The organism is Corynebacterium sp. HMSC08C04 (assembly GCF_001807495.1).
Taxonomy (GTDB): Bacteria; Actinomycetota; Actinomycetes; order Mycobacteriales; family Mycobacteriaceae; genus Corynebacterium; species Corynebacterium simulans.
Genome location: NZ_KV789229.1, coordinates 1 through 56,830 on the forward strand (window position 1 = coordinate 1; position 56,830 = coordinate 56,830).

The 56,830-nt window shown below is 60.8% G+C and carries 52 protein-coding genes and 1 pseudogene (1 of these 53 cut by a window edge); 45 read left to right on the forward strand and 8 right to left on the reverse strand.

From position 1 onward, the window contains the following. The first annotated feature begins 202 nt into the window (after positions 1–202). Positions 203–1,744 (forward strand): molybdopterin-dependent oxidoreductase, encoded by a 1,542-nt coding sequence (locus HMPREF3169_RS09935; protein ID WP_061923374.1) that lies wholly within the window; start codon positions 203–205, stop codon positions 1,742–1,744. A 39-nt stretch (positions 1,745–1,783) separates the two neighbouring features. Next, entirely contained in the window at positions 1,784–2,026 is a 243-nt protein-coding gene (locus tag HMPREF3169_RS09940; RefSeq protein WP_061923371.1) for a hypothetical protein, read from the forward strand. A 19-nt stretch (positions 2,027–2,045) separates the two neighbouring features. Here HMPREF3169_RS09940 and HMPREF3169_RS09945 read toward each other — a convergent pair whose 3' ends face one another. Next, positions 2,046–2,981 (reverse strand): YbjN domain-containing protein, encoded by a 936-nt coding sequence (locus HMPREF3169_RS09945; RefSeq protein ID WP_061923368.1) that lies wholly within the window; start codon positions 2,979–2,981, stop codon positions 2,046–2,048. Between the two features lie 146 nt (positions 2,982–3,127). Here HMPREF3169_RS09945 and hisD point away from each other — a divergent pair, with 146 nt between their 5' ends. The 16 genes from hisD (at position 3,128) to HMPREF3169_RS12830 (ending at position 16,231) form a co-directional block, all read left to right on the forward strand. Further along, positions 3,128–4,453 (forward strand): histidinol dehydrogenase, encoded by a 1,326-nt coding sequence (gene hisD, locus HMPREF3169_RS09950; protein ID WP_061923365.1) that lies wholly within the window; start codon positions 3,128–3,130, stop codon positions 4,451–4,453. A gap of 2 nt (positions 4,454–4,455) precedes the next feature. Next, on the forward strand, positions 4,456–5,565 hold the full coding sequence (locus HMPREF3169_RS09955) for a histidinol-phosphate transaminase (RefSeq protein ID WP_070456371.1): 1,110 nt from the start codon (positions 4,456–4,458) through the stop codon (positions 5,563–5,565). Further along, positions 5,565–6,167 carry an imidazoleglycerol-phosphate dehydratase HisB gene (hisB, locus tag HMPREF3169_RS09960; protein ID WP_061923358.1) on the forward strand — a complete coding sequence of 201 codons (603 nt, stop codon included), beginning with the start codon at positions 5,565–5,567 and terminating at the stop codon, positions 6,165–6,167. The genes HMPREF3169_RS09955 and hisB overlap by 1 nt, the downstream gene beginning before the upstream one ends. Before the next feature lie 14 nt (positions 6,168–6,181). Beyond that, on the forward strand, positions 6,182–6,340 hold the full coding sequence (locus tag HMPREF3169_RS13180; RefSeq protein WP_162839574.1) for a hypothetical protein: 159 nt from the start codon (positions 6,182–6,184) through the stop codon (positions 6,338–6,340). A 47-nt stretch (positions 6,341–6,387) separates the two neighbouring features. Next, positions 6,388–7,581 (forward strand): MFS transporter, encoded by a 1,194-nt coding sequence (locus HMPREF3169_RS09965; RefSeq protein ID WP_210385665.1) that lies wholly within the window; start codon positions 6,388–6,390, stop codon positions 7,579–7,581. Between the two features lie 3 nt (positions 7,582–7,584). Then, positions 7,585–8,220 (forward strand): imidazole glycerol phosphate synthase subunit HisH, encoded by a 636-nt coding sequence (gene hisH / locus HMPREF3169_RS09970; protein ID WP_061923352.1) that lies wholly within the window; start codon positions 7,585–7,587, stop codon positions 8,218–8,220. A 15-nt stretch (positions 8,221–8,235) separates the two neighbouring features. Next, entirely contained in the window at positions 8,236–9,018 is a 783-nt protein-coding gene (priA, locus tag HMPREF3169_RS09975; protein WP_061923350.1) for a bifunctional 1-(5-phosphoribosyl)-5-((5-phosphoribosylamino)methylideneamino)imidazole-4-carboxamide isomerase/phosphoribosylanthranilate isomerase PriA, read from the forward strand. An 18-nt stretch (positions 9,019–9,036) separates the two neighbouring features. Next, positions 9,037–9,828 (forward strand): inositol monophosphatase family protein, encoded by a 792-nt coding sequence (locus HMPREF3169_RS09980; RefSeq protein WP_061923347.1) that lies wholly within the window; start codon positions 9,037–9,039, stop codon positions 9,826–9,828. Positions 9,829–9,841: 13 nt separating this feature from the next. Then, positions 9,842–10,606: an imidazole glycerol phosphate synthase subunit HisF gene (gene hisF / locus HMPREF3169_RS09985; protein WP_061923344.1), complete on the forward strand. Its 765-nt coding sequence runs from the start codon at positions 9,842–9,844 to the stop codon at positions 10,604–10,606. Further along, positions 10,603–10,965, forward strand: coding sequence for a phosphoribosyl-AMP cyclohydrolase (gene hisI, locus HMPREF3169_RS09990; RefSeq protein ID WP_061923341.1), 363 nt, complete (start codon positions 10,603–10,605; stop codon positions 10,963–10,965). Before hisF ends, hisI begins: the two co-directional genes overlap by 4 nt. Continuing rightward, positions 10,966–11,598, forward strand: coding sequence for a TIGR02234 family membrane protein (locus HMPREF3169_RS09995; RefSeq protein ID WP_061923337.1), 633 nt, complete (start codon positions 10,966–10,968; stop codon positions 11,596–11,598). It abuts the gene before it with no gap. 69 nt (positions 11,599–11,667) lie between these two features. Continuing rightward, complete coding sequence (locus HMPREF3169_RS10000) at positions 11,668–12,498, forward strand: indole-3-glycerol phosphate synthase TrpC (protein ID WP_061923334.1); 831 nt, start codon at positions 11,668–11,670, stop codon at positions 12,496–12,498. A gap of 36 nt (positions 12,499–12,534) precedes the next feature. Beyond that, complete coding sequence (gene lgt / locus HMPREF3169_RS10005) at positions 12,535–13,431, forward strand: prolipoprotein diacylglyceryl transferase (protein WP_061923331.1); 897 nt, start codon at positions 12,535–12,537, stop codon at positions 13,429–13,431. A 136-nt stretch (positions 13,432–13,567) separates the two neighbouring features. Further along, positions 13,568–14,980, forward strand: coding sequence for a pyruvate kinase (gene pyk, locus HMPREF3169_RS10010; RefSeq protein WP_061923688.1), 1,413 nt, complete (start codon positions 13,568–13,570; stop codon positions 14,978–14,980). 213 nt (positions 14,981–15,193) lie between these two features. Next, a complete protein-coding gene (locus HMPREF3169_RS12825) occupies positions 15,194–15,559 on the forward strand; it encodes a hypothetical protein (RefSeq protein ID WP_083286115.1) in 366 nt (121 codons plus the stop codon). Between the two features lie 69 nt (positions 15,560–15,628). Beyond that, entirely contained in the window at positions 15,629–16,231 is a 603-nt protein-coding gene (locus HMPREF3169_RS12830; RefSeq protein ID WP_083286116.1) for an HNH endonuclease signature motif containing protein, read from the forward strand. Between the two features lie 183 nt (positions 16,232–16,414). Here HMPREF3169_RS12830 and HMPREF3169_RS10020 read toward each other — a convergent pair whose 3' ends face one another. After that, positions 16,415–18,802 (reverse strand): glycogen/starch/alpha-glucan phosphorylase, encoded by a 2,388-nt coding sequence (locus HMPREF3169_RS10020; protein ID WP_070456373.1) that lies wholly within the window; start codon positions 18,800–18,802, stop codon positions 16,415–16,417. A gap of 77 nt (positions 18,803–18,879) precedes the next feature. Continuing rightward, complete coding sequence (locus HMPREF3169_RS10025; protein WP_070456375.1) at positions 18,880–20,082, reverse strand: amidohydrolase; 1,203 nt, start codon at positions 20,080–20,082, stop codon at positions 18,880–18,882. Between the two features lie 36 nt (positions 20,083–20,118). Here HMPREF3169_RS10025 and HMPREF3169_RS10030 point away from each other — a divergent pair, with 36 nt between their 5' ends. Then, positions 20,119–20,517: a hypothetical protein gene (locus HMPREF3169_RS10030; RefSeq protein WP_061923318.1), complete on the forward strand. Its 399-nt coding sequence runs from the start codon at positions 20,119–20,121 to the stop codon at positions 20,515–20,517. Here the strand turns inward: HMPREF3169_RS10030 and HMPREF3169_RS10035 are convergent. After that, positions 20,483–21,604: a glycerate kinase gene (locus tag HMPREF3169_RS10035; RefSeq protein ID WP_070456377.1), complete on the reverse strand. Its 1,122-nt coding sequence runs from the start codon at positions 21,602–21,604 to the stop codon at positions 20,483–20,485. The two genes, HMPREF3169_RS10030 and HMPREF3169_RS10035, sit on opposite strands and share 35 nt — an antisense overlap. Positions 21,605–21,742: 138 nt before the next feature. Between HMPREF3169_RS10035 and gdhA the strand changes: the two are divergent. Next, a pseudogene (gene gdhA / locus HMPREF3169_RS10040) lies at positions 21,743–23,083 on the forward strand (NADP-specific glutamate dehydrogenase). Positions 23,084–23,176: 93 nt separating this feature from the next. Further along, the gene (locus tag HMPREF3169_RS10045; RefSeq protein ID WP_141740978.1) at positions 23,177–23,944 is read left to right on the forward strand and encodes a DivIVA domain-containing protein; all 768 of its coding nucleotides are present in this window, start codon (positions 23,177–23,179) and stop codon (positions 23,942–23,944) included. A 50-nt stretch (positions 23,945–23,994) separates the two neighbouring features. Here HMPREF3169_RS10045 and HMPREF3169_RS10050 read toward each other — a convergent pair whose 3' ends face one another. Next, the gene (locus HMPREF3169_RS10050; RefSeq protein WP_070433276.1) at positions 23,995–24,609 is read right to left on the reverse strand and encodes a hypothetical protein; all 615 of its coding nucleotides are present in this window, start codon (positions 24,607–24,609) and stop codon (positions 23,995–23,997) included. Between the two features lie 174 nt (positions 24,610–24,783). Between HMPREF3169_RS10050 and HMPREF3169_RS10055 the strand changes: the two genes are divergently transcribed. From HMPREF3169_RS10055 to HMPREF3169_RS10135, 17 genes are all read left to right on the forward strand, one after another. Next, positions 24,784–25,338 carry a YceD family protein gene (locus HMPREF3169_RS10055; protein ID WP_235591055.1) on the forward strand — a complete coding sequence of 185 codons (555 nt, stop codon included), beginning with the start codon at positions 24,784–24,786 and terminating at the stop codon, positions 25,336–25,338. Then, a complete protein-coding gene (gene rnc, locus HMPREF3169_RS10060; RefSeq protein ID WP_070433275.1) occupies positions 25,335–26,105 on the forward strand; it encodes a ribonuclease III in 771 nt (256 codons plus the stop codon). Before HMPREF3169_RS10055 ends, rnc begins: the two co-directional genes overlap by 4 nt. Beyond that, positions 26,105–26,926, forward strand: coding sequence for a bifunctional DNA-formamidopyrimidine glycosylase/DNA-(apurinic or apyrimidinic site) lyase (gene mutM / locus HMPREF3169_RS10065; protein ID WP_070433274.1), 822 nt, complete (start codon positions 26,105–26,107; stop codon positions 26,924–26,926). The genes rnc and mutM overlap by 1 nt, the downstream gene beginning before the upstream one ends. Positions 26,927–26,963: 37 nt before the next feature. Then, on the forward strand, positions 26,964–28,481 hold the full coding sequence (locus tag HMPREF3169_RS10070; RefSeq protein WP_070433273.1) for an alanine/glycine:cation symporter family protein: 1,518 nt from the start codon (positions 26,964–26,966) through the stop codon (positions 28,479–28,481). Beyond that, a complete protein-coding gene (locus HMPREF3169_RS10075) occupies positions 28,482–28,760 on the forward strand; it encodes an acylphosphatase (protein ID WP_061923298.1) in 279 nt (92 codons plus the stop codon). A gap of 26 nt (positions 28,761–28,786) precedes the next feature. Beyond that, on the forward strand, positions 28,787–32,365 hold the full coding sequence (gene smc / locus HMPREF3169_RS10080; RefSeq protein WP_070433272.1) for a chromosome segregation protein SMC: 3,579 nt from the start codon (positions 28,787–28,789) through the stop codon (positions 32,363–32,365). 50 nt (positions 32,366–32,415) lie between these two features. Beyond that, positions 32,416–34,155 (forward strand): signal recognition particle-docking protein FtsY, encoded by a 1,740-nt coding sequence (gene ftsY / locus HMPREF3169_RS10085; RefSeq protein ID WP_070456378.1) that lies wholly within the window; start codon positions 32,416–32,418, stop codon positions 34,153–34,155. Between the two features lie 272 nt (positions 34,156–34,427). Next, positions 34,428–37,406: a DUF4040 family protein gene (locus tag HMPREF3169_RS10090; RefSeq protein ID WP_070456380.1), complete on the forward strand. Its 2,979-nt coding sequence runs from the start codon at positions 34,428–34,430 to the stop codon at positions 37,404–37,406. Further along, a complete protein-coding gene (locus HMPREF3169_RS10095) occupies positions 37,406–37,849 on the forward strand; it encodes a cation:proton antiporter subunit C (RefSeq protein ID WP_062038374.1) in 444 nt (147 codons plus the stop codon). Before HMPREF3169_RS10090 ends, HMPREF3169_RS10095 begins: the two co-directional genes overlap by 1 nt. Further along, positions 37,849–39,390 (forward strand): monovalent cation/H+ antiporter subunit D family protein, encoded by a 1,542-nt coding sequence (locus HMPREF3169_RS10100; protein ID WP_070456382.1) that lies wholly within the window; start codon positions 37,849–37,851, stop codon positions 39,388–39,390. The genes HMPREF3169_RS10095 and HMPREF3169_RS10100 overlap by 1 nt, the downstream gene beginning before the upstream one ends. Continuing rightward, the gene (locus tag HMPREF3169_RS10105) at positions 39,391–39,921 is read left to right on the forward strand and encodes a monovalent cation/H+ antiporter subunit E (protein ID WP_062038382.1); all 531 of its coding nucleotides are present in this window, start codon (positions 39,391–39,393) and stop codon (positions 39,919–39,921) included. Continuing rightward, positions 39,921–40,211, forward strand: a complete 291-nt coding sequence (locus HMPREF3169_RS10110; RefSeq protein WP_062038384.1) for a cation:proton antiporter — start codon at positions 39,921–39,923, stop codon at positions 40,209–40,211. Before HMPREF3169_RS10105 ends, HMPREF3169_RS10110 begins: the two co-directional genes overlap by 1 nt. A 2-nt stretch (positions 40,212–40,213) precedes the next feature. Next, complete coding sequence (locus tag HMPREF3169_RS10115) at positions 40,214–40,582, forward strand: Na+/H+ antiporter subunit G (protein ID WP_061923276.1); 369 nt, start codon at positions 40,214–40,216, stop codon at positions 40,580–40,582. A 79-nt stretch (positions 40,583–40,661) separates the two neighbouring features. After that, positions 40,662–41,000: a P-II family nitrogen regulator gene (locus HMPREF3169_RS10120; RefSeq protein ID WP_062038390.1), complete on the forward strand. Its 339-nt coding sequence runs from the start codon at positions 40,662–40,664 to the stop codon at positions 40,998–41,000. Then, positions 41,001–43,112, forward strand: a complete 2,112-nt coding sequence (locus HMPREF3169_RS10125) for a [protein-PII] uridylyltransferase (RefSeq protein ID WP_070456384.1) — start codon at positions 41,001–41,003, stop codon at positions 43,110–43,112. 49 nt (positions 43,113–43,161) lie between these two features. Continuing rightward, positions 43,162–44,790: a signal recognition particle protein gene (gene ffh, locus HMPREF3169_RS10130; protein ID WP_070456386.1), complete on the forward strand. Its 1,629-nt coding sequence runs from the start codon at positions 43,162–43,164 to the stop codon at positions 44,788–44,790. Positions 44,791–44,872: 82 nt separating this feature from the next. Continuing rightward, positions 44,873–46,015: a TIGR04053 family radical SAM/SPASM domain-containing protein gene (locus HMPREF3169_RS10135; protein ID WP_070456387.1), complete on the forward strand. Its 1,143-nt coding sequence runs from the start codon at positions 44,873–44,875 to the stop codon at positions 46,013–46,015. A 70-nt stretch (positions 46,016–46,085) separates the two neighbouring features. Here the strand turns inward: HMPREF3169_RS10135 and HMPREF3169_RS10140 are convergent, their stop codons facing one another. Next, positions 46,086–48,362, reverse strand: a complete 2,277-nt coding sequence (locus tag HMPREF3169_RS10140; protein ID WP_070433264.1) for an acyltransferase family protein — start codon at positions 48,360–48,362, stop codon at positions 46,086–46,088. 456 nt (positions 48,363–48,818) lie between these two features. Between HMPREF3169_RS10140 and rpsP the strand changes: the two genes are divergently transcribed. Next, a complete protein-coding gene (gene rpsP / locus HMPREF3169_RS10145) occupies positions 48,819–49,325 on the forward strand; it encodes a 30S ribosomal protein S16 (protein ID WP_062038405.1) in 507 nt (168 codons plus the stop codon). A gap of 105 nt (positions 49,326–49,430) precedes the next feature. Here the strand turns inward: rpsP and HMPREF3169_RS10150 are convergent, their stop codons facing one another. Continuing rightward, complete coding sequence (locus tag HMPREF3169_RS10150) at positions 49,431–50,147, reverse strand: TetR/AcrR family transcriptional regulator (RefSeq protein ID WP_070433263.1); 717 nt, start codon at positions 50,145–50,147, stop codon at positions 49,431–49,433. Between the two features lie 23 nt (positions 50,148–50,170). Beyond that, a complete protein-coding gene (locus tag HMPREF3169_RS10155) occupies positions 50,171–50,596 on the reverse strand; it encodes a cupin domain-containing protein (RefSeq protein WP_275436958.1) in 426 nt (141 codons plus the stop codon). 131 nt (positions 50,597–50,727) lie between these two features. Here HMPREF3169_RS10155 and rimM point away from each other — a divergent pair, with 131 nt between their 5' ends. From rimM to HMPREF3169_RS10185, 6 genes are all read left to right on the forward strand, one after another. Further along, positions 50,728–51,228, forward strand: a complete 501-nt coding sequence (rimM, locus tag HMPREF3169_RS10160) for a ribosome maturation factor RimM (protein ID WP_061923255.1) — start codon at positions 50,728–50,730, stop codon at positions 51,226–51,228. Then, the gene (gene trmD, locus HMPREF3169_RS10165) at positions 51,225–52,091 is read left to right on the forward strand and encodes a tRNA (guanosine(37)-N1)-methyltransferase TrmD (RefSeq protein WP_070433262.1); all 867 of its coding nucleotides are present in this window, start codon (positions 51,225–51,227) and stop codon (positions 52,089–52,091) included. The genes rimM and trmD overlap by 4 nt, the downstream gene beginning before the upstream one ends. Further along, positions 52,081–52,443, forward strand: a complete 363-nt coding sequence (locus HMPREF3169_RS10170) for a hypothetical protein (RefSeq protein WP_061923253.1) — start codon at positions 52,081–52,083, stop codon at positions 52,441–52,443. The genes trmD and HMPREF3169_RS10170 overlap by 11 nt, the downstream gene beginning before the upstream one ends. 202 nt (positions 52,444–52,645) lie before the next feature. Next, positions 52,646–53,224: a hypothetical protein gene (locus HMPREF3169_RS10175; protein ID WP_070433261.1), complete on the forward strand. Its 579-nt coding sequence runs from the start codon at positions 52,646–52,648 to the stop codon at positions 53,222–53,224. Positions 53,225–53,406: 182 nt separating this feature from the next. Next, on the forward strand, positions 53,407–55,737 hold the full coding sequence (locus tag HMPREF3169_RS10180) for a Tex family protein (protein WP_070433260.1): 2,331 nt from the start codon (positions 53,407–53,409) through the stop codon (positions 55,735–55,737). A gap of 118 nt (positions 55,738–55,855) precedes the next feature. After that, positions 55,856–56,830, forward strand: partial view of a YhgE/Pip family protein gene (locus HMPREF3169_RS10185; protein WP_070456702.1) — the beginning only. The gene runs 1,131 nt beyond the window's last position; 975 of the gene's 2,106 nt are visible here — the first part of the coding sequence; the start codon lies at positions 55,856–55,858; the stop codon falls past the right edge of the window.

Sequence of the window (56,830 nt, forward strand, 5' to 3'; positions counted from 1 at the left end):
CAGAACACCGGTACCAAAAACTCGCATCTGACAGGAATCATGCTGTGGAGTAAACCAGCATTGTTCCAGCTATGCGGGTCGATTTTGTCCAAAAGCTAAATAAGCACGGAAAAACCATTGGTATTTCGGGGTGGGTGCGACACAATGAAAAATAAGTCACACTAGTGAAAAGTTGTATCTCTCACCACCGAGGAATTTTCCCATGGACTATGTATTGGCTCTGGGTGAAAACCCAGACTTTCCTATCTGGTTGCGGGCCTCGCACCTCATCAACTTCGTACTCATCGGTATGCTGCTGCGCTCCGGCATCGAAATGCTCTCTTCCTTGCCGCGTCTGTGGTGGCGCAGTGATTGCGCGCCTGGCACCGAGTGGATCAAATTTACAAAGCGTGAGCTGCCCAAAGAGGAGGGCGTTTACACCTCCCTTATGGATGAGCTTTCGGTCTCGCCGATGCTTTCCCTGCCCGGCCGCGAGAACATCGGATTGGGCCGCCACTGGCACGGCGCCGCGGTGATGCTGTGGGTGCTCAATGGCTTTGTCTACGTTACCCTGCTCTTTGCCACCGGCCTGTGGCGCCGGCTGATTCCGACCTCCTGGGATATAGTCCCTGAGGCCTGGGAATCGGCCAAGGTCTACTTGAGCCTGCAGGCACCCTCGCTGGAGCACTTCACGCCATACGACGCCCTCCAGCAGCTCGCGTACTCCTTCGTCATTTTCATCCTGGCGCCGTTTATGATGCTCACCGGCGTAGCCATGGCCCCGGCCGTGCGAGTGAAGTTCCCTCGCTACGTGAAGTTCTGGGGTGGCCACCAAGGTGCTCGCTCCCTGCACTTCATTGGAATGGTGCTGATGAGCGCGTTTATTGTTGTGCACGTCTTCCTCGTGTTCTTCGTTCACCGCGAGCACAACATGGTCCACATGGTCTTCGGCGACGTGAGCGTGGAGCGCTACGCGCAGGCCTTTACCACCGTGGTCTTTACCATCGTGGTGGTCATTTTGTTCTGGATCTTCTTGTCCTACTGGTCCCTGGCGGATCGCGCCCGTGCCCAGCGCATCGTGGTGAAGTTTACCGAGCTCGGCCGCAAGCTCTTCCTGAACTGGTTGAAGGTTTCGCCTTCTACCCAGCAGGCTTATACCGATAAGGACATTTCCAAGTTTCACTGGACTAACGGCCTGCCGCCGACGCCCGATGAGTCGCCGGAGTGGACCAAGTTCCGCGAGAATGACTGGAAGGGCTACGAAATCACGCTGGCTGATGACATTAATGGCGTAGAGAAGGTCGTCACCATCGAGCAGCTACGTGAGTTGCCGCAGCAGTCCTACGTGGCAACGCATACTTGCATGCAGGGTTGGTCGGCGACCTCCCGCTGGGCTGGGCCTTCCATCGAGGACGTGCTAAGCCTGTTGGGACCACGCCCAGAAGGCGCCAACTACGTCATGGTCGAGTCCTATGGCCTAGCGCAGAAGATGTACGACAACCGCCCGCGCGAGCCCTTCTATGCCTGCTTTAGCATTGACGACGCCCTGGATGCACAGTCTGTCATCGCCCTGTCCCGCAACGGCCATGAAGTCGACATCCATCTCGGTGCCCCGGCGCGCTGCCGCGTGGAATCCAACCACGGCTACAAGGCCGTGAAGTGGGTTTCCAAGGTTAGCTGGATCGCTGATTACGCAGGCTACGGCGACGGCCGCGGCGGTACCCGCGAGGATTCTGCGCTGCAGGCGTTCAACGGCCGTATCTAAGTTCGGGAATCTAACGGCAAAAGTCGTACAATTTGACTCATGTCGATTATTGTTTCCACTCACTACCACGTCAGCGGCGTAAAGAATGACAACGATGTCCGCAAAGCGCTGCAGGCACTCTATGACATCTTCGCTTCCGGTGGCCTGGGCCAGGCCACCTTCGAAATTACGGACCATGAGTATGCCCGCCTTGTGGTCAAGCACAAGGACGATGTGATCCCCTCCGTCCCGGCGATGAACGAGGCCCTGGCTAAGGCTGGCAACTACGAAATCGTCCAGTAGTTTGAGCCTTTAAGGCCTGTTAAGGCCACTGGACCGGTGAGGCGCCAACCGCCTCTCGGGCAATATCGTCGATGCCGTGCAGGATGTGCTTCATGCCGCGGCCCAGGCTGGTCAATAGCTGGGCGTCGGTAAGCCCGCCGCCTGCCATGACCGCGTAATCCAAGCGCACCTGCAGGCCGTCGACGTTCGAGTGACAAAACGCCGCCGCCGAATGATGCGTGCGGTTCCAGTCGTTGCACGTTAAAAATATGCGGGTGAAATCCTCACCCTTTAAGTTCGGGTCCCAGTGGCCCTTGATGATTAGGCTCGGGCCCACATCGAGCACGAATGCAAATAAAACATCGTTTATCCAGGCATAAACGGATTGCTCGGCGTCCGTCTGGAAGCGATTGATGCCTAGCCTGCGCAGGATATCCTCCACCCGTGCGATGTCCACGGGCAGCACCTCCGCTGTTGCGCTTTCCGACGCCGGCGAATCCTCCGCTGGGGATGGCTGGCTGCGGAGGGAAGGGAAGGCGTCGGCAAGCGCGTTCAAAAACAACCTCGCATTGCGCAAAGCCGGCACCAGCGCTGCCTCCAACTGGGAATCCTGCGGCTCGTCCTGAACCACCAAGAATGTATGCCCCCACAGCGTGACCGCAGTGGGGTCGGCATAATCCACCACCACGCGCGGCGAGATGCAGTCGTGGTTCCAGTCGTTGGCGAATTCGCCGAGCGCTGCTATATCTTCGAAGCCCAAGTGGCCTTGGTGGGTGGTATAAAAATGCAACACCGGCTCGCCCGCAGCGTCGAGGCTCACGCGGGTTTCACCCGCTGTGGAATGTGGAAAAATCACTAGCTCATCAGTGGCTTTAATGGAATGAATACCCAAGCGGGAAGCGATCTCGCACATGCGAGCCAGGAGCCTCGTGCTCGTGGCGGACTCGCAGCTGGCATCTGAATCGAATTCATCCATGCGCTGGGCCCTGCCTTCCATAATTTGCTTAAGCGATAGTGCAATAAGGGGAGAGAAGCTGTGGCCCAATTCTATTACCAAAACTCGCCCTACCGCTGGGGAATCGGCGTTAGTATATTGGTCTAGCTATAGAAAGGGCTCGGACTATGTTGCACACCATCGATCTGCGCGGAAAGACTTTAAGCCCCGCCCGCCTGCGCCGAGTCATGCCACGCGGCGGCGCTGACGTTGCGGCTTATCTGGACAAGGTAGCACCGATGGTGCATGCGGTGCGGGAAAAGGGCGCGGCTGCGGCATTGGACTATGGCGAGCATTTCGATCGTGTACGCCCGGCCGCCGTGCGCGTTTCCCAAGCCGCGCTCACTGCAGCCGCCGCCGGGCTGGAGCCTCGGGTCCGTGCCGCTATCGAGGAATCCATCAAGCGCGTGCGCAAGGTGCACGCGGAGCAGAAGCCGGCCGCGCACACTACGACGCTTGGCCCGGGAGCCACGGTGACGGAGGTCTTCCAGCCGATAGAGCGCGTGGGCCTTTATGTTCCAGGTGGCAAGGCGGTTTATCCTTCCTCGGTCATCATGAATGCCGTTCCCGCGCAGGAGGCGGGCGCTTCCAGCCTGGTGGTGGCCTCGCCGCCGCAGGAGCAGTTCGCTGGCATGCCGCATCCGACAGTGCTGGCAACCTGCCACATGCTGGGCGTCGACGAGGTATGGGCCGTCGGCGGGGGACAGGCCGTAGCCTTGCTAGCCTACGGCGATGAGGAACCGGTGACGGGCGAGGCCTCCCTCGAGCCGGTAGATATTATTACTGGCCCTGGCAATATCTTCGTCACCGCAGCCAAGCGCCTGGTACGCGGCGTGGTGGGCACCGATGCGGAGGCAGGGCCCACAGAGATTGCCATCCTCGCGGATTCCACGGCAAACCCGGTCTATATTGCCTACGATCTAATCTCCCAGGCAGAACACGATCCGCTGGCGGCGAGCGTGCTCATCACTGACTCGCCGGAGCTTGCCGCGCTTGTCGACGCCGAGGTTTCCACGCGCTACCTTGTCACCCGCAACGCCGAGCGGGTGCGCGAGGCGCTGGAAGGCCAACAATCGGGAATCATTCTGGTCGATGACCTAGAGGCCGGAATCGCGGTTGCCAATGCCTATGCCGCAGAGCACCTGGAAATCCACACCAATGATGCCCGCGCTGTGGCCGAACGCATTAAGCATGCTGGCGCGATTTTCGTCGGGGAGTACGCACCGGTGCCGCTGGGGGATTATTCCGCAGGCTCCAACCACGTGCTGCCAACTTCTGGAACTGCCCGCTTTAGCGCCGGGTTATCCACTCATACTTTCCTGCGCCCAGTAAACCTCATCGAGTATGACCGAGCGGCGCTGGCAGAGATCTCTGACAACGTCATCGCCTTCGCCGCCGCCGAACAGTTGCCAGCCCATGGCGAATCCATCGCCGCCCGTTTTCAAGGAATATAGCCATGACCCAACTTTCTGATCTGCCCCTGCGTAAAGAGCTGCGCGGCAAGTCTGCCTACGGTGCGCCGCAGCTGCGTGTGGCCAACCAGCTCAACACCAACGAAAACCCCTATTCGCCTTCTGCCGCCCTCGTAGCGGATCTCGTGCGCAGCATCGAGGAGCAGGCAAGCACGCTCAATCGCTATCCGGATCGCGACGCCACCGAGCTACGCCGCGCGCTGGCTGAGTACTTAAGCGCCCAAACCGGCACCAAACTGAAAGCGGAAAACCTCTGGGCGGCAAATGGCTCCAACGAGGTTCTGCAGCAACTCCTGCAGGCCTTCGGCGGCCCAGGGCGTAAAGCCCTGGGCTTTAGCCCCAGCTACTCCATGCACCCCATCTTGTGCGCGGGCACCCGCACCGAGTTCATCGATTGCCCACGCGGTGCGGATTTCCGCATCGACGTGCCCCGAGCACTGGAAGCTATAGCGCAGCACCGCCCCGACATCGTGTTTATCACCACGCCGAATAATCCCACCGGCGATGTCACGCGTCTTGCAGACATCGAAAAACTGGTCCAGGCCGCGCCGGGAATCATCATCGTGGACGAGGCCTACATGGAGTTTTCTTCCTCGCCCTCGGCTGCCCACTTGATTGCGAAATATCCCACCAAGGTGGTGGTCTCGCGCACCATGTCCAAGGCCTTCGACTTCGCCGGCGGGCGCCTGGGATACTTCGTGGCTGACCCAGCCTTCATCGAGGCCGTTATGCTCGTGCGCCTTCCTTATCACCTTTCCACGCTTTCCCAGGCCGCGGCCATCGTCGCGCTGCGGCATAGCGCTGAGACACTGGAAACGGTGCACAAGCTGGCCACGGAGCGCGAACGCGTCGTCGCCAAGCTGCAGGAACTGAGATATTTTGTGGTAGAAAGCGAGGCCAACTTCGTGTTCTTTGGCCGCTTTGCAGATCAGCACGCGGTCTGGGAGCAGTTTTTGAGTAGCGAGGTGCTGATTCGCGACGTCGGCCAGCACGGATTTCTGCGAGCCACCATCGGGCTGCCGGCAGAAAACGATGCCTTCCTTGCGGCGGCAGCGAAACTTAGCGGTACAGTAACTGCGGAAGGAGAAGACTAATGGCAAACCGCATCGGCAAAGCGGAAAGGGTGACCAACGAGTCCCAAATCCGCGTCGAAATAAACCTCGACGGCAGCGGGGACGCAGACATCAGCACCGGCCTGCCATTCTTCGACCACATGCTGGGCGCGATGTGCACCCACGGCAGCTTCGACCTCATGGTCCACGCCCAAGGCGATACCCACATCGATGCCCACCACACGGTGGAAGACACCGCGATTGTGTTGGGCCGCGCGCTTGCCGACGCCGCCGGCAACAAAGCTGGCATCCGCCGCTTCGGTTCGCAGCTTTTGCCCATGGATGAGACATTGGTAGAAGCAGTGGTGGATCTTTCCGGCCGCGCCTACTTCGTGATGAACGGCGAGCCGGAGCATCTACAATGGCAGATTATTGGCGGCCACTATGCCACAGTCATCAACCGCCACTTCTTCGAAACATTGGCCACACACGCGGCAATGACCTTGCACCTCAACGTGCGCTACGGGCGCGACCCGCACCACATCACCGAGGCAGAATTCAAGGCGGTAGCCCGTGCGCTGCGGCAGGCCGTCGAACCGGATCCCCGAGTAAAGGGGATTCCTTCCACGAAGGGAGCTTTATAATTTCTGGGAACTTTTTGATTTTGGTCCTGTTCTTGGTGGCAGGACTTCTTTTTGGTGGTGCCTGGTCTGCTTATCAGCAAGGCTCTAAGTTCTTTACCATCGTGGCTGCTGTGCTCGGCGCGGTATCCATCGCAGCGGCGCTGGCGTGGATGTTTGGTGTGATGGGCCAGTGAGCAACGCGAAGCAGTCCATCTGGAAGGTCCCGGGCTATACCGCCACGATGGTCGCCGTTGCGGCGGCCTTTGGCGCGTGGTCCATTCTGCTGCCGGTGGTCCCGCTGGCGGTTCTAGACTCGGGCGGCTCGGCAACCCTGGCAGGCGCCTCGACCGGCGCTTTCATGGCTGCCACGGTTATCACCCAGACTTTGACCCCGCGCATGTTGCGTACCTTTGGCTACCGTCCCGTCATGGCGGCGGCCGCGCTGCTGCTCGGTGTTCCGGCCTTCGGCCACTTGCTTGGTAACGCCGCCGTTGTCGTGCTTGTCTTTTCCGCCCTGCGCGGGATTGGCTTCGGCGCGTTGACAGTTTCGGAAAGCGCGCTGATCGCAGAAATCGCCCCCTCGCGGCTGCTGGGCAAGGCCACCGGAATGATTGGCGTCTTTGTCGGATTCGCCCAGATGGTCTTCTTGCCGGCCGGCATTGCGATGGGGCAGGCTTGGGGCTTTGAAACCGCGTACATCACCGCTGGCATCATCGGCATCATTGGCTTCGTGATGTGTTTGCGTGTGCCATCGCTGAAGGCGGCGTCGTCAAGCGTGGCGAACCGTGAGACCGGAGCCGTCGCTCCGATGTGGAAACTCTTCGCCGTGCCGGCCCTAGCTCTTACCACCTTCTCCATGAGCTACGGCGTGGTCTCCACGTTCATTGCCCCCGCGGCGCGAGAACTGGACCCAGCCACCGGCGCGGCCGTCGGCGGCCTGCTGCTTTCCTTAGTGGGTGCTGCGACGATGGTGATGCGTTACTTCGCAGGCGCGGTGGCAGACCGCCTTGGCAAACCCGGCACTTTGTATATCCCGGCCCAGCTCGCGGCCGCCGGTGGCGTGGCGTTGATTGCCTTCACGCTCGCGCAAGGCTGGTCGCTGTGGCTGCTGGTTTGTGGTGCCGTAATTTTCGGCGGTGCCTTTGGCATCGCGCAAAACGAGGCGCTGCTGGCGATGTTCGACCGCGCGCCTCGCGAAAAGATTTCCGAGGCCTCCGCGGTGTGGAATATTTTCTACGACGCGGGCACCGGCCTGGGCTCCACGGTGCTGGGCGCGTTGGTCGCCAGCACCGGCTATAGCGGCGCGTTTGGTGCGGGCGCTGCGATTATCGCGGGCGGGCTGTTGCTGACCGTCAGCGATACGCTGCTGGGACGTACCCGCGTTAGCGAGACACACGATATTAAGACCCGTTTGCGAAGGTTGCGTAAGGTATAGCCCATGACAGGCAAGAATGTTGTTGTGCTGGACTACGGTGCCGGCAATCTGCGTTCGGCGCAGCGCGCGCTTGAACACGCAGGCGCGCAGGTCACCGTCACTGCGGATCCTCAGGTGGCCGTTGCTGCCGACGGCCTCGTGGTCCCCGGAGTCGGCGCCTTTGCCGCGTGCATGGAGGGGCTGAAAAGGGCCCAGGGCCCGCGGATCATCGGCCAGCGCTTGGCCGGTGGCAGGCCGGTGTTGGGGATCTGCGTGGGCATGCAAGTGCTTTTCGACGCCGGCTTCGAGCACGGCATTGCCACCGATGGTTGCGGGGAGTGGCCCGGCCGGGTGGAAAAGCTGCAGGCTGACGTGCTTCCGCATATGGGCTGGAATACCGTGGAATTTGCTGCGGACTCGGCGATGTTCGCGGGGATTTCTCCGCAAGAGCGCTTCTATTTCGTGCACTCCTATGCGGCCCGCCGCTGGGAGCTGGAAACCGAAATCACCGAGCCGCCGCGGGTGGCCTGGGCTGAGCACGATGGGGACCGTTTCGTGGCGGCCGTGGAAAATGGCGCGCTGTGGGCCACCCAGTTCCACCCGGAGAAGTCCGGCGAGGTAGGAGCGCAGTTGTTGCGCAACTGGATTAATACGCTTTAAGTAGGATTTGAAACCATGACCTTTACTTTGTTGCCGGCCGTCGACGCCGTTGACGGCCAGGCTGTGCGACTTGACCAAGGCGCGGCCGGAACCGAAAAGAACTATGGCACCCCGCGCGAGGCCGCGCTCAAGTGGCAGGAGCAGGGAGCTTCATGGCTGCACTTTGTCGACCTCGATGCGGCTTTTGGCCGCGGTTCTAATCACGCGCTGATGGCGGAGATCACCGCGGAGCTTTCGATGCAGGTGGAACTGAGCGGCGGAATTCGCGACGATGAGTCTTTGGAGCGTGCGCTTGCCACCGGTGCGCGGCGGGTCAACATCGGCACCGCGGCGCTGGAGAAACCGGAGTGGGTCGAGGAAATGCTGGAAAAGCACGGCGACAAAATTGCCGTGGACTTAGCGGTGCAGCTAGAAGAAGGCGAGTGGCGCTGCCGCGGCAACGGCTGGGTATCGGATGGCGGAGACCTCTGGGAGGTACTCGAGCGCCTCGATGCGGCAGGCTGCCAGCGCTTCGTGGTCACCGACGTCACCAAAGACGGCACCCTCGAAGGGCCCAACGTGGAGCTGCTGCGTGAGGTTGCTGCGGCTACCGAGGCAAAGATTACGGCCTCGGGCGGCATCTCTAGCCTGGATGATCTTCGCGAGCTGGCGCTGTATGAAAACGAGGGCATCGATTCCGCGATTGTCGGGAAAGCGCTCTATGAGCAGCGCTTTAGCCTCGAAGAAGCAATCGCGGCGGTGGCGGAGGTAGAGCCGCTGCCGGAAGAGGATTACATCGACCCCATTGACACCTATTAAAGCGAGGAGCGCCAATTCATGACTCAACCGCGTGAGCTCGTGGCTTTTGCCGAGGCGGCCGTTGACCAAGTAAGCGAATTATTCCGCGCCGGCCTCGGCGCGCCGCCTGCCCATTTCAAGGGCGAGGGCGATTTTGCCACGGAAGTGGACCTGCAGATCGAGGCGCAGCTGCGCCAGCATCTCACCCAGCTCACAGGCATTCCGGTTTATGGCGAGGAGTCTGCCTCGCCTTCCGGCGTGTTTGCGTCCGAGGAGACCATGTGGGTGGTCGATCCCATTGATGGCACTGCGAACTATTCCGCGGGCAACCCGCTGTGCGGCGTTCTGGTCAGCCTCGTCCATGACTCCCGCCCCGTAGTTGCGGTGGCGGACTTCCCGCTGCTGACGCGCCGCGTGGTGGCTGCCGAGGGCATGGGCCTGCGCTCGGTTGGCGGACCTGCCACAGGCTTTGGCGGCGGCGCGGATTCTCTCGGTTTTGACGAAGGCCGCGGGCACGTCGGCTGCTCTTCGCACCTGCCCACGGATATCTTCCACGAGCTGCGCGAGACCGGGCTGCGCCCACGCATGACCGGCTCCGTGGGGGTTGATTCGGCTTTCGTGGCGCAGGGCGTCTTCGACGGCGTGGTGAACTTCTCGCCGCATCCGTGGGACAACGCCGCGGGCGCTCTGCTCATCAAGGCCGCTGGCGGCATCGCGACCGACCCCGAAGGCAACGACTGGGCACCGGGCGCCCGCGGTCTGGTCGCCGGCACCCCTCAGGTGCACGCCACGATTCTCGACATCGTGGCCCGCCACAGTCAAAAATCTTAAAAAGGAGGATGCCATGGCCTTGGCCGTGCGTGTTATCCCTTGCCTCGATGTGGACAACGGCCGCGTGGTCAAGGGCATAAACTTTGAAAACCTGCGCGATGCCGGCGACCCAGTAGAGTTGGCCGCCCGCTACGAAGAACTCGGTGCCGATGAACTGACCTTCCTCGACGTCAGCGCCTCGAAAGAAGGCCGGGGCACCATGCTCGAGGTGGTGCGACGTACCGCAGACCAGGTCTTTATCCCACTGACCGTGGGCGGCGGCGTGCGTTGCATCGACGACGTCCGTAAGCTGCTGCGCGCCGGCGCCGATAAAGTAGCCGTCAACTCCGCGGCGTTTTCCCGCCCGGAGCTGCTGCGCGAGCTTGCCCGGGTCTTCGGCTCCCAATGCATCGTCCTATCCGTCGACGCCCGCAGAACCCCACGCATGCCTTCCGGCTTCGAGGTCACCACCCACGGCGGCACGCGCTCCGCTGAACTCGACGCCATCGAATGGGCGGCCCGCGGCGCGGAGCTGGGTGTCGGCGAGATTCTGCTGAACTCCATGGACGGTGACGGCACGAAGGCAGGCTTCGACATCGAGCTCATCAAAAAGGTGCGTGCTGCGGTGTCTATCCCCGTCATCGCCTCCGGCGGAGCGGGCAAGGCAGCCGACTTCCCACCGGCTATTGCAGCTGGCGCCGACGCCGTCCTCGCGGCCTCCATCTTCCACTTCGGCGAGGTGGAAATCGCCGAGGTGAAGGATGCCCTCGCGGCGGCCTCCTACGAGGTACGCAAGTGAGTAGCCCGGCAGACTTCGAGCTAGACCCGGGCGTCGCTAAGCTGCTCAAGCGCAACGCCGACGGCCTGGTTCCCGCCATCGCCCAGTCCGAGCAAGGCGAGGTGTTGATGTTGGCATGGATGGATGACCACGCACTCGCGCACACCTTGGCCACGCGCAAGGGCACCTATTACTCGCGTTCGCGGCAGGACTATTGGATAAAAGGCCAGACCTCGGGGCATACCCAAGAAGTACTGGGGGTGCGGCTGGATTGCGATGGCGACACCATCCTGATTACAGTTCGCCAAGAAGGCGCGGCCTGCCATACCGGAGACCGCACTTGTTTCGATTCTCGTGACCTTTTGGGAGGCGCATTTTAGATGGCACGCCGTCTTGGCCCACTTTTAATTGCTGCAGGCGCAATCCTGCTGTGGCTTTCATCCCGCATGACGTGGGCTACCGCTGCCGTAGAAGACGATAAGTCCGGCTCCAGCACCGTCGACATGGTGGGTTCCTTCTGGTCCCTCGAGCTAATCGCGCTGACCCTTGTGCTTTTGGCTGGTTCGGTCGCCGTGGCGGCCCTGCGTCGCACCTCCCGCCGCATCGTGGCCGTCATTTGCGCGCTGGCCGCAGCCGCCGTGGCGTGGAGCCCAGTCTCCCTGCTGACCTACGGCGCCGACGCCGCTCGCGCCCAAGAACTCCTGCGCGCCGGCTCCTCCGACGAGAATGCCGTCAACGGTGCGCATATCTCCGAGTGGGCCACCGTCCTCAGCACCGAGGCCGCAAAGGCTGGCCCCATTCTTGCCATCTTCGGCGCAGCGTGCGCGCTGTTTGGGGCGATGCTGCTGGTGCGCAAACCGGGCGTCGACAAGCCCCGCTCGACCAAGTACGAAAGCCCGGCCGCCCGCCAGGAGCGCATCGCCGAGGAACTAGAGACCACCACCGATTCCGGTCGCGTGATGTGGGATGCGCTCGACGCCGACATTGACCCCACGGACGTAAAACGCCCCTGAATTTCTATTTCGCGGGCCATCGCGATAGCCTAAGTGTGATCTCAAACGCCCCTGTGGAGGGAGGTGCTGATGTCCACTCCGATCGCCGTAGACCACCTGATAGCAGGTGTGCTTGACGACGTCGCCGTGCGCGAAGCCCGCGTCTCCTTCCAAGACATCAAAGCGCGCTCGCGTTCCATGAGCGAGCCTCGCGACGTCCGTGCTGCGCTGTTACGCCAGGGCTGCTCCGTGATTACCGAAATCAAACGCGCCGTGCCTTATGCCGGCGAAATCGCACATCTGGACTCTCCGGAGTCGGTGGCGCAGATTGCCGCGCAGCTAGCTGCCACGGGGGTCCACCTGATGGCCTGCCAGACCGACAGGCGGCGCTTCCACGGTTCTTTGGAGGATATGCGCCAGGCCCGCGAGGCGATCGATATCCCGATGATTTGCCGCGACATCATCGTGGACCCGTACCAGATCCACGAGGCGCGCTGCTATGGCGCGGATGCGGTGCCGCTGCAGGTGGAGATCTTGGAGCAAGCGCGGTTGGAGGCGCTGCTCGATCGCATTGAATCGCTGGGAATGACCGCAATTTTAGAGGTGCGCACCTGTGATGAAGTCGACCGCGCCATCAAGGCCGGTGGCAGCGTGGTGGCCATTAACGCATGGTCGGTGGCCTCGGATGCCATCAACCGCGAGGCCTTCTCCGAGATTGTGCCGGGGCTGCCGGAATCCATCGTGCGCATCGCAATCGGCGGAGTGAATTCGCCACGTAACGTGTTGAGATATGCCTCCCAGGGCGCCGATGCGGTGCTGGTAGGAGAGGCCATCATGGCGGCCCAAGACCCCGCCGCCGCGGCGCGTTCCTTGGTCGCTGCTGGCCAGCACCCGGCGTGCCCTTCGCGGAAGTCTCTTTAGTGGCTTTGTCCCGCCGGATAAGGCAAACTGTCTAGCGTGCAAATTCTGGCAAACATCCCGTCCCCGCCGCAGGGCGTGTGGCATTTAGGTCCGTTTCCGCTGCGTGCTTACGCACTTTGTATCATTGTCGGCATTCTGGTGGCGATGTGGATGACGCAGCGCCGCTACGTTGCGCGTGGCGGCAATTCCGATGTCGTGTGGGATGCGGCCATCGTTATCATCCCGGCGGGCATCGTCGGCGGGCGCTTGTATCACGTGATTACGGATCACCAGAAGTATTTCTGTGCCGACTGTAACCCGGCCGATGCCTTGAAAATCACCAACGGCGGCCTCGGTATTTGGGGCGCGGTGGCGCTCGGCGTGTTCGCGATTTGGGTGATGTTCAAGATTAAAAAGGTGCCCATGGCGCCGTTTGCCGACGCCGTCGCTCCCGGCCTCATCCTTGCCCAAGCCATCGGGCGGCTCGGCAACTGGTTTAACCAGGAGCTTTACGGCCGGCCCACCGACGTTCCGTGGGCGCTGGATATTTACTACCGCATCAACGAGGCAGGGGAGTATGCGCCGGTCTCGGGCCGCTCAACTGGGGAAGTAATAACGTCCGTGCACCCGACCTTCCTCTACGAGCTGGTCTGGAATGTTGCCGTGTGCTTGTTCTTACTGTGGGCGCAAAAGGCGTGGAAGCTGGGGTACGGCCGAGTGTTTGCGCTCTATGTGGCGGGGTATACGCTGGGTCGTTTCTTCGTTGAGAATATGCGCTCGGATGAGGCCACGATGGTCTTCGGCCTGCGAATCAACGTCATTGTTTCAGTAGTGCTTTTCATCGTGGCGCTGGTGGTATTTTTCAAGCTTCCGCGCGGGCAGGAGACTCCCGCTGAGGTAGATCCTGCGCGTAACGGGCCGAAAGCGCTCGGTGAGTCGCAGGAATCACACTAAGCAGTGTACGTTGCCCATTCATGCCCGCTTTTAAGCGGGCATTTCTGGTTTTGTTGGCTTTGGCAGTGGCCGTTGCCGGCGAACGCGGGTAGGTTGGGTTTCGTTAGCATTCCCGATGTGAATAGGGCTTTTAATGTTGGATAGAAGAACCAAAATCGTTTGTACCTTAGGTCCCGCTGTGGCAAGCAAGGACGGAATCCTGCGCCTCGTGCAAGAGGGCATGGACGTCGCTCGCCTTAACATGTCCCACGGCGAGCACACCGACCACGAAGCCAATTATCGCTGGGTACGTGAGGCCACCGATGAAACTGGCCGCGCCGTCGGCATCCTAGCCGACCTGCAGGGCCCGAAAATTCGCCTGGGTCGCTTCATCAACGGCGAGGAGATGTGGGCAGAAGGTGAAATCGTTCGCATCACCGTCGACGACGTCGAAGGCACCCACGACCGCGTCTCCACCACCTACAAGAACCTCGCGAAGGATGCGAAGGCTGGCGACCGACTGCTTATCGACGACGGCAAGGTCGCCGTGGTCTGTAAAGAAGTAGATGGCAACGACGTCGTCTGTGAGGTCACTGAAGGTGGCCCCGTATCCAACAACAAGGGCGTTTCCCTGCCCGGCATGGATATTTCCGTGCCGGCTCTATCCGAAAAGGACATCGCCGACCTGCGCTTCGCTCTGCAGCTCGGCGTCGACATGATCGCGCTGTCCTTCGTGCGCTCGCCAGCCGACGTCGACCTAGTCCACGCCATCATGGACGAAGAGGGCCGTCGCGTGCCGGTCATCGCGAAGCTGGAGAAGCCGGAGGCGGTCGATGCTCTGGAGTCCATCGTCCTTGCTTTCGACGCTATCATGATTGCCCGTGGTGACCTGGGCGTCGAGGTGCCGCTCGAGCAGGTGCCGCTGTTCCAGAAGCGCGCCATCCAAATCGCGCGTGAAAACGCTAAGCCGGTCATCGTGGCAACCCAGATGCTGGATTCCATGATCAGCAACCTGCGCCCGACCCGCGCGGAAGCATCAGATGTGGCCAATGCCGTGCTCGATGGCGCCGACGCCGTCATGCTCTCCGGCGAAACTTCCGTGGGCATCGACCCACAGAACGTCGTGCGCACTATGTCTCGTATCGTGCAGAACGCTGAGTCCGATGGCCAGGTGCCGCCGCTTTCGCACGTTCCGCGCACCAAGCGCGGAGTGGTGTCGTACTCGGCGCGCGACATCGCTGAGCGCCTGAATGCGAAGGCAATCGTTGCCTTCACCACCTCCGGCGATACCGCAAAGCGCGTGGCGCGTTTGCACTCCAAGCTGCCGCTGCTGGCGTTTACCCCGTTCCCGGAGGTGCGCTCGCAGCTGGCCCTGACCTGGGGCGCACAGACTTTCCTGAGCGATGCCGTGGACTCCACCGACGACATGATGGCTACCATCGACCGCTCGCTGCTGGCCATGGATAGTTACAAGGAAGGCGACCTCATCGTCGTCATCGCTGGCACCCCGCCGGGAATTGCGGGCAACACCAACATGATTCAGTGCCACATGTTGGGTGAAAGCCGCTAACCGAGCTCCTTGAGCGCGCTTCGCCGGCGCTCGGTAATCGCTGGCCCGTCAGCCCTGTGGCCTTCCTGCTTTTGCGCAGGGAGGCCTCTTTTTGTGGATAACTTTGTGGCCGCGTCATCGGAAAGCGCGTTTTAGCCTCTTTTAGGCGAAGTTATCCACAGACCAAAAATTGATGCTTGTGGCGGTCTTGTGAGTGCTTTTAGCGTGAAAGGTATGAACCTTCAGACGTATTTGCAAGCACGGGCGCGCGGCGTGGATCTTCTCGCCGAGGCGGCCGCGCTAAGCAAGTCTGAAATCATGGCATTAGGCGCAAGCCCCGATGACGCCGACCATCTCATCCGCCTCGCCGAGCCTTATTTTGGCAAGACGCCGTATACCCGCAAACAGGCTCGTGCGCTCGCCGGCGCGCGGCGCCGTGGCCATGGATTGAGCGTGCTGGCCCGAATCGAAAAATACGTCGCGCGGGTGCGCAACCACCATCACGCGTGGGACCTAAGAGTCGAGTTGTGCCACGTGCCAGCCAATAACGTGGACGGGCTCGCGCGCGCTCGGCTACGCGAGCTCCTCACTCCGCCGTAGCCCCAGCCGCAGGTATCGCATACCCGGTACTCCAACGGCCTGGGCGCAATCCGTATCACCGATAAGGCGATGACCATCGAGGACTTTCGCGCCATCATTTCGCATGCGGACGGCGCCCTTGAGGGTTTTCGCGCGTTGGTGGCCGGAAACGCGAGCGGCGGGGCCGTTAAAGTATCGACCTCGGCGATTGTTTATCTTGACCAACTCGACCGCATCGTAAATGGTGAGGGTGAGGAGGTCACCATTGAGCTGAGTAACGGCGCGGTGGTCTCTGGCGCGCAGTATATTCAGCGCGCGCTGGCCCAGCATGGGGAGGCCGTCCTCGTGCATCCGCTGGCTGGGCCGGTCGATGCTTTCCGAACCCAGCGCATCGCAAACGATAAACAGCGTGCCATGCTCAAAGCGAAGTTCCGCGAGTGTGTGTGGCCGGGATGTTCCGTGCCTTTCGATGACTGCCAAATCCACCACATTGAAGCCTGGAACCACGGCGGGCACACCAACCTCCAAAATTTGGTGCCACTTTGCGCCTATCACAACGGGCTCAACCAGGATGACCCGCTAGGGCCCGCGCATCGCGGACGCATCACGCTTATCGACGGCCGCCTTGCCTGGCTTTCACCCAAAACCGGCAGGCCGTTGTTTCTAAAACACAACCTCCGCCCGCCACCCTAGGTTTGCGCCGGGCCGCCCCTGCCGGTCGCTCGTGCAAACGGAGCCACGGGTTGCACGGCGGGGGTGTCAGTAGCGGCGGTTGAGTAGCGGCGGTTGAGTGGCGGCGGTTGAGTGGCGGGGCCGCGTAGGGCGGGGAAAGCCAAAAAGGCGCTAGGTGAAATGCCTAGCGCCTACTGGTCGTGGTTACTTACTAATTGGGGTGGGGTCGAGCTTCCAGACTTCGGCGGCGTAATCGGCAATCGTGCGATCAGAGGAGAAGCGGCCGGAAAGGCAGATATTCAGCCATGCCTTCTTGGCCCAGTCGAGTGGGGCGTCGACGTAGTCCTGCGCCATGCGGTCGCGGGTCTTCCGGTAAGAGTCGAAGTCACCGAGAACGTAGTAGGTGTCTTGGGCGTGGATGCCCTGGCCGTCGAGAAGCGAGGAGCGCAAGTCTCCGAACATGCCGGAATTCTCGTGGCCTAAAGTGCCATTGTTGAGGGCATCCAGAACGCGCTTCAAACCCGAGACGGATTCGTAGAGCTCGCCAGGGTTATAAGACTCTCGCAGTGCTGGCAGCTCCTCGTTGGAAGCGCCGAAGATATACGCGTTGTCCTCGCCGACTGCCTCTACGATTTCGACGTTTGCCCCGTCCATCGTTCCCAAGGTGAGCGCGCCATTCATCATGAACTTCATGTTCGAGGTGCCGGATGCTTCCTTACCCGCCACCGAAATCTGCTCCGAGATGTCGGCGGCCGGGATGATGTGCTCGGCAGGGGAGACGTTGTAATTTTCCACGAACACAACGCGAATGACATCGCGGGTGTCCTCGTCGTTATTGACCAGCTCAGCGATGGAGTTGATGAGCTTGATGATCTCCTTAGCACGGACATAGCCCGGGGCGGCCTTCGCACCAAAGATGAAGGTACGCTTCGGCACGGACTCGCCGTCTTCTTTGATACGGAAATACAAGTCCAGGATATAAAGCGCATTCAACAGCTGACGCTTGTACTCGTGCAGGCGCTTGATCTGCACGTCGAAGATAGAATCCGGGTCGACTTCCGCGCCCTGATGCTGCATGATCCACTCTGCGAAGTCGACTTTGTTTTTGTGCTTTACCTCCATGAGCTTGCGCAGAACCTTCTTGTTCTCAGAAAGCTGGGTAAGCGAGGCAAGTGAACTAAGGTCGGTGACCCACTCATCAGAACCGGACTGCTTGGTCAGAAGCTTCGCCAGGCGCGGGTTACACATCTTCAGCCACCGGCGAGGCGTGACACCGTTGGTCTTGTTGTTGAATTTCTCCGGCCACAATTCATGCCACTCGTAGAGCGTGTCGGCCTTGATGATCTCCGTATGCAGGGCGGCGACGCCGTTGATAGAAAACGCTGCGTAGCAGGCAATCCACGCCATGTGCACCTGCCCGTTGGATACCGGCGCCATGTATTCGATGCGCTGGGAATCGATGCCCCGAGCTTCCATATCCAGCCGGAAACGACGGTCGATTTCTTCCACCAACTGCCAGATGCGCCAAAACAGCTTCTGGAAAATAGACACTTCCCAGCTCTCCAGCGCCTCGGCGAGAACGGTGTGGTTGGTATAAGCAAAAGTCTCTGTGACAACCTTCCAGGCATCGTCCCAGGATAAGCCGTGGTCGTCGAGAAGCAGGCGCAAAAGCTCTGGAATCGCCAACACCGGGTGTGTGTCGTTGAGCTGGATGCAGTTGTACTTCGCGAATCCGCGCAGGTCGTCGCCGTGGTGGGCGATGTAGTTATCGATCATCTGCTGCAGCGAAGCAGAAACGAAGAAGTACTGCTGGCGCACGCGCAGCACCTTGCCCTCGTAGGTCGTGTCGTTGGGGTAGAGCACTCGGCAGATGTCCATGACGCGCTCGCGCTCGACGATGGCGTCGGTAAACCGCTGTGAGTTGAACGCATCGTAGTCGAATTCGTCGATGGGTTCGGACTTCCACAGGCGCAGGGTGCCGACGTTGTCGGTGCCGTAGCCGGTAATCGGCATGTCGTAGGGAATCGCGCGGACGTCCATGTCATCGAAGTGCACACGACGCTGATCGGAAGCACGGCGAATGACAAACTCGTAACCGTTTTCCATCCATGCGTCGGGCTGCTCCTTTTGGTGCCCATTGTCAAAGGACTGGCGGAACAAGCCGTAGCGGTAGAGCAGGCCGTAGCCGGTGACTGGGTAGTCCTGCGTGACCGCCGAATCGAGGAAGCAAGCAGCGAGTCGGCCTAGGCCACCATTGCCGAGGGCGGCGTCGTGCTCGGCCTCGAGGACGTCGGAAAGCTCGCGGCCGGCTGCCTTCGCTGCGGCCTTGGCTTCGTCGACCAAGTCCAGGTTGGTGAGGTTATTAAGCAGCGCGCGGCCTTGCAGGAACTCGGCGGAAAAGTAGTGCTGCTGGCGGGTCGCAGAGTAGGCAGCGCGGGTGGCTTCCCAATTGTCAGCGATTTCGGCTACGACAGCAGAAGATAAGCCGGACCAGAATTTGCGCTGGCTGGCAGCAGAAGGGCTAACCCCGGCAGCGGAGCGCACGTGTGCGGGGACAGTGGACTGAAAAGCAGAGTGCTTGGGCTGGCTCATTTATTACCTATCTGGTTCTTTAAGAGAATGGAAAATACCGTGTGCCAGCTTATCCGGCCTTGAGCGCAAGCGCTTGCTTAATTTGCGAGGTAGGCCAGCACCGCTGCTGCGGCGGCTTGGGTACTCGATGCCACGGTGGGTTCATAATCGGGCAGGAATATCGCTTGGTGGTTGACGGGTGGGTTATCTGCCAGTTCTGCGGGTGTCGAGCCAATAAACCAGAAATAATACGGCACACCCCAAGCTTGGGGGAGGTAGCAAAAGTCCTCGGAGGCCGTCGAAGGTTCGGCAGTACCCGAGGCCGCGCCGAAGACGGCGTCAAAGACTGCGCGCACGGTTTCGTGGGCGGCAGGATCGTTGTCGGTGACTTCGCCGTGGGCAAAGTACTCGAATTCCGGCGGCTTGGGGGCGTCGGAGGCTACGCATTCCGCGCGCACCATTCGCTCGAGGGAGGCATATACACGCTTGGCGACGTCCGGTTTGTAATAACGGGTATTCAACACCAACTCGGCAGTCTCAGGAATGATGTTGTTTTTATCGCCTGAATGCAGCTCCCCCACAGAAATGACAAAGAAGTCATGCGGTGCCACCTCGCGCCCAACGATCGCTTGCAAACGCGTGATGACCATGGCGGCGATATAGGTCGGGTCAACGGCTGCGTGCGGCATCGAGGCATGTGCCGAGCGTCCGTGAATGGTGATGCGCAGGGAGTCGCAACCGGCCATGATTGCTCCGGGGCGGGACAGAACATCGCCTGCTTTGCCGGGCATAACGTGTTGGCCGAGGCAGATGTCGGGTTTCGGGACGCGGGTAGTAAGCGAATCGGCCAGCATATATTTTGCTCCCATGGAAGATTCTTCTGCTGGCTGGAAAAGAGCGAGGAAGGTGCCGGACCAGGCGTCGCGGTGGGCGTCGAGAAGCGCGCAGGCTCCCAGCAGCTCTGTAGTGTGCATGTCGTGGCCGCAAACATGCATGTTGCCGTTGCGGGAGGCGTATGCAACTGCCGTTTCCTCTTGCACGGGCAGCCCGTCGAAGTCAGCGCGGAAAAGAGCGGTGGGGCCGGGACCGTTGCGGAAGATGGCCACAGCTCCGAAGCCGCCGATGGGCTGGACAATCTCGCAGTCGAAAGCGCGCAGGCGCTCAAGGATTCGACCGGCGGTGCGCTCTTCTTCGTGGGAGAGCTCAGGGTGAGCGTGAAGGTCCTCGTAGAATTCGCGCTGCCAGCTAAGGTCTACGCGGCAGTCTTTCAAGAGGTTTGCGATTTTGGTGGAATCTGCCATAGCTAATCTTCTTTTCGTTAGGGTAGGGTTACCTACATGCCAATTATTCAGTTTGATGTTCTTGTGCCGGATGCCCAGGCCGAGCGAGTGGCGGAGGTCTTTAGCACCGCCACCGAAAAGCTGGTTGCAAATGAAACGCTGGCCGCTGCCCGCGTAACCCGCGAGGAAAATCCCACCTTGCCGGCCGGCTTGGAGGAGCAGTTGCGCCAAACCTACCGCGACGAGCACTTCGACCGCGAACTAGAAGATGCCAACGTTTATCGCTACAACATTGAGGTCGACGGCGTGAAGGGATCCGTGAACCAGCTGACGATGGTGCTCGCGCGACTTCTCACCCCGCACGCGGTGTTGCCGAAGGACCACGTGCTTTTGGAAGATGAGGTCGCGCACGAGCGGCCGGCTATTTTTCCGTGGTCTGTACAGGCGCAACCTTAGCTGCCAGCGCGTGGGCGGCGGCGCGCAATTGCTCCACGACGTCGCCTTTCGCGGCGCCTTGCGCATTGTCGAGCTCGACTCCTACGGCGCCGTGGGGAAGCGGCGATGCGATGGAGCCTGCGATGACGCCGACTGGCGTTTCGCCGGCTAGCTCGGCGACGGTACCGACAACTTTGCCGGTGAGGGATTGCTCATCAAAGCGGCCCTCGCCGGTGACAACGAGGTCTGCCTCGGCGAGTTTCGCCGACAGGCCGATTTTTTCTGCCACATACGCGCCGCCGGGGACTACTTCGAAGTGTTCTTCGCTTCCCCAGAGCGTTTGCGAAAGCCAGCGCAAAGCGATGGGGATGCCGCCTGCGGCGCCAAAGGATTCGGCGTTTTCGTCGGTGCCGGTTACTTCGCAGAGGCGAAGAAGAGCGCCCGCGAGCAGCGCGATGTGTTCTCCCTCGACGCCTTTTTGTGGGCCGTACATGGTCGCGGCCTGGATAGGCACGGCTCGGGTATCGGCGAGTAGGGTGTAGTCAAGGGCACTGGCCTTGATGTTGAGCTGGGCGGTGTCGATGTTGTCGAGGCGAACGAGGGGAGCGCCGCCCTTGGGTAGTGCGTAGCCGCGCTCGTCGTGTGCTGCAGCACCAAGTGCGGCGAGGATGCCCATTCCGCCGTCGATGGTCGCGCTGCCGCCAAGACATAAAACGATGTGCTTAGCGCCGCGGGCTTCGGCGTCCGCGATGAGCACTCCGGTGCCGTAGGAATCCGAGTGCAGTGGGTCGAGGTCATTGGCGACGGCGGGCAGCCCGGTGGCGGAGGCGACGTCGATTAGCGCATGCTCGCCGGCCAGGAAGTAGCTGGCTTCGGTCAGCCGCCCGCGGGCGTCGGTAGTGGGCAGTGTAATCGTTTGCACCTCGACGCCGGAAAGGCTGGCGGCGGTGGCGAGGATTTCAGAGGTGCCTTCGCCGCCGTCGGCCATGGGGCAGGTGGTGATGGTGGCGTCGGGAAGGGCCTCGCGCAGTCCGCCAGCGATGGCTGCCGCGGCCTGCATTGCGCTTGCTGTCCCTTTGAAAGAGTCCGGTGCGACGATGATATGCATGCCGAAAAGTATAGGTGGCCACTAATTCGTGGGCGGTTTCACCTCGCGGGTACTTGCACTTTTGGTCAAACGATAGAAAACTGTTTGGTGTCCTGTAAACCACCGATTCGGCACCCTCGCCGGCGAAAGGCGCACCAGATGCACATCGAAAAGCAAATTTCCAACTACTACGACATGCTTTTAAAGCGAAACGCCGGCGAGCCCGAGTTTCACCAAGCCCTCTCCGAGGTACTGGATTCGCTGAAGATTGTCCTGAACAAGGATCCGCACTACGCCGACTACGGCCTGGTCGAGCGCCTATGCGAACCCGAGCGCCAGCTCATCTTCCGCGTTCCCTGGACCGATGATCGTGGAAACGTTTGCGTCAACCGCGGTTTCCGTGTGTAATTCAATTCCGCACTGGGCCCGTACAAAGGCGGGCTGCGTTTCCATCCTTCGGTGAACCTGGGCATCATCAAGTTCTTGGGCTTTGAGCAGATTTTTAAAAACTCGCTGACCGGCCTGCCCATCGGTGGCGGTAAGGGCGGTTCTGATTTCGACCCGAAGGGTAAGTCGGATGCGGAAATCATGCGCTTTTGTCAGTCCTTTATGACGGAATTGCACCGCTACATCGGTGAATATCAGGATGTTCCGGCAGGCGATATCGGTGTTGGCGGGCGCGAGATTGGTTACCTGTTCGGCCAGTTCCGCAGGCTGGAAAACCGCCACGAGTCTGGCGTGCTGACAGGCAAGGGGCTGTCCTGGGGCGGCTCCCTGGTGCGCACCGAGGCCACCGGCTACGGCTTGGTCTATCTCACCGCAGAGATGATGAAGGCCCACGGCGAGTCCTTTAGCGGAGCAAAGGTCATTGTCTCTGGTTCCGGAAACGTGGCGATTTACGCGGCCGAGAAGGTCCAACAGTTGGGCGGCACCGTCGTAGCGATGTCTGACTCCGCGGGGTATGTCGAAACCCCAAACGGCGTTGACTTCGAGCTGCTGAAAGATGTCAAGGAGATTCGCCGCGAGCGCATTAGCGTATATGCCCAGGAGGCAGGCGTGAAATATGACGAGGGCGGCAATATCTGGGCCACGCCTGCCGACGTTGCGTTGCCGTGCGCTACTCAAAACGAGCTCGACGTCGACGCCGCGCGGCTGCTGGCAGAAAATGGCGTGCGCTACGTCGCCGAGGGAGCAAATATGCCGTGTACTGCAGAAGCGACGCACTTCTTCGTGGGCTCGCAGGTTAAATTCGCGCCGGGCAAAGCCGCGAATGCCGGCGGCGTGGCCACCTCTGCGCTGGAGATGCAGCAAAATGCATCGCGCGATTCGTGGTCTTTTGACTACACCGACAAACGATTGCACGAAATCATGTCGAAGATCTTCAAAAACATCGACCGCACCGCGCGGGAGTATGACATGGAAGGCGATTATGTCGCGGGCGCGAATATCGCGGGCTTTAAGAAGGTGGCTGATGCGATGTTGGCGCAGGGCGTCGTATAGCGCTGCTTAAAGCCTGAAGTCGAACTTTAGATTTTTATTGCAAGTGCCGCGTGGGAAACGTGTGAAAAAAGTTTCTTTGGTTACTCTGAGCGCATGTACCGCGTATTTGAGTCCCTAGATGAACTTGTTCGCAATCTGGAGCAGGCCTACTCCGTTCCCATGACAGCCAACTGCATGGTCCCGCGCCACGAGATGCTCGCGCTTCTCGACGACCTCCGTAACGCCCTGCCCGTCGAAATGGACGATGCGCAGGATGTCCTAGATAAGCAGGACGAAATCTTGGCTGGCGCGGAGGAACGCGCTGCGCAGATTGTCGCGGATGCAAACGCGCAGTCTGACGAGATTATGGCGCGTGCGCAGGAAGACTCTGACGCCATGCTTTCCGACGCCCAGCAGCGCTCGACCGCCATGGTCGCCCAGGCGGAAGACGATGCCAGCGCCATGATCGAAAGCGCGCGTGCCGATGCGGACCGCACCATCGCGCAGGGCAATCAGGAATACGAGCGCAGCGTCGCCGCAGGCCAGGCGGAGCAGGAACGCTTGGTCTCTGAGTCCGAGGTGGTCCGCCGCTCGAACGATGAGGCGCAGCGCATTGTGGAGACCGCCCACACCGAGTCGAATCGTTTGCGCACCGAGTGCGATGAGTTTGTCGATTCCAAGCTCGGCGAGTTTGAAAGCTCTCTTTCCGGCCTGCTGCGTACCGTGAACTCTGACCGTCAAGCGCTGCGCCGCGGCGCGGGCGTGCGTTCCCGCATAAGCGATCCGCGCGCAGATGTGCGCAGCGAGCGCGGCGAGTACCGTGCCGACCGGGGCGAGCGCGGCGAGTACCGCGCCGAAAGCTCCGAGCGCTACGAACGCTAAGACCTATAGCGCGGATGCGTCAAGCACCGAGAGCTTCCGGCACCCGGGCGCTAGCGCGGCGATTGCACACTCTGTTTGCATAGGGTTTGCATAGCTCGGCTGCGGCGCGGAGACGATGGTCCTTGCTGGTGGCCAGACGGTTTGTCGTACACCGTCTGTTCATCAGCTGGGGCCATCGTCTTTGTGGCAACGGCAATCGCCGCTGATACCGCAGCGGGAAAACCGAACACGCCCCACATCAATGCAAACGTTTCCATAGGCGTACCCGCGATGAGGCGCACAGAAAATAGCGCCTCCACCAAATATTGCCCTGCGACAACGCTCAAAATTCCGCCGAGTGCCGTAGCAACGGACATGAGAACGCCCGATAGCCCTTCGCGCGCATTCCAGGCCAGCCACGCGGTGCCAAGGCCTAGGAGCGCGGAGGCGACAATCATCGTGATGTCGAAGGGCAGCGGAAGCGCCACGAAAGCACCAAGCACAAACCCCAAACCCAGACCGCGATAGGCCAGGGAGTGCAGTGCCATCCCCGGCCGCAGGCGGCTGCGGCGGTATCGCAGATATGCGATTGCGCCAAGCGCTACCACCGGCAGCACGCAAAGCAGAGAAAACGCCCATCCAAGCTGGGCTAATTCGCTGTTTGGTGCAGTGGTGCCGTAATTCATAGTCCCCAGACTAAGGCCCCCTAAGCCATTGGGAAACCACCTGCCTTTAGTGCATAAGACCTTGTGCGGTGCAGTTCAGGCAACACCCAGATAGCGGGCAAAAGGCGGCGTCGGCAAGCGTGGGCAAAGCTCTGCTAAAAGGATGGCGCCGCACAATGTAGGCTAAGAGACGTTATGGCAGATGTATTGGAATCACCGCTGAAATTTAACGTGGCCGAGCTCTTGCGTGGCCAGGGCGCTGCCGCAATGCCGGAGCAGCGCGTGCAGAAGGGCCCTGCGCCCGAACGTATCGGCGTCGAGATGATCGCCGTTGCAAAAGGCGACGAGATTACGGTCGACGCCACCTTGACACCGCTGGGATCGGGCGTGCTTGTCGACGCCACGGTTACCGGCACTCTCACCGGCGAATGCGCTCGTTGTTTGCGCCCGCTGCAGCCGCAGCTGGATCTGCAGGTCTCGCAGGTTTTTGCTGCAGACGAGTCTTTCATCAGCGGCGACGAACTCGATGATGAGGATGCAGGCTCTGGCGATGAAGTTCCTGAGGTCGTAGACGACGAAATCGATTTACTGCAGACTGTCATCGATGAAGCTGGCCTGAGCTTGCCTTTCGCGCCGGTGTGCGAGGAAGGCTGCGACATAGAGATGCCGGAGGGTGTTTCCACCGGAGTCTCTGGGGAAGAGGAAGACAAAGTCGATATCCGTTGGTCTGGACTGGAGAAGTTCCTGTGAGCAAGAAGAAGAAGCTGACCGGCGAGGAAGCCCTCAAGCAGGCCTATAGCGCCGTCGATCATGGCCCGTTGCTGCAGGCATTGGGCATCGACCTGGCCGATGAAAACTTGCGTCTGGCGCTGACCCACCGCTCTTTTGCCAACGAAAACGGGTACTTGCCCAACAACGAACGCCTCGAGTTTCTAGGCGACGCTGTCCTTGGCCTGTCCGTGGCTTCGAAGCTCTACGAGCAGTATCCTTCGCGTCCGGAATCGGATATTTCGAAGATGCGCGCTTCCATCGTCTCGCGATACGGGCTTTCCGATATCGCTCGCGAGATTGAGCTGGGCCAACATATCCTGCTGGGCAAGGGCGAGCAGTCCACCGGCGGCCGTGACAAAGATTCGATTCTGGCGGATACCACCGAGGCCATCTTCGGCGCGATTTATCGCCAGCACGGCTTTGAGGTCGCGCGCGATGTCATTCTGCGCCTGTTCCAGAAGAAGATCGACAACGCTGTCGTCTCCGGCCGCCACATGGACTGGAAGACCAACCTGCAGGAGCTGTGCGCCGAGCTGAAGGCCCCGATGCCGGTCTATACCGCTACCTCTACCGGCCCAGAGCACGACCAGACCTTCACCGCGGTGGCTACCGTCGCGGGCCTGACCGTGGGCAACGGCGTTGGCCACAACAAGAAGCTGGCCGAGCAGCAGGCGGCGCAAGAGGCGTGCGATACTCTGCGCGAAACTCCGCTTTTGGTCCAGGGCACCGCTAATCGCGAGAATTAATGCCTGAACTTCCAGAAGTCGAGTCCGTCCGCCGCGGGCTCGAGGCCTATCTTCCCGGCCGCCGCTTCGAGTCCGTGAAAGTCTTGCACCCGCGGGCCAACCGCGGCCAGGATGGCCCCTTGGAACAGCTCCTAGCCGGCCGCGAAATCGCGAGTGTGGCACGGCGCGGCAAGTTCATGTGGCTGGAATTCGCCGACGAAGACCTCACGGATCCCGGCCGCGATGTGCTTTTCGTACATCTCGGCATGTCCGGCCAAATGCGGGTGGGGGAGACGGACTCGAAACATGTACGCATCGCGGCGTCGTTAAGCGGCGGCGTCCAGTTGAACTTCGTGGACCAGCGCACCTTTGGATATTGGTTGCTGGCCCCCTGGACGAAGATCGCGCACATCGCGCAGGACCCGCTGGAGTCGGACTTTGACCTTGTTGCCACGGCGCGGCGGCTGCGGGGGAAGAAGACGGCGGTGAAGACGGCGTTGTTGGATCAGACTGTGGTCTCGGGAATCGGTAATATTTATGCCGACGAGGCGCTCTGGCTAGCCCGCATACAGCCCCAAAAGAAGGCCTCCACGCTGCGCCAACGCGACGCAGTTGCGCTTGTCGACGCCGCTGCGACCGTCATGCGCGCTGCCCTTAAAGTCGGCGGCACTAGCTTCGATGCGCTTTATGTCAACGTCAATGGTGAGTCGGGTTATTTCGACCGCTCTTTGCATGCCTACGGCCGCGGCGATGAGCCGTGCGATAGGTGTGCGACGCCACTAAAAAGGGTGGTTGTGGGCGGCAGATCTACCCACTATTGCCCCCGCTGCCAAACCTATTAATGGATCGATAGGGGATATATAGCGTTTAATATTCCACATGGAATTTATTGAGAACGCTGTGACAACGTTCAACGATTCGGTATGGACTTATCTGATCCCGTGGATCTTGATTGCTGCGGGACTATTTTTCGGCTTTAGGACTGCGCTCGTACAGGTGCGCATGGTCCCGCAAATGTTCAAGGCTGTGGTGGAACGTCCGAAGGGCGTCGGCCGCGACGAAGACGAGGACTACGGCGGAATCTCCGCTTTCAAGGCTTTTACCATTTCGGCGGCCTCGCGCGTGGGCACCGGCAACGTCGCGGGCGTGGCTGTGGCTATTTCCGTGGGCGGACCTGGTGCCGTGTTCTGGATGTGGCTGATTGCCATCCTGGGTGGTGCGACGGCGTTTATCGAGTCCACCCTGGCTCAGGTGTGGAAGGTCCGTGAAGGCACTGCTTACCGCGGCGGCCCGGCTTATTACATGAAGCGTGGCCTAGGCTGGGGCCCGCTTGCCGCTATCTTCTCTGTGGCCATCGCCTTTACCTTCGGCTTTGTCTACAACGCATTCCAGACCAACGCCATTGCCGATTCCATCGCGTTCTCCTTCGGCCGTGACGACTTCTCCTTCCGCTTTATCATCGGCGGCGTTATCGCTGCTATCTCCGCTCTCATCATCTTCGGTGGTGTGCAGCGTATCGCGAATATCACCCAGGTCATCGTTCCGTTTATGGCGGTTGCGTACCTGCTCATCGGCGGCTTCGTCGTCGTGGCCAATTTTGACAAGGTCCCGGGCATGATCGGTGACATCATCGGCCACGCCTTGGGCTTCAAGGAAATTGCCGGCGCCGGTCTAGGCGCTGCCATGATGAAGGGAATCCAGCGCGGCCTGTTTTCCAATGAGGCCGGCGAGGGCTCCGCGCCGAACGCCGCAGCTACCGCCGCCGTGTCGCACCCCGTCAAACAGGGGCTGGTGCAGACCTTGGGCGTTTATTTCGACACGCTGGTTGTCTGTTCTATCACCGCCTTCATCATCCTGCTGGGCCCTACCGTCAACTACGGCGCGGAAGCCGAGGGTGTTTCCCTGACGCAGGCTGCACTGGCTTCTGAGGTGGGCGATTGGGGCATCCATTTCGTCAGCTTCATCCTATTCTTCCTGGCATTTTCTTCGATTCTGGGCAACTACTACTTGGCAGAGGCCAACGTGGAGTACTTAACCCGCAAAAAGAGCGTGCTGATCCTCTTCCGCCTCGTGGTGCTCTTCTTCGTATGGTTTGGCGCCGTGGGCTCTTTGCCTTTGGTCTTCGCCCTGGCAGATACCGGCGCGGCAACGATGGTCTTCCTGAATATTCTTGCCATCGTTCCTTTGTCCGGCGTAGCCATCAAGCTGCTGAAGAACTTCAACGAGCAGCGTCGTGACGGCGTGGACCCGATTTTCCATCGCGACATGATGCCGGAACTGAAAAACGTCGAGTGCTGGGACGGCTCTGACCCGGTTACCCGCCGCAGCCCGGAGGACCGCAAGCACTTGCAGCACAAGTACGACCTGTCGGATCGCACCAATCTACGGGAGTACTAAATGCAACGCCTGACCGCTTTCGTGCACGGTACGGTCCAAGGCGTTGGCTTCCGTTGGTGGACGCGCTCTCGGGCCCTCGAATTGGGCCTTGCGGGCCACGCCACGAACTTAAAGGGCGGGCGCGTGCAGGTTGTTGCCGAAGGCCCGCGCGAGGACTGCGAGCGCCTGCTCGAGTTATTGCGCGAGCAGCCTTCCACCACCAAGCGCCCCGGAACCGTAACTACCGTGGTGGAGCAGTGGTCCGACCCACGCGGTGAGAGCGGCTTTATCGAACGCTAGCGCCTAGGCTTGCTAAACTTTCACGAATGCACCTGAAATCGCTCACGCTCAAAGGCTTCAAGTCTTTCGCGTCCGCGACGAACCTGAAATTCGAGCCCGGCATCTGCGCTGTGGTTGGTCCGAACGGCTCAGGTAAGTCGAACGTCGTCGACGCGTTGGCGTGGGTCATGGGCGAGGGCAGCGCCAAGACCCTGCGCGGCGGCAAGATGCAGGATGTCATCTTCGCCGGCGCGGGCGACCGCAAGGCGCTAGGCCGCGCCGAGGTAACCCTTACCATCGACAACTCCGATGGCGCGCTGCCCATCGAATACTCCGAGGTTTCTGTCACCCGCCGCATGTTCCGCGACGGCGCCAGCGAGTATGAAATCAACGGCGCCAAAGCGCGCCTTATGGACATCCAGGAGCTGCTTTCTGACTCCGGCATCGGCCGCGAGATGCACATCATCGTCGGTCAGGGCAAGCTCTCCGAAATCCTAGAATCGCGCCCAGAAGATCGCCGCGCTTACATTGAGGAAGCCGCCGGCGTGCTCAAACACCGGCGTCGTAAAGAAAAAGCGCAGCGCAAGCTCACCGGCATGCAGGCCAACTTGGATCGCCTGCAGGATCTCACCGAAGAGCTGGGCAAACAGCTAAAGCCTTTGGCCCGTCAGGCCGAAACCGCCCAGCGCGCGGCCACCGTCCAAGCGGATTTGCGCGATGCCCGCCTGCGCATCGCCGGCGACCAAGTCGTGCAAACCCGCAAGAAGTACGCCGATGCCGAGCAACAGGCTCAGGTGCTCGCCGAGCAGGTGGCGGAAGCTACCGAGCAGCACGAAGAGGCCACAGGCGTCCAGTTGGAAATCGAGGCCCAGCTCGAGGAGGTTAATCCGCAGGCCGAGGCCGCGCAGAAGCTGTGGTTCGACCTGTCGACGCTGTCCGAGCGCATCGCCGCCACCCAGCGCATTGCGGAAGAGCGCGCGAAAAACGTCGGCGCACAGGTCGCCTATGCAGGCCAAGACCCAGAAGAGCTCGAGGCCCGTGCCCTGCGCGCGGACGAGGAGCACGCAGAGCTGCTCATGGAGGCCGAAGAGGCCGCCGAGCGTCTGGAGTCCATCCGCGAGGAGGTGGCGCAACGCCGCGCCGTCTTCGAAGAGGCGGAAAAGGAACACATGGCGCAGCTACGCGCGATTGCGGATCGTCGCGAGGGCGTGGTTCGCCTCATCGCCTCCGAGGAAATCCTCGCCGGGCAGGTCTCCGCGGCAGAGGAGGAGCTCGTGCGCCAGGAGGAGACGCTGCAGTCCACCAAGGCGCGCACGCGCACGGCGCAGGCTGAGGCGGACGAAGTTGCCGATAAGTTGGAGGCCTTAAACGCCGAGCGCGAGCCGTTGGAAGAGGCCCACGTGCGGGCGGCGAGTGAGTCAGGGGCGGCCGAAAAACGCCTGGAGCAGCTTCGCGACGGCCAGCGCGAACGCGAACGCGCGGTCTACACGCTGCGCTCGCGCATCGATACTTTGGCGCAGACTGCCCCGGAAAATATCGACTTGGGCGAGGGCTTTAAGCCGCTGGCGCAATACATCACCACCTCCCATGACACGGCCGTTGCGGCGGCGTTGGGCGCGTTCGCGGAGGCGCAAACGGGCGCGGTTACAGAGGACATCGTGGCAGCCTTGAGCACCGCCGCCCGCACCCCGCTGGTGGACACCACTGCCGCGGGTGCCTCCGACTGGCGTCTGGACGCCAACCTGCCCAGCGGTGCGACCTGGCTGCTGGATGAGATGCAGCTTGCACCCGAGGTACAGGCGGCGCTGACGCGTCTGCTTTCCGACGTCGCGCTGGTCGGCGATCTTGCCCTAGCTCGCGAGCTGGTGCGCGAGGATCCGCGCCTGCGCGCGGTTACTGCCGAGGGCCTGTTGGTGGGCGAGGGCTGGGTCGAAGCCGGTACCGGCGCTTCTTCTACCGTCGAGGTCACCGCGCGCATCGCGGAGGCAGAAGGCCAGCTGGAATCTGCCACGCAGGAGTTGGAAGAGCTTTCCGGCACCCTGGAGGGCGCGAAGATGGCGGCCGAGGAGGCTCGCGTCGCGGCGGCCTCGGCAAAGGCGGCCTTGCGTGAGCACGACACGACCGTGGAAGCCTGGCAGCGCGACCACCAGCGCCTGCTGAAGCAGCACGAGGTCAACAAGGCTGAGCATGAGAAAGCCGCGGCCCGTGCGACCGAGATTGAGGTCAAGCTTGCCGAAGTGCGCGAGCAGCTGGCTGAGACCCGCGACCGCCTCTCGCGCGTCGATGAGGAGGTCGAAGACGGCGAGCCTTCCTCCCACGAGCGCGATGCTGCCTCGGCCGCTTTGGAGCAGGTCAAGGCCATGGAGATGGAGGCCCAGCTCGCGGCGCGCACCGCCCAAGACAAGGTGGGGCAGGCTGCGGGTAAGGGCGACGCGCTGCGTCGCCAAGCGCAGCATGAACGTCAGGCAAAGGCCCGCCATGAGCAAGCGATGGCGCGTCGTAAAGCGCAGGCCGACTTAGCTCAAGCGGTGGCAGGCCATGCCACGGACCTTGCCGGACGCGCATCCCAGGCCCTGGAGCGCGCCACCGCTGAGCGCGATGAGCTGGTTAATCAGCGCAACGTGTTAGGCGGGCGCTTGCAAGCGGCCAAGCAGCAGGTTTCGGCAACACGGCAGAAGCTCGACCGTCTGACGGCGAACGCCAATCATTCCGAAATCGCCCGCTCGCAGGCGCAGGTGCGCGTGGATGAGACCGAAGCGAAGATCGTGGACCAGTTGGGTATTGCGATCCCTGACTTGCTGCGCGATTACACGCCGGGCGAGGACTTCGACCGTAGCGCGGAAAAGGCGCGACTGAAGCAGGCAGAAAAGGACCTGAACTCCCTGGGCAAGGTCAACCCGCTGGCGCTGGAGGAGTACAAGGCGCTGGAGGAGCGCTATTCCTTCCTGTCTACGCAGCTCGATGACGTTATCCAGGCGCGCAAGGATTTGGCGGGCGTGATTGAGGACGTGGATCAACAGATTCTGCAGCTTTTCACCGATGCGTGGAACGACGTGGAGGCGGAGTTCCCGAAGGTCTTCCAGACCCTTTTCCCGGGTGGCGAGGGCCGCCTGATCCTGACGGAGCCGGATGACATGCTGGCCACCGGCATTGAGGTTGAGGCGCGCCCGCCGGGCAAGAAAGTCAAGCGCCTGTCCTTGCTTTCTGGTGGTGAGAAGTCCCTGACCGCCTTGGCGATGCTGGTGGCCATCTTCCGTGCGCGCCCGAGCCCGTTCTACGTGATGGACGAGGTTGAAGCCGCGCTTGATGACGTCAACCTGCGACGCCTCATCGCCCTGTTTGAGGAACTGCGCAAGGATTCGCAGCTTATCGTCATCACGCACCAGAAGCCGACGATGGATGTGGCTAACGTCCTCTACGGCGTGACGATGCGTGGCGATGGCGTCACGCGCGTGATTTCGCAGCGTATGAGCCAGGCTGGCGACGCCCCCGGTTCCGCCGCTGCAGCCGAGGATGCCACACGCCTGGGCGTCGATGCCCCGCGCGGCGCTGCGCTTGGCGACGCCGCCGAGCCCGACGCTGGGCCCGACGCAGGGCCCGACGCTGAGCCCGAAACTCAGGGTTAATCCGCAGGGTAGTAGTGCCAGGCTGCAGCAAGCCTGGCACTATAGAGGGCATGAATACGACGTTGATGTGGATTCTTATTGCCGTAGCCGTCATTGTGCTGCTGGCGATTGTGCTGGTAGCAGTAGGTAAAAAGCGCGGCGATGCCAAGAAAGTATCGTTCGAAAAGCCGGCCGAGGAAGCTCCCAAGGAGCTGACCCAGGAGCAAAAGTCTGGCAACTACCAGGCCAAGTCCGGGTTCAACTTTGCCCCCGCCGGCAGCGGCGCCAAGGAGCCAGAGAAGGTTCCCGCTCAGCCAGTCAAGCCGGCTGAGCCCACCAAGCCGGCTGAGCCCACCAAGCCGGCCGAGCCCACCAAGTCGGCCGAGCCAGCTAAGCCTGCTGAGCCTAAGGCTGAGAAGTCCGCACCCGCCGCTGGTGTTGCAACCGGCGCGGCCGCTGCCGGTACCGCTGCCGCAGGAGCTGCAGCTGCTGCTGCCACCAAGCCGGCGGAGTCTGAGCCTGCCAAGACTGAACCTGAAAAGGCCGAGCTGGTAGCAGATGAAAACCCGGTTGAACAGCCGGCCGTCGAAGAGCCGGCAGAAGAAGAACCGGTTGCTGAGGCGCCGCAGGAGGAAGCGGTCGCGGAAGAGCCGACGGTGGCTGCCGAAAGTACAGACGAAGTCTCGGCAGATGAAGCCCCGGAATCTCCAGCAGAAACTTCTGATGCCGAAGCTAAGGAAGCTGCGGAGGCTGAGGAAGCCGCGGCGGCAGCCGAAGCGCAGACGCAGGGCGCTGAGGCAGCGCTAGAGGCCGAGCCGGAGGAGCTTGAAGTCTCTGAGGACGCTGAGGTTGTCGAGGCGCCGGAGGCGACGGAACCTGATATTGCGCCGGCGGGTGGCCGTTTGGGGCGCCTGCGCGGCCGCCTGTCGCGCTCGCAGAATGCTATTGGACAGGGCCTGATGGGCATCTTGTCCGCGGGTGACCTCGACGAGGAAGCGTGGGAGGAAATCGAAGACACCCTCATCATGGCGGACCTGGGCACCAAGTCCACTATGAAGGTCACGGAGGCGCTGCGCGATAAGTTCGCAGAGCGCGGCGTCGCCAGTGAGGAAGAGGCCCGCGCGATGCTGCGCGAGTGCCTCATAGAGGCCGGCCACCCGGAGATGGACCGTTCCATCAAGGCCATGCCGAACGAGGGCAAGCCTGCTGTCATCATGGTCGTCGGCGTCAACGGCACCGGCAAGACCACCACCACGGGCAAGCTTGCGCGCGTGCTCGTCGCGATGGGCCACAAGGTGTTGTTGGGCGCCGCGGATACCTTCCGCGCAGCCGCAGCGGATCAGCTCGAAACCTGGGGTCGCCGCGTCGGCGCCAGCACGGTCCGCGGCAAGGAGGGCGCTGACCCGGCTTCCGTTGCTTTCGATGCCGTTGCAGCGGGCGTTGACCAAGGCGTAGACGTCGTCCTCGTCGACACCGCCGGCCGCCTGCACACTTCTGTTGACCTGATGGATCAGCTGGGCAAGGTCAAGCGCGTGGTGGAAAAGAAGACTGAGGTGGACGAGGTGCTGCTGGTTCTCGACGCCACCGTTGGCCAGAACGGCCTCACACAGGCCCGCATTTTCCGTGAGGTCGTCGACATCACGGGCGTGGTGCTGACCAAGCTCGATGGCACTGCCAAGGGCGGCATTGTCTTCCAGGTTCAGGAGGAGCTCGGCGTCCCAGTCAAGCTTGTTGGCCTGGGCGAGGGCGCCGATGACCTCGCGCCATTCGAGGTCGAGGGCTTCGTCGACGCCCTGCTCGGGGAGAAGTAGCCTCCTTTAGCCTCGCGTTTGCCGCCGTGGATTTCTTTCCGCGGCGGCTTTTTTTATGTATGGGGTGGTGCTTTCCGGAGCCGCCGCTAGAACGACGCTGGAAAGCGCTGCTTGGAGGTTGTTTTTCTTGCAAAATCGCCGCGCGAGTTGTCGCCTTGAGTACCGAAAAAATGTGCTTTGACGTGGGCCACAATGGTAGTGTGGGAACGTCGTATTTTATGCGCGCTCTAAGTAATAAATCTCTACACAATGGTTTGTGAGGCTAATTTTTCGTGACACTTATTTATGTTGTCCTCCTCGCAGCTTTGGCAGTGGTTCTTGCCCCAGTAACCGTCAAGGTTGCTGATCGCGCCGCCGGCTACCCCCTAGCCGGCATTTTTATTGTGGCGGCAGGTCTTCTTGCCAAAGAATTTGGAACTCTATCGGCGGGCGAAGAGCTGTCTTTCTCGCGCACGTGGGTCGGCGACGTCGTCGGCACCGGCATCGACGTCCACTTCGCTCTGCGCGGCGATGCCTTGGGCGTATTCTTCGCCATGCTGGCTTTGGTCATCGGCGCCGTAGTCTTTACCTACTCGGCCGCCTACCTGCCCAAGGGCAAAGGAAACACCAGCTTCTACCTGCTGATGACGGCATTCACCATGTCGATCCTGCTGCTGGCGCTGGCTAACGACGTTATCCTGCTCTTTTTTGCCTGGGAGCTGGTTTCCCTGGCCTCGTTTATGCTTATCGCGCGTTCGGGTAAGGCAGGCGAGAAGGGCTCGCAGCGCACGCTGATTTTGACCTTTATCGGTGGCCTTACCCTGTTGGCAGGCGTGGCCATCGCGGCGACGGCCGCGGGTACTACCAACCTGGAAAAGATTCTGGCCTCCGGTGTCTGGCACGAGCGCCCAGGCCTTACTGCCGCCGTGGCAGTTCTTATTGCTTGCTCTGCTTTTACCAAGGCCGCGCAGTTTCCGTTCCACTTCTGGCTGCCAGAGGCCATGGCCGCAGCAACGCCGGTCTCTGCCTTCCTGCACGCAGCCGCAGTGGTCAAGGCAGGCGTGTACCTGCTGATTCGTTTCTCCACCATCTTCCACGACGTGGCCGTGTGGAACTGGCTGCTCATCGTCGTCGGTATGGGCACCGCCGTTATGTCCGCGGTCTTTGCGGTGCAAAAGACTGACCTGAAGAAGCTGACCGCTTATTCCACCGTCTCGCACTTGGGCTGGATCGTGGCCACCATCGGCGTCGGCACGCCTTTTGCTATCGCCGCCGCCCTGGTACACACGCTGGCGCATGCACTGTTTAAGTCGTCCATCTTCATGCTCATCGGCGTGATTGATCACGAGGCCGGCTCGCGCGATATCCGCCGCCTCGGCGTGCTGTGGAACAAGATGCCATGGACCTTCGGCTCCATGGTTATCGGCGCGGCATCGATGGCCGCGGTTCCACCGCTTTTGGGCTTCGTCTCCAAGGAAGGCATGCTCACTGCCTTCGAAGACGCGCCCATCGGTGGGGCAGGGCAGCTGGTGCTGCTGATGGTTGCCGCAATCGGCGCCTTCTTTACCTTCACCTACTCCGCCAAGATCGTCTTCGGCGCCTTCTTCGACGGCCCGCGCAACATGTCCAAGGTCCACGAGGCGCCTGTTCGCCTCTGGCTGCCGGCAGCACTTCCGGGCTTTATGTCTTTGCCGCTGGTCTTCGTGTTGGGCAAGTTCGACAAGCCTTTGGACTTGATGGCAGGTTCCGTGGGAATGGAATCTCACGCCCACCTTTCCCTGTGGCACGGGGTGAACGTTCCACTGGTCATCTCCGTTGCGGTTCTCATCGCGGGCATCGCCGGTATCTTCATTCGCAAGCAGCTGTGGTCCGCATTCGAGGACACCAAGCTGGTTCCGCGCACCGGCAACCAGATTCTGCGTTCTGTCCAAAATGGCGCGGCCGCGATCGGCCGCTTTGTCGGCCGCATGTCCGATACCCATAATCCTTCACGCCTGATGCTGCCCATCGTCTTGCTGCTCATCATTCTGGCTGCGGCAGGCCTTATCAGCGAAGGCGTCGACGGCGTCGCTCTTGCACCACGCGTCGAAGGCCTGGATAACCCATGGGATCTTTTGCCGCTTTCCATCGTCGCGCTGTCCATGTTTGGCCTGGTGCGCACCCGCAACCGCCTGACGGGCGCGGTGATGATCGGCATCGCCGGCACGGGCGTGACCCTGCAGATGTTCCTGCTCGGCGCACCCGACGTCGCGCTGACCCAGTTCACCGTCGAGGCACTGTCTGTCATCGTGATGATGATGGTGCTGCGCTACCTGCCGGAGAAGTTCCACCCAGTGCAAGAGAAATCGCGTAAGACCGGCTCCATCGTGGTAGCTGTCCTCGCCGGCGTGGCCGCCTTCCTCGGTGTCTGGGGCCTGATGGGCCGCCATGAGCGTTCCGATCTTTCTCTGTGGTACCTGGACAACGCTCCGGATATCACCGGCGGCGACAACGTCGTGGCCACCATCATCGTGGAGTTCCGTGCACTCGATACCCTGGGCGAGCTTTCAGTTCTGGGCATGGCCGCCGTGGTGATTGCTTCTGTTACCTCCACGCTGCCGCGCTTCCCATTTACCTCCGGCACGCGCCCGGCTCCGTTCGGCCAGTCGCAGCTAAATTCGGTTCCGCTGCGTAAGGGCATTGCCATCGTTATTCCGATTTTGGTTGTCACCTCCGTCGTGGTCTTCTACCGCGGTCACCAGGCCTCGGGCGGCGGCTTCCCGGCCGCGCTGATTATGGGCGCAGCCATCGGCCTGACCTACCTGTCCCGCGGCTCTGATGAGATTGTCTTCGGCCGTATGACCCCGATTCACCTCACGGGCATCGGCATCATCGTGGCGCTGACTGCAGGCTTTATCGGTTACATCCCGCACCACGGCGAGCCGGGCGGCTTCCTGACCGCCATCCACGGCCACGCCTTGGGCCAGCACTGGACCACGTCGCTGATTTTCGACCTCGGTATTTATCTCGCGGTTCTGGGCATGCTGACCATGGCCATCAACGCCCTCGGCGGTTATCTGCGCCCGGGCACGGAGCGCGACTTCTTGCCATGGGTCCACGACGACGATTCCGCGTTGCCGTCGACTCCGCGCGTTGTGCTTGACGACGTCGATGATCCTTACCCCGAGCCCATCAACCCCTCGAGCAATCCGCTGGCTTTGCTCAACAAGTCTGAGGCTCGAACTAAGAAGGACTCGCCGCGCGTGGCACGCCAGAAAGGCGGGGAGAAATAATGATTCTTGCACTAACCATCGCACTGCTTATCGGTTCTGCGGTCTATCTCATCCAGCAGCGTGGCTTGGTCCACATCGTGCTGGGCATGATGGCCTTCGGTCACGGCGCTAACCTGACGCTGCTCGCTACGGGCGTGTACTCCTACCGCGGGGAATCTTTCCCCTCGCAGGTCGCACACGACCAGATGGCGGACCCGCTTCCGCAGGCCTTCGTGCTTACCGCCGTGGTCATTTCCATGGCGACCTCCACGATCTTGCTAACCATGGCGGCTATGGGCGCCAATGATGACACGGACATCGTGGAGCCGGTTGATGACAACACCATTGACCACGCGTTCTCAACGCTGGGTCGTGATTCCAAGAATCGAGAGATTTTGCAGCGTTCGGCCAACAAGATGGATCGCGTCAAGCAGTTGGATCACAGTGAGGAAGGGGAGAAGTAATGGCTGAACTCGTCAGTGCACTGTTGCCGCTATTCCCAGCGGTTCCCCTCGTGGCAGCGGCCTTGGCCCTAATGGCCCCGTGGCGCGGCGTGCGTGATTCCATCATGCTGATTATCCCGGGCATCGGAATCTTTGCTGGCTTCGCGCTCTTGCTCTATACCATGAACAACGGCGTGGTGGCCCACACCGTGGGCGGCTACCCAGGTAACGCGGGTATTGCTTTCGCGGCAGATACCTTCTCAGCGTTGATGATTGTCACGACGATGATCGTCGCATTCGGCGCCAACTGGTTTGCCATCGTGGGCGGCGAGACGAAGTCGCGCTACTACCCATCGTTGACGCTGATTCTCATCACCGGTGTCTGCGGCGCGCTGCTTACCGCAGACCTCTTCAACTTCTTCGTGTTCATCGAGGTCATGCTGCTGCCTTCTTATGGCCTCATCACGATGTCCGGTACCTGGTCGCGCCTCGCGGCCGGCCGTGCCTTCGTTCTGGTTAACCTCTTTGCCTCGACGCTGCTGGTCGTCGGCGTGGGCTATATCTACTCCGTTACCGGCGCGGTCAATCTCGCCGCACTAGAGGGCGCTGCGGCGGGCAATGGCCCAGTGACCGTGGCCTCGGGAATCGTAGTCATCGCCATCGCGGCGAAGGCCGGCGTCTTCCCCGTGCAGTCCTGGCTGCCGCGCACCTACCCAGGCACCTCGGCTGCCGTGATGGGCTTGTTCTCCGGCCTGCACACCAAGGTTGCGGTCTACATGCTCTACCGCCTGTGGGTCCACCTTTTCGACATGGACCAGCGCTGGGGCACGCTCATCATCGTGGTCATGATCATCTCGATGCTGATCGGCGCATTTGGTGGCTTGGCCGAAAACTCCATCCGCCGCGTGTTGGGCTATCAGATGCTCAACGGCATGCCTTTCATCTTGGTGATGATGGCCTTTACCACCCACGATCCGCAGCGAGCTCTCGCCGCCGGCATCTTGTACACCATCCACCACATGCTCACGGTGGGCTCGCTCATCCTGGCCTCTGGTGCCATCGAAGAGACCTACGGCACTGGCTTGCTATCAAAGCTTTCGGGCCTGGCACGCCGCGATCCGCTCATCGCCTGGATCTTCGCCGCCGGTGCCTTCTCTGTGGTGGGCTTCCCGCCATTTTCTGGCATGTGGGGCAAGGTCTTGATCGTCATCGAGATCGCCCGCACCGGTGGGGTATGGGCATGGATTGTCATCGCGGTCATCATCATCGCTTCCTTTGCCGCCTTCTTGTCCATGCTGCGCGTGTGGCGCGAGGTTTTCTGGGGCAAGGATCTGCCAAAGCAGAAGGTGCCGAAGGAACTGATCATCCGCAAGAAGCTGATGGCTCCTTCCGCGGCGCTGATCATGGGCTCGCTGACCATGTTCGTCCTGGCAGGCCCGTTCATGGATATCACCCTGCACGCGGCACAGGATCTGCTGGATACTCAGGCTTATACCGAAGCCGTGCTTGGCGACGCCCCCGTTGCCTTGCCAGACATCGACTCCATCCAGGGAGGTCGCTAAATGAAACTTTTCTTCCACTCCTGTGTCTATGGCCTATGGCTGATTAAGGAGATCTTCGTTGCCGGTTTCGGCCTGGCCATGGAGTCTTTCAAGCCGCATAATTCTTACCACCCAGTCATCGTGCGCTACCCGTTGCGCGTGACCGATGCGTGGGAGATCTTCTGGTTTACCTCGTCTATCACCGCAACCCCTGGCACTTTGTCGCTGGGCCTGCGCGAGCCGGTGGCAGAGGGGTTGCCGCGTATCGTGCTCGTCCAGGCGGTCATGGGCGATGACCCGGTAGAAATCATGGAGTCGCTCGCGGACATGGAGGAGCACTTGGCACCGCACGTGAAGGACATCGACTATGGCGTGCCAGGCCAGAGCGATACCAAGGACCTGGATCCGGCCTTCTACGAGTACCCACTCGAGACCCTCGGCCGCCACATGCGTGCGCCGGATATCGCGCAAGAAGAAGACACCCCGTTGCCAGCGGATGAGACGGAGAAGTATTCCGTCTGGCCGCTGCGTCCGGAAAGGAAAGGCGAATAATGGTAGATTTCGCGCACTTTAGCGCTTTCGAATGGGTCATTTTCGTCTGCATATTCGTGATGGGCGGTGCCCTGGCTTCGGCCTTGGTCTTGGCGCTGCGCTCCCGCGACGAGCTGACACGTACCGTCATGTCAGACATGGCCTTCTACGGCATGCTGTGCATGTACATCGCTTGGACCTTTGTCAATCACGCCTCGATTCTCTATGACATCGCCATGCTGGCAGCGATTGCAGCCGGCGTGCTGCCTACGTTGTCGATGGCGCGCATCATTTCGAAGGGACGTCGATAGCCATGGCGTGGTACGAAATCATCGCATCCATTCTCCTCATCGTGGCCACCTTGTTGGTGGTTGCTACCGCAATCGCGCTGTGGCGCGCCCCCGACGCGTTGACCCGAGTAAACCTCTTGGGCCCGACCGTCGGCCTTGCGGTGCCGCTGTTGCTCGTGGGAAAGCTCGTGGTGGACTTTGCTGAAAACGGCTTTGATCTGTGGTCGCTGGTGCGCGTTCTCATCGCATGCTTCGGCGTGTGGATCATCGGCTCCGTTGGCTCTTTCTACATGGGCCGCTCCATCTACGGCGTCACCGTCACGGACGTGAAGTATGCGCGCCGCATGCGGAAGCAGACCGACATGGTAGAAGCCAGTGAAGACGAGATTTAATTAGCGCCGCGGCGGCGCCGTTGACGCTAATATGATCACATTAGGCACATACTTTCAATCGGAGCCCAAGGAGTAGGACATGAAACTCATCACTGCTGTTGTAAAGCCTTTTACGCTGCCGGATATTCGCGAGGCATTGGAACAGCTTGAGGTTCATGGTCTCACCGTGACTGAGACGCAGGGCTTTGGTCAGCAGCGCGGACACAGCGAGGTCTACCGCGGTGCCGAGTACGCCACCGACTTCGTCCCGAAGGTCAAGCTGGAGGTCGTTGTTAATGACGCAGCGGTAGAAGAGACCATCAACGCTATCGTTGAGGCTGCCTACACCGGCAAGATCGGTGACGGCAAGCTGTGGGTAACCCCAGTCGAGGACGTCATCCGCGTGCGCACCGGCGAGCGCGGCGAGGCTGCTGTCTAAATGGACAAAGCCGCGCAGCTGCGCGCAGAAGCTTTCGATGCGGCAGAAGCATTGATTAAGACCCTGGAGCTGCCAGAGGGCACCGCCCTCGCAGCGACGGGGTCTTTTGCGCGCCGCGAGATGACAAAGTATTCCGATCTGGATCTGCTGTTGATTCATCCAGAGGGGATGGTGCTAGACGAGCAGGCGGTGGCCAACATTTGGTATCCCATCTGGCAGGCGGGGTATCACCTGGATTATGCCCTGCGTACCCCGGGCGAGTGCGCGGAGATAGCCGGCACGGATCCGGCGGCGGGTTTTGCGCAGCTGGATCTGTCTTTTGTGGCGGGTAGCAAGGCGCTTGTCGACGAAGCCCGCGCCAAGCTTCTATCCCAGTGGCGGGTGCTGCTGCAAAAGCATTTCGATTCTTTCGTCAGCACCGCAATTGCGCGCTGGCGGCGTTCGGGCACGTTGGCAACGATGGCGAATCCGGACATTAAAAACGGGCGGGGCGGCCTGCGCGATATCCAGTTCATTAGGGCCCTGGCCCTGGGCAATCTTGCCGACGCCCCGCGGCTGGATGCCGAGCGTGACCTGCTGCTCGATGTCCGCAGCCTTTTGCATATGCATGCCCATCGTCACCGCGACCTTTTGGACCCTGAATTCGCCGCGGAGATCGCTGACGAGCTGGGGTTTGCGGACCGTTACGAGCTTTCGGCCGCGGTGGTGCGCGCGGCGTCGACAGTCGATAGGGCGATGGAGCGCGCGCTTGCCACGGCCCGCGGCGTCGTGGGCAAAAGGCAACGGGACCGTTCGCGCAAGCCTTTGGACCTGGGCGTCGTCGATAGTGGCGGCTACGTGACGCTGGCGCGCAACGCCGACCTGCAAGACCCCGGGCTAGGGCTGCGCGTGGCGGCGGCGTCGGCGCGCACGAGCCGGCCCATAGAGCCGGGCGTGTGGAAGCTGCTGGCTAACGCGCCTGCGCTTCCGGAGTGTTGGAATACCGCGATAACCGACGCTTTCTTTACCATCTTGTCTTCGCCCACCGAAACGCCACGGCTCATTGAGGAGCTTGACGAGGTGGGACTGTGGGAGACTCTGGTGCCGGAGTGGGGGCACATCCGCGGGATGCTGCCGCGGGAGCGCAGCCACGCGCACACCGTGGATTATCACACCATGCTGACCGTGGCGCGCTGCGCGGAGGTGCGTACCACGGTCGCGCGTCCGGACTTGTTGTTGCTAGCGGCGCTGTACCACGACATCGGCAAGGGCTATGGCCGCCCGCATTCCGCCGTAGGCGCGGAAATGGTGACCAAGGCCGCGGCAAAAATGCGGCTGAGCCTTGCGGATCGTTCGCGTGTGCAGACGCTTGTGGCAGAGCACACAACCTTGGCCAAACTGGTCTCCCGCATGGACCCGGAATCGGACGCGGCCCGGGATAAGTTGCTGGCGGCGGTGCATTATGACCACCTGACGCTCTCGCTGTTGCTGGTCTTGGCACGCGCGGACGCTTTATCGACTGGCCCCAGCGTGTGGAATTCGCGCTTGGAGGCGGGCATTCGGGTGCTGTCTTCGCGTGCCTTTGTGCAGCTGGAGGCGCTTAGCCCTACGAAGCCGGCGGTGTATGCGGAAAAGGAGATTGCGCTCAAGGCGAACTATGAGGAACGCACCCTGACGGTTTCGTGGCGGGGCAAATATCAGCGCGAGGTCATCCGCCCGCTGGCGCTGATTGCGGCGTTGGGGTGGACCATCGAGTCCTCCCGCATGGGCAGGGTAAGTGACGCGCAAGGCGAGGGCTTTGCTGCTGAATTCGACGTGCGTACCGTGGCGGAGAGCTTCGATGCGGCGGCCGATGAGGCGCGTTTCATCCAGTCCTATAAATCTGGCGTGTACACCATGCTTCCGGAGATTGATGGCGCGCCCACAACGGCGATGTGGACGGGAAGCATCTTCGAGGTGCGCACGGGCGAGCGTACGGGTGTGCTTGGACATGTCATCGCCAAGCTTCCCGATTGCGAATGGATTACGAGCTACGTTCCGGGTGCAACGATGGTGCTGCACGCTAAACCGCTAGGCGATGTCGCGCGCGCGACATTGGTCAGGAATGTGACCGAAGCGCTAGTCAGCGGCTAAGCTGGGGGAGTTAAAAAATTACTCGAGATTGTTTAGGGAGCACTCACTCGTGTTTGAGTCACTGTCCGATCGCTTGCAAACTGCCTTGTCGGGCCTGCGTGGCAAGGGCAAGCTGACCGAGGCCGACATCAATGCCACCGCGCGCGAGATTCGCCTTGCGCTGCTGGAAGCTGACGTCTCGCTGACCGTAGTCCGCGCGTTCATCAAGCGTATTAAGGAGCGCGCTGCCGGTGCAGAGGTCTCTGAGGCGCTGAACCCGGCGCAGCAGGTTGTCAAGATTGTCAATGAAGAACTCGTTGACGTCCTGGGTGGCGAGACTCGCCGCCTGCAGCTGGCAAAGAACCCGCCTACGGTCATCATGTTGGCTGGTCTGCAGGGTGCTGGTAAGACCACTTTGGCCGGTAAGCTGTCCAAGCACCTGGCCAAGCAAGGCCATACACCGATGCTGGTCGCCTGTGACTTGCAGCGTCCGGGCGCGGTCCAGCAGCTGCAGATTGTTGGTGAGCGTGCGGAGGTGCAGGTCTTTGCTCCGGACCCAGGTACCTCCATCGACTCCAACGATCACGAGATGGGTACCTCCCACGGTGACCCAGTCGCCGTCGCCCAGGCCGGCATCGAGGAAGCTAAGCGGACCCAGCACGACATCGTGATTATCGATACCGCGGGCCGCCTCGGCATCGATGAGACCTTGATGACGCAGGCACGCAACATTCGCGATGCTGTGAACCCGGACGAGGTCCTCTTTGTCATCGATTCCATGATCGGTCAGGACGCGGTGCAGACCGCCGAGGCCTTCCGTGACGGCGTTGATTTCACCGGCGTCGTGCTGACCAAGCTCGATGGCGATGCCCGCGGTGGTGCGGCGCTGTCCATCCGTGAGGTCACCGGCAAGCCGATCATGTTTGCCTCCACCGGTGAGAAGCTCGAGGACTTTGACGTCTTCCACCCAGAGCGCATGGCTTCGCGCATCCTGGGCATGGGTGACCTTCTCTCGCTGATTGAGCAGGCTGAGGCCACCCTGGACCACCAGAAGGCAGAGGAAGCTGCCGCCAAGCTGGGCACCGGTGAGCTAACGCTCAACGACTTCTTGGACCAGATGCTGATGATCCGCCGCATGGGCCCGATTGGCAATCTGCTGAAAATGATGCCGGGCGGCAAGCAGATGAACAAGATGGCGGAAATGGTCGATGAGAAGCAGCTCGACCGCATCCAGGCCATCATCCGCGGTATGACCCCGCAAGAGCGTGAGAATCCGAAGATCCTTAACGCCTCGCGCCGTAAGCGTATTGCAAACGGTTCTGGCGTTTCCGTCTCCGAGGTCAACCAGCTCATCGAGCGCTTCAACGAGGCGAAGAAGATGATGTCCAAGATGGCCGGCCAGTTTGGCATGGGCCCGGGCATGGGGCGCTCTGCCACCAAGAAGAAGCGGAAGGGGCGCAAGGGCAAGAACGGCAAGCGCAAGGCCCCGAAGAACCGTCCAGGCGGCGGCATGCCAGGTATGCCAGGCGGTATGCCGGGAATGCCAGGCGGCATGCCTTCCATGGAGGAGCTGCAGAAGCTGCAGGAGCAGATGGGCGGCGGCGGAATGCCAGGCATGCCAGGGGGTATGCCTAAGATGCCGAAGGGCATGGAAAACATCGACTTGAACAACCTGGACTTTGGCCAGGGCAAGAAGTAGTCGGGCCTAGAAGAGGCGAGGGAACTCCTCGCCTCTTTTTCGCGTTTTGGAGGCGTGTTTTTCTACGGCTAAAGTTGTATTTATGAAGCCGACTCCAGCCGTTCGCCAAGTTCGCCACGACATCAACGCCAAGCCTTTCATCGCAATCTGGGAGGTGACGCGCGCGTGCCAGCTGGTGTGCCAGCATTGCCGTGCCGATGCGCAGCATGAGCCAGCGCCAGGGCAGCTGAGCACGCAGCAGGGCAAGGCGCTATTGGATTCAATCGCGAGCTATGAGAAGCCGCGTCCCATCGTGGTGCTCACAGGCGGCGACCCTTTTGAGCGTGGCGACCTCGAGGAGCTGACGGAGCACGGCACCTCGCTGGGGCTAAACATCTCCCTTTCGCCTTCGGTCACCCCGCGTCTTACTCGCGAGCGCCTAGAGGGCCTGCGGGCCGCGGGTGGCTCGGCGTTGTCGCTTTCGCTCGACGGCGCGACGGCCAAGACCCACGATTATTTTCGCGGCTTTTCCGGCATCTTTGACCAGACCATCGCAATGGCAGGGGTGGTCACGGACGTGGGCTACCGCCTGCAGATCAACTCCACGATCACCAAGAACAACGTTTATGAGGCGCCGCAGCTGCTCAAGCGCGTCATCGACATGGGAGCAAAGCTGTGGAGCGTGTTCTTCCTGGTGCCAACTGGTCGTGGAACGGGTCTCGAGGCGCTGACTCCGCACGAGCGCGAGGACGCTATGCACTGGCTGCACGATGTTTCGAATCGCGTGGCAATCAAGACCACTGAAGGCCCGCAGTATCGCCGCATCGTGCTGGAGGCACAGCAGGGCAAGGAATACGTCGGGGGAGAGCTCTACCGCTATCTCACCGAAGAGACCGAGCGGGTGCTCGGGCCTGCCGACGCCGCGCATACCCGCCGCCCGCGCCCGCCCATGGCGATTAACGCAGGCTCCGGCTTCGTGTTCATCGACCACCTCGGCGATGTTTATCCCAACGGCTTCCTGCCGATGCACTGCGGCAACGTCAAAGACACTCCGCTGCCCGAAATCTATGCCAATTCGCCTGTCTTTAAGAAGTTGCGCGACCCCGCCCAGTGGTCGGGCAAGTGCTCCGTGTGCGAGTACGCCACCGTCTGCGGCGGTTCCCGCTCGACCGCGTTCGCAATGACGGGTGATCCGCTAGCTTCCGACCCGACGTGCGCATACGTGCCCGCGGCGTGGGTCAAATAGCAGAAAGCGTGGTGCCAGACGGCACCACGCTTTCTTTGCTCTAGGGTGAGGAAATTAAGTAATCCGCGACTTAGACTGCGTCGTTGTCGGTCAGATACGGGTAGGGGACCGGCTGGGCATTGGAGGCCGTGGCCGTGGAATCGGCCGGTGCTGACGGCGTGGTCGGTGCGGTTGAGGTCGGCATGTTAGCAGGCACCTTAGGCGGTGCCTGCTTTACTTTTTTGCCGGCCAGGAACGGCTCGATGGCCTCGCGCAGCATTGGCATTGCGGACTCCGCGAAGGCGTTGCTGATGTGGTGCATATCGCGGTAGACCATCGTGTTGCCGATGACCACCGGGCAGTCGCCATTTTTGTCACAGAACCAGGAAGAGGTATCCAGCGACAGCATGTTGTCGTATTGGGACAGGATTTCCGCGCCTGGATCGACCGGTGCGTAGACCTTGTCGAAGGTCATGCCGCAGCCCTTCTCGTCCTCGGTGGCGACATAGCACTCGTCGAACTCGCGGCCCTTGCCAGCATCGTCAAAGCCCCACGGGTTATCGCGCAGGCCCATAAATGGAATCTTGGCGTTTGCCAATTGCTTCCAGAACTCGGCGTAGCCTGCCGGGACGTAGTCTGGGCCTTCGCCCAGCGGGCCGGATGGGCGAGTGGTATTCGAGATGACCAGCGCCGGATCCGCATCCAGGATGCGCTCGGTGACCATCTCGCCCCACTCGTGGCATTCAGGGGTAACGGTCAGGTCTTCGCCAAGTTCAATCGGGCAACCCTGACGCAGCATTGGGATGATCTTGAAGTGCATCTCACGGCCCAGGCGGTCCAAGCCGGACATCCACTGTTCCGCGTGGGAGCCACCGACGACGTAGACCTCGGTCTTTGACTCACGGTCGCCCCACTCACATGGAGTGCCGTCGCGGCGGGCATCCGGCAGGTAATCCGCCGGCATGTCCTGCCCAATAAAGCAATAGGCCACTGCGGTTGGCGGCATGAGGCCGCCAACGAGGATCGGGTCCGGCTTGTACTCTACGTCCTTCGGCACCGGCTTATTTAGTGCGAGGGCCGTGGCACCTGGGTAGAGCTTCGGGTCGAGGTTCTCCGCATTCTCGGAGTAGATGGTGTTCATCCACAGCGGCTGAATGGAAAGCAAACCGACAACGCAGGCGCCCACGACGACGCCGCCTACTGCTCGGAATGCGCCAGCGCGCTGCTTCATTGAGGCAATTGCGCTATTGACCGGCATATCGTCCGCCGTCGGGCGCTTGCGGGCCTGGCGCAGCGGCTTCTCCAAGAAGCGGTGGGTAAGATCTGCCAGCACCAGGGAGATGGCGATGATAATGATGCCCAGCCACCATGGAGGGGTCTCCAGCTCGAGGGCCTTGGTGGACAAAATCAGAAGCGGCCAGTGCCAGAGGTAGAGCGGGTAGGCGACGTCGCCAAGCCAACGCGCCTTTTTTGAAGCCATGTGGCGGGAGATGGAACCGCCGCCGCCCAAGATGATGAGCACCGCACCACCCAACGGCAGCAGGGAGAGCGGGCCTGGATAAGCCGTGGTCTCAGCGATGATAGCGCCGGTAAACGCTAGGCACACCAGGCCGAGGCCAGTAAACAGGTTGGAAAAACGGTTAGAAATATTCCACTTCGTACCGTAAATAGCTAAAACCGCACCCAGGGTCAGCTCCCATGCGCGCGACCACGTGGAGTAGTAGTTCGCGGCCGTGCCGTAGAGGCCATCGCGGGAAGCATAGGCAAAGGACGCGACGGTAACGACGATAAGGATAGGGCCAGCAATCTGGTTGACGGTGGGGAAGCGCACCTGCTTGAGGCGCTTCGGGTCCGGCGCTGGGCGCAGTTTCATGATGGCTGCCAGAATCAGCGCAAAGGCGATGCCCATGATGTAGAACTGACCCTGTACAGCCATGGACCACATGTGCTGCAGAGGGGAGGTGCTAGCAGAAGCTGCGGTGTAGTCCGCGTTTTGGCGGGCTAGCTCCCAGTTCTGGAAATACAGCATCGTGGCCGTGATTTGCTGGGCGAGCTCTGTGCGCATCAGTTCCGGAGTAAAAATGCGAACCAAGATATAGGTGGCGCCGATGACCAACACGAGGCTGGGAACGAGGCGTCGCAAAGTGCGCCAGATTGGCCACCATGGATTCAAAGAAGCATTAGGCTTGGCCGCGTAACGCAGCTGGGAGCCTAAGAAAAAGTAGCCCGAAAGCAAAAGGAACACGTCCACGCCGCCCGAGACTCGGCCGACGAAGACGTGATAAATGACCACGAGTGCGATGGCGATGCCGCGCAGACCATCGAGGTCATAGCGGTAACGGAAGCTGCGTGGTGAATTTTCAGTCATAATTTCTCTCAGCAGGCCAATTAAGGCATACGTCTGCCCCTTAAAGGTTTTGCCTCTAGGGGAAGTGTTTGGAAGTAAATAAGGGCAAACTGGCCTGAAAGGTGTTTAGGTTAGCGGCAAATAGGTTACTCTCTCGGGCCGCGCTGTTCATAACTCCACGGGCAGTGCCGCCGAAGATTGCATAAAAGTCAAAGGAAAAGTGCCACCAGAGTTCGCCGCGGGAGGATTTCCGTTTTGGGGAGTCTGCCGCTAATATAGTCGGGGTTGTCTATAGGTAGTTGGTTCTATAGATGGACAACACTAGATAGACAACACTGCAAACTTAACATTCTGCGTAACGCCGTATACCGCCTACGGACGGCCGGCACGTCACGCGCAGGGTAAATCCAAGAGCTGAACCGGCGTGGTTTGAATCCACGCGTCTGAACTGCTCGGTGACTAGAAAAGGAGCCAATCATGGCTGTCAAGATCAAGCTGCAGCGTATGGGTAAGATCCGCAACGCTGAGTACCGCGTCATCATCGCTGATGCACGCACCCGCCGTTCCGGCAAGGCTATCGAGAACATCGGCATCTATCAGCCGAAGCAGGAGCCTTCCCTCATCCAGATCGATTCCGAGCGCGCACAGTACTGGCTGGGCGTCGGCGCACAGCCGACCGAGCCGGTTCTCGCACTGTTGAAGGTGACCGGTGACTGGCAGAAGTTCAAGGGCCTGCCAGGTGCTGAGGGCACCCTGAAGGTTGCTGAGGAGAAGCCTTCCAAGCTGGAGCTGTTCAACGCTGCACTGGCTGAGGCCAACAACGGCCCGACCATCGAGGCTATTACCGAAAAGAAGAAGAAGGCCAAGGAAGAAGCAGAGGCTAAGGCTGCTGCTGAGAAGGCTGCAGAAGAAGCTGCTGCTGCTGAGGCTGCTGCTGCAGAGTCCGAGGAGTCCGCTGAGGCTTCTGAGGAGTCCGCAGAGTAATCTCGCCGCGCTTTTGCGTAACTAGATCTTCTAATCAGATCTTCTAAAGGGCGCCTGTTACCTCCCGTAAAGGGGAACGGTAACAGGCGCCCTTTGCTTCCTTTGCTATTGCGCTTCCGGGCGCACGCTGCCTGGGTAGTTGCGATAAGGATTTTCCGGATTCTTAAAATCGGTGCCGCGGATGGAGGCGGCGAAGACGGATTTGGCGATGTCGAGCTTCATTTGCTCCGGCAGCGCGCTGAGGTGACCGCTGGTGGCGAGTACCGAAAAGCCGTGCACCGTGGCCCAAGCAGCAAGCGCGTTGACGGGAAAGTGCGTGTAATCCGCTGTGCCATCGGTGTCTATCGCGTGCTTGGCCAGTAGGTGATAGAAGCGGTGCAGCGTAGACGAGTGGCCGTCGGAAGCGCCCATGTCTAGATCGTCGTTGAATGCCCGCGGGTAATTAAAGCCGCGTCCAGACAAGATGCATTGGAAGAAGCCGTTTTCGTCCAAAGCGAAGCGGAGATAAGCCATTGCGGCGTGCATGAGCTGCTCGACGTGAATGGGGCCTGGACTTTCTTCCTGCGCGGCGAAGTCCTCGGCCTCGATCAGCGCGGCGTCGAGGCGCTTGAGGAGCTCATCAATCGAGGCGTCGGCAACCGCGCGTAGCAGTTCCTCCTGATCCGTGAAGTGGCGGTACGCTGAGGTGGGGGACACACCAATGGCGCGCGTGACTGCACGAATGCTCACCGCGTCAGGCCCATGCTTTCGGCCGAGCTCTACTGCTACACGCAACATCTCCGCGCGCAGATTTCCGTGATGATATGGCTTGGAGGTACTCATGATTTGGCTATGCTATCACCGTCTTAAGCGCTTACTATTGTTTCTCCTGTCAACATTGTGAGCAGCATAATTGCCGGTGAATCGCCGTCAGATTCCACCGCGTCAACCCGGTGTGGAACATAGGCCGGAAGGTGGATGATCTGGCCTGGCCGGAGGAGGACTTCTTTGCCTCCACACGTAAACAAGACTTCTCCGCGCAACGTTTGTACGGTAATCGGATGTGCAGCCTTGTGATCCGGCAAACTTTGGCCCGCGTTAAAGGTGAATAGGATGAGGTTGCCGCCATCGGCGCTTAACACGCGTTTGACGGCCGGGCGTGGGCGCTGCGCGTTCGGCTCCGGCGCCTCCGCCAGGAGGTCCAGGTTGAGCATTTTCTCGCCGTGATGGCTGGCATTGCCGAAGGTGGTTACGTCATTGATTGGAAGCTCTGCCACGGGCCTATCTGTCATGGGCTTCTCCTTTATCTAAAGGCGGTGGTTTCATTCTCAACGTTACCCAAAAACATCAGATTTAATAAGACTCAAGCCGTATAAAATATTGTAGTTCGTGCCGTCAGTTGGAAGCGATTAAAGTTGAGCAAATGGAACTAATGATCGGCCGTGTCATCAAATCGCACGGAATCAAAGGCGAGCTGAGCGTCGAAGCCACCACCGACGAGCCCGAAATCCGCTTCGCGGTGGGCGAAGTGCTCCATGGCCGCCAGGGAAAGAAGGAACACGATCTCACCGTCAAGGCAGTGCGCGCGCACAAGGGCCGCCTGCTCATTACCTTCGAGGAAGTAAAAGACCGAACCGCAGCCGATAGCCTGCGCGGCACCCAATTTTTTGCGCCGCCACTGGATAACCCAGACGACGAAGGTTTCTACGACCACGAGCTCGAGGGTCTGCGCGTCATCCACGAGGGGGCCGACATCGGTGAAGTCGCCGGAATTACCCATGGGCCAACCCAGTCCTTGCTAGAGGTGCGATTGGAATCTGGCAAGGAAGCCTTGATTCCCTTCGTTGAAGAAATCGTTCCCGAGGTCGACCTTGAGGAAGGCACCTGCACGATTACGCCACCGGAAGGATTGCTAGAGCTGTGAGGCTAGACGTCGTCACAATTTTCCCTGAATACCTAGACCCGCTGCGCCATGCTCTGCTGGGCAAGGCCATCGAACAAGGCAAGCTTTCGGTGGGCGTGCACGATCTGCGCGGCTGGGCCACCGATACACATAAGTCGGTGGATGATTCGCCCTTCGGTGGCGGCCCCGGCATGGTGATGAAGCCGGAGGTCTGGGGCCCTGCGCTTGACGACGTCGCCAGTGGCGCCGCGCGCACCGCGGACCTGGAATCCTCGCTCCCGCACCTCAATAAGCCGCGCCACGACGACGTCGAGGGCGTGGAGGCCACCGGCTACGAGCGGTCGGTAGGGGAGGACGGCGTTGCCGAGGATCTGTCCTTGCCGCTGCTTATCGTCCCGACGCCTGCCGGAAAACCTTTCACGCAGGCAGACGCCCAAGAGTGGTCCAATGAGGAACATATCGTCTTTGCCTGCGGGCGCTACGAGGGCATCGACCAGCGCGTCATTGACGATGCAGCGCAGCGCTACCGCGTACGCGAGGTCTCCATCGGTGACTACGTGTTGATCGGCGGGGAAGTGGCGGTGCTCGTCATGGCCGAGGCCATCGTGCGCCTCATCCCAGGAGTGCTGGGCAACAAGCGCTCTCATGAGGAAGATTCATTCTCCGATGGTTTGCTGGAGGGGCCGAGCTACACCAAACCACGCGAGTGGCGTGGGCTGGCCGTGCCTGAGGTGCTGACCTCTGGAAACCACGCGCTCGTGGATAAGTGGCGCCGCGAGCAATCCCTGCGCCGCACCTTTGAACGCCGCCCCGAGCTATTGGACGGCGTGGAGCTCGATAAAGCCGACCGCAAGTACTTGGAGCAGCTACGCAATGGAAGTTAGTACCGATCTATCTATTTTGATGACGGAGAAAGAATGGAATGACATTCTCACCCGCATGCCGCAGCAGCTGGCAGAAGGTGGCTATGAGCCGGCGAATATCAGCGCGGAGGTCATCTCCTTTACCTGCGAGCCAGACAACATCTTGGTCAACGAGTACATGTCCAAGCACGGCAGCGCACCAGTAGGCGAGAGCGTGTGGCGCGTCATCGTCAACGGCAGCTCTGACCTGCCCTTGCATAAGGTCACCGCGGCGGTGGTGGACTGTTTGCCGCCGCACACGCTGTGGTACGGGACCTCTGAGATCGGTCACACCGAGTTCGGGTTGGGCACCGCCTGCGCGTGGCAACCATAAATCTTTAGGTAGTAACTTCGGCGACGAAAATGGGGAACCTCGCCCTCTGATTAGTTGCTGCAGAATCATCTTGTGAGCTGCGGAAAAAGGAATGTTCCCCGGATTCAATCGTCGTTGGCAGCGCCCGTCTTAGCATGAGGTCATCAAAAGGAAGTCTCCTTACTTCCTTCTCTCTTTACTCGATACAAGGCAGGTGCACCGCATGTCCATCCCCAATACTTTCCCTCCGGTCAACAACGTCGCTGGTTTCCCCAATCCGGCAGATGGCTACGTGGCACCCACAGAGCAGCGCGGCGGGATATCGACCGGCTTGACGGTGGCTATTGCGGCCATCGTTGGTCTTTGCCTGGCTGCAATCGTGGCGGGCGTCATGGCGTTCATGGGCAAAATTGGCGGCTCTGATGCTGCTGCTGGTGCGGCCTCCCCAGCACTCGTCTCTCCTGCACAGGAGGCCGTCCCAGTAACTGTTACTGAGCAGCGCCCGGCCACCGTGACCGCGCAGGCGCCAGAACCCGTCGTACCCGTTGAGCGCGTTGCACAAGCTCCGTCCTACTCCTCTGGATACTCCAGCTATCGAGCGCTCACTGGCAACACCTCGCAAAGCTTTGCAGCAAATGTTTATTCATCCTTTGTAAGCAACTACGCCGCGACCGGCTCCCCGAACGCAACGCTGAAGGTTTATTCTCCGGCTACCGGCGGCAACTACTACATGTACTGCTCCGGCACGTCCTCCTCTGTCCGCTGTTCTGGAGGCGACAACGCAGCAGTTCTCATCTACTAGCACCCTGCGAGCACGTCAAAGCGTTCCGTTTCCTGGACGAGTCGCCCCGACACGAATGTGTTGGGGCGTTACTGCGTGAGGGGAAAGTAATTGAGGAGTTGGAGCGCTCATCGCTGGGATGAAAGGGCGGTGCGGTACCTTTGTTGAGTCCAGAAAATCAGCCACAAAGGTGAGGATTTCTTTTGAAGATTGCAGCTACCATCGCCGCAGAGATTGGTGTAAAGGAGTCTCAGGTTGAGACTGCTTTGACGCTTCTGGCGGAGGGAAACACTGTCCCATTCATCGCGCGTTACCGCAAAGAAGCCACTGGTGGTTTGGATGATTCGCAGTTGCGCACCATCGAGGAGCGCGCGACGTACCTGCGCGAATTGGAAGAGCGTAAAGAGGCAATTTTGGCGGCTATCGATGAGCAGGGAAAGCTCACCGACGAGCTGCGTGCCCAGATTCTCGAGTGTGAGACCAAGGCGCGTTTGGAAGACTTGTACCTGCCATACAAGAAGCGCCGCAAGACCAAGGCGGACATCGCTCGTGAGGCCGGCCTGGAAGAGTTGACGGACAAGCTCATTGAGAACCCCACGGCCAATCCAGAAGAGATGGCGGGGCAGTTCCTGACTGAAGGATTTGAAGACACCAAGAAGGCTCTCGAGGGCGCGCGTTCCATCATCATTGACCGTTTTGCTCTCGACGCCGACTTGGTCGGCGAGGTGCGCGAGCGCATGTTCAACGAGGGCACCATGGGTGCTTCCGTGGTGGCTGGCAAGGAAACCGAAGGCGCCAAGTTTAAGGACTACTTCGAGTTCTCTGAGCCTTTCGACCAGCTGCCCTCGCACCGCATCCTGGCGTTGCTGCGCGGTGAGAACGAGGGCGTTCTCCAGCTCAACCTGGATGCCGGTGAAGACGAAGTCTATGAGGGCATGATTGCCGAGCGTTTTGATCTTGCGGTTAAGGATTCCAAGTGGCTTTCCGACGCCGTGCACTGGGGCTGGCGCACGAAGCTCTACATCTCTTCTGGCCTTGATGTGCGCATGCGCCTCAAAGAAATCGCGGAGGAGGGCGCGCTCAAGGTCTTTGCTACCAACCTGCGCGACGTCTTGTTGGCGGCACCGGCGGGTCAACGCGCCACGATTGGACTGGACCCGGGCTATCGAAACGGCGTGAAGTGCGCTGTAGTTGATTCCACCGGCAAGGTTCTTGATACCGCAATTGTCTACCCGCACCAGCCACAGAACCAGTGGAGCCAGGCAGTAAACACTCTGGCCACGCTGTGTGCGAAGCACTCGGTGGACCTTATGGCTATCGGCAACGGCACCGCTTCCCGTGAGACGGAAAAGCTGGCCAACGAGATCGCTGACATGTTGAAGCAGGCCGGCGGCCAGCGCCCAACTCCGGTCGTGGTCTCTGAGTCGGGTGCTTCGGTCTACTCCGCATCCCAGCTTGCCGCGGATGAGTTCCCAGACATGGACGTCTCGCTGCGTGGTGCGGTCTCCATCGCTCGCCGCCTCCAGGATCCCCTGGCTGAGCTGGTAAAGATCGATCCGAAGGCCATCGGCGTGGGGCAGTACCAACACGACGTCAACCAGACCTCGCTGGCGCGCACCCTCGACGGCGTGGTTGAGGACGCCGTAAACGGTGTCGGCGTTGACCTAAACACCGCATCTGTTCCGCTGCTTGAGCGCGTGGCGGGCGTGAACGCCACGATCGCCACCAACATCGTGGCCTACCGTGACGAGAACGGTTCCTTCGCATCCCGCAAGGAACTCAAGAAGGTTCCGCGCTTGGGGCCGAAAGCCTTCGAGCAGGCAGCAGGCTTCCTGCGCATCAATGGCGGCGTTGACCCACTTGATTCCTCCGCCGTGCACCCGGAGGCCTACCCGGTGGTCGCCCGCATTGCGGAGTCCACGGGGCTCGGCGTGGCTGAACTTATCGGTAACTCCAGAGTGCTGCAGAAACTGCAGCCGGCAGACTTCGCTGACGATACTTTCGGTGTCCCGACTGTCACCGACATCATTGCCGAGCTGGATAAGCCTGGCCGCGACCCGCGTCCAGAGTTTAAGACCGCTACTTTCAAGGAAGGCGTGGACAAAGTCTCGGACCTGGTACCGGGCATGATCCTGGAGGGGACCGTCACCAACGTTGCGGCTTTCGGCGCCTTCGTGGACGTCGGAGTGCACCAGGACGGCCTAGTACACGTCTCCGCGATGAGCAATAAGTTCATCTCCGATCCACATGAGGTCGTGCGCTCCGGGCAGGTAGTAAAGGTCAAAGTCATGGAGGTTGACGTGCAGCGTCAGCGCATCGGCCTCTCGCTGCGCCTCGATGATGAACCAGGCCAGCCTGCACAACGCCAGGGTGGTGGCAAGCGTGGTGACAACGGCGGTAGCAGCAAAGGCGGCAACACTGGCAATGGGGCCAAGGGTGGCCGTGGAGCGCGTGGCGGCCGCGGCAATTCCGGTGGGCGTCCCGCCGGCGGCTCCATGGCGGATGCGCTGAAGAAGGCCGGCTTCGGCAACTAAATTTATTAAAAGTTGCTTCGTGGCGTGCTAGTGCAGCGCGGTGAGTTAGTGATAAGTTTGGTGAAACAAACAAAAGGGTGACCGCGGTCACCATACCTTCATGAGGGAGGGTTTCGCCTTGCACCAGAAACAAACGCCGTTCGACGCCACGCAGCCGGCTGCCCATGCCGTGCAGGAAACGGAAGCGAAGGGGTGGCATCGCATCCTGGACTGGCGCCCGCGTAGCGCACTCTCGCGGGTGCTGATCGTTTTCCTGCTGGTAGCGCCAGTCATCCTCGCAGCCACGATGATGTGGGCGATGTGGGACCCTTCCAAGTACATGCGGCAGATTGACTTGGCGGTGGTCAATGAGGACGCCGGCGTGGAAAAGCAGGGCAAATACGTCAACTACGGCGATCAAGTAGTAGAAGGCCTCCTGGAAACTGACTACCTGAACTTCGCCGAGATGAACGCTCAGGAGGCAAACGATGGGTTGTTAAAGGGCAAGTACCTGATGGTGGTGACCATCCCAAAGGTTTTCTCGGAGCAAGCGGTCACCATCATTAGCGATAAGCCGGTCAAACCGCAGATCCACTTCGCCAGCAACGACTATTACGGAACGAATGGCTCGGTGATTTCTTCGAGCCTGGTTCCGCAGGTGCAGACCAGCGTTGAAAACGCGATTTCCAAAAAGTATGCGGATCAAGTCATCGAGGGCATGGTCAAGCTCAGCGATGGCATTGGTACCGCGGCCGAAGGCGCAGGCCGTCTTGACGAGGGCGTGGGCAAGCTCCAGGCTGGCGGCGAGAAGGCTGTGACCGGCATCGACAAGCTGGATGCCGGAGCGGGCCAGCTCAACAACGGTGCGGGTCAGCTGCACGATGGCACTGGCCGGCTGGTCCAGGGCGTAAGCGAGCTTTCCACGGGCGCGGGTCGGCTTGACGACGGCGCGAATGAGTTGGCGACGGGCTCCGATAAGTTGCTGGAGGGCACGGGCAAGCTTGGCGAAGGCGCCAGCCAAATCGAAGGCGGCGTCGGCCAGCTCACCGGCATGCTCATCCCACTCCTGCAGCAAGCACAGTTAGTGGTGCCGAACCTCATCGGCTTGGTGGAT

What these genes read in the sequence shown, in the direction of transcription:
- HMPREF3169_RS10045 (WP_141740978.1), top strand. Translation starts at nt 23,177, where the DNA reads ATGTACCGCGTATTTGAGTCCCTAGATGAACTTGTTCGCAATCTGGAG.
- priA (WP_061923350.1), top strand. Translation starts at nt 8,236, where the DNA reads ATGACCTTTACTTTGTTGCCGGCCGTCGACGCCGTTGACGGCCAGGCT.
- HMPREF3169_RS10075 (WP_061923298.1), top strand. Translation starts at nt 28,482, where the DNA reads ATGCAACGCCTGACCGCTTTCGTGCACGGTACGGTCCAAGGCGTTGGC.
- HMPREF3169_RS10155 (WP_275436958.1), bottom strand. Translation starts at nt 50,596, where the DNA reads ATGACAGATAGGCCCGTGGCAGAGCTTCCAATCAATGACGTAACCACC.
- HMPREF3169_RS10095 (WP_062038374.1), top strand. Translation starts at nt 37,406, where the DNA reads ATGATTCTTGCACTAACCATCGCACTGCTTATCGGTTCTGCGGTCTAT.
- HMPREF3169_RS10175 (WP_070433261.1), top strand. Translation starts at nt 52,646, where the DNA reads ATGTCCATCCCCAATACTTTCCCTCCGGTCAACAACGTCGCTGGTTTC.
- HMPREF3169_RS09955 (WP_070456371.1), top strand. Translation starts at nt 4,456, where the DNA reads ATGACCCAACTTTCTGATCTGCCCCTGCGTAAAGAGCTGCGCGGCAAG.
- HMPREF3169_RS10025 (WP_070456375.1), bottom strand. Translation starts at nt 20,082, where the DNA reads ATGGCAGATTCCACCAAAATCGCAAACCTCTTGAAAGACTGCCGCGTA.
- HMPREF3169_RS10120 (WP_062038390.1), top strand. Translation starts at nt 40,662, where the DNA reads ATGAAACTCATCACTGCTGTTGTAAAGCCTTTTACGCTGCCGGATATT.
- HMPREF3169_RS10170 (WP_061923253.1), top strand. Translation starts at nt 52,081, where the DNA reads ATGGAAGTTAGTACCGATCTATCTATTTTGATGACGGAGAAAGAATGG.
- HMPREF3169_RS10135 (WP_070456387.1), top strand. Translation starts at nt 44,873, where the DNA reads ATGAAGCCGACTCCAGCCGTTCGCCAAGTTCGCCACGACATCAACGCC.
- smc (WP_070433272.1), top strand. Translation starts at nt 28,787, where the DNA reads ATGCACCTGAAATCGCTCACGCTCAAAGGCTTCAAGTCTTTCGCGTCC.
- HMPREF3169_RS10100 (WP_070456382.1), top strand. Translation starts at nt 37,849, where the DNA reads ATGGCTGAACTCGTCAGTGCACTGTTGCCGCTATTCCCAGCGGTTCCC.
- HMPREF3169_RS10030 (WP_061923318.1), top strand. Translation starts at nt 20,119, where the DNA reads ATGCCAATTATTCAGTTTGATGTTCTTGTGCCGGATGCCCAGGCCGAG.
- HMPREF3169_RS12830 (WP_083286116.1), top strand. Translation starts at nt 15,629, where the DNA reads ATGACCATCGAGGACTTTCGCGCCATCATTTCGCATGCGGACGGCGCC.
- rpsP (WP_062038405.1), top strand. Translation starts at nt 48,819, where the DNA reads ATGGCTGTCAAGATCAAGCTGCAGCGTATGGGTAAGATCCGCAACGCT.
- HMPREF3169_RS09965 (WP_210385665.1), top strand. Translation starts at nt 6,388, where the DNA reads ATGGTCGCCGTTGCGGCGGCCTTTGGCGCGTGGTCCATTCTGCTGCCG.
- HMPREF3169_RS09980 (WP_061923347.1), top strand. Translation starts at nt 9,037, where the DNA reads ATGACTCAACCGCGTGAGCTCGTGGCTTTTGCCGAGGCGGCCGTTGAC.
- HMPREF3169_RS10150 (WP_070433263.1), bottom strand. Translation starts at nt 50,147, where the DNA reads ATGAGTACCTCCAAGCCATATCATCACGGAAATCTGCGCGCGGAGATG.
- HMPREF3169_RS10110 (WP_062038384.1), top strand. Translation starts at nt 39,921, where the DNA reads ATGGTAGATTTCGCGCACTTTAGCGCTTTCGAATGGGTCATTTTCGTC.
- HMPREF3169_RS09945 (WP_061923368.1), bottom strand. Translation starts at nt 2,981, where the DNA reads ATGGATGAATTCGATTCAGATGCCAGCTGCGAGTCCGCCACGAGCACG.
- HMPREF3169_RS09940 (WP_061923371.1), top strand. Translation starts at nt 1,784, where the DNA reads ATGTCGATTATTGTTTCCACTCACTACCACGTCAGCGGCGTAAAGAAT.
- hisF (WP_061923344.1), top strand. Translation starts at nt 9,842, where the DNA reads ATGGCCTTGGCCGTGCGTGTTATCCCTTGCCTCGATGTGGACAACGGC.
- mutM (WP_070433274.1), top strand. Translation starts at nt 26,105, where the DNA reads ATGCCTGAACTTCCAGAAGTCGAGTCCGTCCGCCGCGGGCTCGAGGCC.
- HMPREF3169_RS10115 (WP_061923276.1), top strand. Translation starts at nt 40,214, where the DNA reads ATGGCGTGGTACGAAATCATCGCATCCATTCTCCTCATCGTGGCCACC.
- HMPREF3169_RS10125 (WP_070456384.1), top strand. Translation starts at nt 41,001, where the DNA reads ATGGACAAAGCCGCGCAGCTGCGCGCAGAAGCTTTCGATGCGGCAGAA.
- HMPREF3169_RS12825 (WP_083286115.1), top strand. Translation starts at nt 15,194, where the DNA reads ATGAACCTTCAGACGTATTTGCAAGCACGGGCGCGCGGCGTGGATCTT.
- HMPREF3169_RS10055 (WP_235591055.1), top strand. Translation starts at nt 24,784, where the DNA reads ATGGCAGATGTATTGGAATCACCGCTGAAATTTAACGTGGCCGAGCTC.
- HMPREF3169_RS10020 (WP_070456373.1), bottom strand. Translation starts at nt 18,802, where the DNA reads ATGAGCCAGCCCAAGCACTCTGCTTTTCAGTCCACTGTCCCCGCACAC.
- HMPREF3169_RS10140 (WP_070433264.1), bottom strand. Translation starts at nt 48,362, where the DNA reads ATGACTGAAAATTCACCACGCAGCTTCCGTTACCGCTATGACCTCGAT.
- hisH (WP_061923352.1), top strand. Translation starts at nt 7,585, where the DNA reads ATGACAGGCAAGAATGTTGTTGTGCTGGACTACGGTGCCGGCAATCTG.
- HMPREF3169_RS10000 (WP_061923334.1), top strand. Translation starts at nt 11,668, where the DNA reads ATGTCCACTCCGATCGCCGTAGACCACCTGATAGCAGGTGTGCTTGAC.
- HMPREF3169_RS10070 (WP_070433273.1), top strand. Translation starts at nt 26,964, where the DNA reads ATGGAATTTATTGAGAACGCTGTGACAACGTTCAACGATTCGGTATGG.
- HMPREF3169_RS10105 (WP_062038382.1), top strand. Translation starts at nt 39,391, where the DNA reads ATGAAACTTTTCTTCCACTCCTGTGTCTATGGCCTATGGCTGATTAAG.
- hisB (WP_061923358.1), top strand. Translation starts at nt 5,565, where the DNA reads ATGGCAAACCGCATCGGCAAAGCGGAAAGGGTGACCAACGAGTCCCAA.
- HMPREF3169_RS09935 (WP_061923374.1), top strand. Translation starts at nt 203, where the DNA reads ATGGACTATGTATTGGCTCTGGGTGAAAACCCAGACTTTCCTATCTGG.
- HMPREF3169_RS10035 (WP_070456377.1), bottom strand. Translation starts at nt 21,604, where the DNA reads ATGCATATCATCGTCGCACCGGACTCTTTCAAAGGGACAGCAAGCGCA.
- rimM (WP_061923255.1), top strand. Translation starts at nt 50,728, where the DNA reads ATGGAACTAATGATCGGCCGTGTCATCAAATCGCACGGAATCAAAGGC.
- HMPREF3169_RS10050 (WP_070433276.1), bottom strand. Translation starts at nt 24,609, where the DNA reads ATGAATTACGGCACCACTGCACCAAACAGCGAATTAGCCCAGCTTGGA.
- hisD (WP_061923365.1), top strand. Translation starts at nt 3,128, where the DNA reads ATGTTGCACACCATCGATCTGCGCGGAAAGACTTTAAGCCCCGCCCGC.
- ftsY (WP_070456378.1), top strand. Translation starts at nt 32,416, where the DNA reads ATGAATACGACGTTGATGTGGATTCTTATTGCCGTAGCCGTCATTGTG.
- HMPREF3169_RS09995 (WP_061923337.1), top strand. Translation starts at nt 10,966, where the DNA reads ATGGCACGCCGTCTTGGCCCACTTTTAATTGCTGCAGGCGCAATCCTG.